The sequence below is a fragment of the Vibrio sp. 10N.247.310.17 genome (assembly GCF_041466605.1).
GTDB classification, from domain to species: Bacteria; Pseudomonadota; Gammaproteobacteria; order Enterobacterales; family Vibrionaceae; genus Vibrio; species Vibrio tasmaniensis_A.
On the sequence record NZ_JBFSTC010000015.1, the window covers coordinates 1 to 57,671 of the forward strand.

Annotated in this window: 46 protein-coding genes and 1 pseudogene (1 of these 47 running past the window's edge); 21 read left to right on the forward strand and 26 right to left on the reverse strand. The window is 44.0% G+C overall.

Annotation, left to right across the window (positions count from 1 at the left end):
- Positions 1-124 precede the first annotated feature (124 nt).
- Both ectA and AB6D80_RS06755 read right to left on the reverse strand, forming a co-directional pair.
- Complete coding sequence (gene ectA, locus AB6D80_RS06750; protein WP_009845971.1) at positions 125-658, reverse strand: diaminobutyrate acetyltransferase; 534 nt, start codon at positions 656-658, stop codon at positions 125-127.
- 463 nt (positions 659-1,121) lie between these two features.
- A complete protein-coding gene (locus tag AB6D80_RS06755; RefSeq protein ID WP_009845972.1) occupies positions 1,122-1,382 on the reverse strand; it encodes a DUF5062 family protein in 261 nt (86 codons plus the stop codon).
- Positions 1,383-1,765: 383 nt separating this feature from the next.
- On the opposite strand from AB6D80_RS06755, the gene AB6D80_RS06760 reads away from it, so the two are divergent.
- Positions 1,766-1,981, forward strand: a complete 216-nt coding sequence (locus tag AB6D80_RS06760; protein WP_029222792.1) for a hypothetical protein — start codon at positions 1,766-1,768, stop codon at positions 1,979-1,981.
- Between the two features lie 176 nt (positions 1,982-2,157).
- On the opposite strand, the gene AB6D80_RS06765 is transcribed toward AB6D80_RS06760, so the two are convergent.
- The 9 genes from AB6D80_RS06765 to AB6D80_RS06805 form a co-directional block, all read right to left on the reverse strand.
- Positions 2,158-2,814, reverse strand: a complete 657-nt coding sequence (locus tag AB6D80_RS06765; protein ID WP_372188097.1) for a Qnr family pentapeptide repeat protein — start codon at positions 2,812-2,814, stop codon at positions 2,158-2,160.
- A gap of 441 nt (positions 2,815-3,255) precedes the next feature.
- Positions 3,256-3,738 carry a MarR family winged helix-turn-helix transcriptional regulator gene (locus AB6D80_RS06770; protein ID WP_372188099.1) on the reverse strand — a complete coding sequence of 161 codons (483 nt, stop codon included), beginning with the start codon at positions 3,736-3,738 and terminating at the stop codon, positions 3,256-3,258.
- A gap of 363 nt (positions 3,739-4,101) precedes the next feature.
- Positions 4,102-5,316: a choline ABC transporter ATP-binding protein gene (gene choV, locus AB6D80_RS06775; RefSeq protein ID WP_017102258.1), complete on the reverse strand. Its 1,215-nt coding sequence runs from the start codon at positions 5,314-5,316 to the stop codon at positions 4,102-4,104.
- 2 nt (positions 5,317-5,318) lie between these two features.
- Positions 5,319-6,161 carry a choline ABC transporter permease subunit gene (gene choW, locus AB6D80_RS06780; protein WP_009845976.1) on the reverse strand — a complete coding sequence of 281 codons (843 nt, stop codon included), beginning with the start codon at positions 6,159-6,161 and terminating at the stop codon, positions 5,319-5,321.
- 95 nt (positions 6,162-6,256) lie between these two features.
- Complete coding sequence (locus AB6D80_RS06785; protein WP_004732435.1) at positions 6,257-7,228, reverse strand: choline ABC transporter substrate-binding protein; 972 nt, start codon at positions 7,226-7,228, stop codon at positions 6,257-6,259.
- 145 nt (positions 7,229-7,373) lie between these two features.
- Positions 7,374-9,086 (reverse strand): choline dehydrogenase, encoded by a 1,713-nt coding sequence (betA, locus tag AB6D80_RS06790; RefSeq protein WP_372188100.1) that lies wholly within the window; start codon positions 9,084-9,086, stop codon positions 7,374-7,376.
- A gap of 72 nt (positions 9,087-9,158) precedes the next feature.
- Positions 9,159-10,619, reverse strand: a complete 1,461-nt coding sequence (gene betB / locus AB6D80_RS06795) for a betaine-aldehyde dehydrogenase (protein ID WP_104215946.1) — start codon at positions 10,617-10,619, stop codon at positions 9,159-9,161.
- Positions 10,620-10,732: 113 nt separating this feature from the next.
- Positions 10,733-11,335: a transcriptional regulator BetI gene (gene betI, locus AB6D80_RS06800; RefSeq protein WP_372188102.1), complete on the reverse strand. Its 603-nt coding sequence runs from the start codon at positions 11,333-11,335 to the stop codon at positions 10,733-10,735.
- A gap of 426 nt (positions 11,336-11,761) precedes the next feature.
- Entirely contained in the window at positions 11,762-12,865 is a 1,104-nt protein-coding gene (locus AB6D80_RS06805) for an alpha/beta hydrolase (protein WP_372188104.1), read from the reverse strand.
- A 277-nt stretch (positions 12,866-13,142) separates the two neighbouring features.
- Here AB6D80_RS06805 and AB6D80_RS06810 point away from each other — a divergent pair, with 277 nt between their 5' ends.
- From AB6D80_RS06810 to AB6D80_RS06825, 4 genes and pseudogenes are all read left to right on the forward strand, one after another.
- Positions 13,143-15,338, forward strand: coding sequence for an EAL domain-containing protein (locus tag AB6D80_RS06810; RefSeq protein ID WP_372188106.1), 2,196 nt, complete (start codon positions 13,143-13,145; stop codon positions 15,336-15,338).
- A gap of 359 nt (positions 15,339-15,697) precedes the next feature.
- Positions 15,698-16,402: a response regulator gene (locus tag AB6D80_RS06815; protein ID WP_372188107.1), complete on the forward strand. Its 705-nt coding sequence runs from the start codon at positions 15,698-15,700 to the stop codon at positions 16,400-16,402.
- Between the two features lie 36 nt (positions 16,403-16,438).
- Positions 16,439-17,758, forward strand: coding sequence for a sensor histidine kinase (locus AB6D80_RS06820; protein ID WP_372188109.1), 1,320 nt, complete (start codon positions 16,439-16,441; stop codon positions 17,756-17,758).
- 122 nt (positions 17,759-17,880) lie between these two features.
- Positions 17,881-18,177 (forward strand): annotated as a pseudogene (locus AB6D80_RS06825) (Bor family protein).
- Positions 18,178-18,402: 225 nt separating this feature from the next.
- Here the strand turns inward: AB6D80_RS06825 and AB6D80_RS06830 are convergent.
- The 6 genes from AB6D80_RS06830 to AB6D80_RS06855 form a co-directional block, all read right to left on the reverse strand.
- Positions 18,403-20,853, reverse strand: coding sequence for a family 20 glycosylhydrolase (locus tag AB6D80_RS06830; protein ID WP_372188111.1), 2,451 nt, complete (start codon positions 20,851-20,853; stop codon positions 18,403-18,405).
- Between the two features lie 127 nt (positions 20,854-20,980).
- Positions 20,981-21,616, reverse strand: coding sequence for a bifunctional 4-hydroxy-2-oxoglutarate aldolase/2-dehydro-3-deoxy-phosphogluconate aldolase (locus AB6D80_RS06835; RefSeq protein WP_017084927.1), 636 nt, complete (start codon positions 21,614-21,616; stop codon positions 20,981-20,983).
- An 18-nt stretch (positions 21,617-21,634) separates the two neighbouring features.
- On the reverse strand, positions 21,635-22,603 hold the full coding sequence (locus AB6D80_RS06840) for a sugar kinase (RefSeq protein WP_372188113.1): 969 nt from the start codon (positions 22,601-22,603) through the stop codon (positions 21,635-21,637).
- A 130-nt stretch (positions 22,604-22,733) separates the two neighbouring features.
- On the reverse strand, positions 22,734-24,248 hold the full coding sequence (locus tag AB6D80_RS06845) for a sodium:solute symporter family protein (protein WP_102447303.1): 1,515 nt from the start codon (positions 24,246-24,248) through the stop codon (positions 22,734-22,736).
- Between the two features lie 205 nt (positions 24,249-24,453).
- Positions 24,454-24,846 carry a RidA family protein gene (locus AB6D80_RS06850; RefSeq protein WP_004732497.1) on the reverse strand — a complete coding sequence of 131 codons (393 nt, stop codon included), beginning with the start codon at positions 24,844-24,846 and terminating at the stop codon, positions 24,454-24,456.
- A gap of 139 nt (positions 24,847-24,985) precedes the next feature.
- Positions 24,986-26,419: an amidohydrolase family protein gene (locus tag AB6D80_RS06855; RefSeq protein ID WP_372188114.1), complete on the reverse strand. Its 1,434-nt coding sequence runs from the start codon at positions 26,417-26,419 to the stop codon at positions 24,986-24,988.
- A 176-nt stretch (positions 26,420-26,595) separates the two neighbouring features.
- Here AB6D80_RS06855 and AB6D80_RS06860 point away from each other — a divergent pair, with 176 nt between their 5' ends.
- Both AB6D80_RS06860 and AB6D80_RS06865 read left to right on the forward strand, forming a co-directional pair.
- Complete coding sequence (locus tag AB6D80_RS06860) at positions 26,596-27,870, forward strand: amino acid deaminase (protein ID WP_371996290.1); 1,275 nt, start codon at positions 26,596-26,598, stop codon at positions 27,868-27,870.
- A gap of 117 nt (positions 27,871-27,987) precedes the next feature.
- Positions 27,988-28,851, forward strand: coding sequence for a MurR/RpiR family transcriptional regulator (locus AB6D80_RS06865; protein ID WP_065206557.1), 864 nt, complete (start codon positions 27,988-27,990; stop codon positions 28,849-28,851).
- Here AB6D80_RS06865 and AB6D80_RS06870 read toward each other — a convergent pair.
- A complete protein-coding gene (locus AB6D80_RS06870; RefSeq protein WP_371708115.1) occupies positions 28,848-29,387 on the reverse strand; it encodes a hydrolase in 540 nt (179 codons plus the stop codon). The two genes, AB6D80_RS06865 and AB6D80_RS06870, sit on opposite strands and share 4 nt — an antisense overlap.
- Before the next feature lie 192 nt (positions 29,388-29,579).
- Between AB6D80_RS06870 and AB6D80_RS06875 the strand changes: the two genes are divergently transcribed.
- The 5 genes from AB6D80_RS06875 to AB6D80_RS06895 all read left to right on the forward strand — a co-directional run bounded on the left by AB6D80_RS06875 (position 29,580) and on the right by AB6D80_RS06895 (position 34,657).
- Positions 29,580-30,164, forward strand: a complete 585-nt coding sequence (locus tag AB6D80_RS06875; protein ID WP_371708116.1) for a porin family protein — start codon at positions 29,580-29,582, stop codon at positions 30,162-30,164.
- A 232-nt stretch (positions 30,165-30,396) separates the two neighbouring features.
- On the forward strand, positions 30,397-32,019 hold the full coding sequence (locus AB6D80_RS06880; RefSeq protein ID WP_371708117.1) for a phosphoethanolamine transferase: 1,623 nt from the start codon (positions 30,397-30,399) through the stop codon (positions 32,017-32,019).
- Positions 32,020-32,344: 325 nt separating this feature from the next.
- Positions 32,345-33,280, forward strand: coding sequence for a CorA family divalent cation transporter (locus AB6D80_RS06885; RefSeq protein WP_371694815.1), 936 nt, complete (start codon positions 32,345-32,347; stop codon positions 33,278-33,280).
- Positions 33,280-33,825, forward strand: coding sequence for a mechanosensitive ion channel family protein (locus AB6D80_RS06890; RefSeq protein WP_009845990.1), 546 nt, complete (start codon positions 33,280-33,282; stop codon positions 33,823-33,825). The genes AB6D80_RS06885 and AB6D80_RS06890 overlap by 1 nt, the downstream gene beginning before the upstream one ends.
- A gap of 199 nt (positions 33,826-34,024) precedes the next feature.
- Entirely contained in the window at positions 34,025-34,657 is a 633-nt protein-coding gene (locus tag AB6D80_RS06895) for a triacylglycerol lipase (protein WP_009845991.1), read from the forward strand.
- A gap of 150 nt (positions 34,658-34,807) precedes the next feature.
- On the opposite strand, the gene AB6D80_RS06900 is transcribed toward AB6D80_RS06895, so the two are convergent.
- On the reverse strand, positions 34,808-35,782 hold the full coding sequence (locus AB6D80_RS06900; protein ID WP_009845992.1) for an arginine deiminase-related protein: 975 nt from the start codon (positions 35,780-35,782) through the stop codon (positions 34,808-34,810).
- Between the two features lie 564 nt (positions 35,783-36,346).
- Between AB6D80_RS06900 and AB6D80_RS06905 the strand changes: the two genes are divergently transcribed.
- Both AB6D80_RS06905 and AB6D80_RS06910 read left to right on the forward strand, forming a co-directional pair.
- Positions 36,347-38,197 carry an ABC transporter ATP-binding protein gene (locus AB6D80_RS06905; RefSeq protein WP_371708119.1) on the forward strand — a complete coding sequence of 617 codons (1,851 nt, stop codon included), beginning with the start codon at positions 36,347-36,349 and terminating at the stop codon, positions 38,195-38,197.
- A 297-nt stretch (positions 38,198-38,494) separates the two neighbouring features.
- A complete protein-coding gene (locus AB6D80_RS06910; protein ID WP_135383534.1) occupies positions 38,495-39,199 on the forward strand; it encodes a DUF445 family protein in 705 nt (234 codons plus the stop codon).
- A 109-nt stretch (positions 39,200-39,308) separates the two neighbouring features.
- Here the strand turns inward: AB6D80_RS06910 and AB6D80_RS06915 are convergent, their stop codons facing one another.
- On the reverse strand, positions 39,309-39,797 hold the full coding sequence (locus AB6D80_RS06915) for an Lrp/AsnC family transcriptional regulator (protein ID WP_009845995.1): 489 nt from the start codon (positions 39,795-39,797) through the stop codon (positions 39,309-39,311).
- Between the two features lie 279 nt (positions 39,798-40,076).
- Between AB6D80_RS06915 and AB6D80_RS06920 the strand changes: the two genes are divergently transcribed.
- Positions 40,077-40,247: a hypothetical protein gene (locus AB6D80_RS06920; RefSeq protein WP_009845996.1), complete on the forward strand. Its 171-nt coding sequence runs from the start codon at positions 40,077-40,079 to the stop codon at positions 40,245-40,247.
- Between the two features lie 62 nt (positions 40,248-40,309).
- Here AB6D80_RS06920 and AB6D80_RS06925 read toward each other — a convergent pair whose 3' ends face one another.
- From AB6D80_RS06925 to AB6D80_RS06945, 5 genes are all read right to left on the reverse strand, one after another.
- Positions 40,310-40,480, reverse strand: a complete 171-nt coding sequence (locus AB6D80_RS06925) for a hypothetical protein (RefSeq protein ID WP_017097212.1) — start codon at positions 40,478-40,480, stop codon at positions 40,310-40,312.
- A 441-nt stretch (positions 40,481-40,921) separates the two neighbouring features.
- Positions 40,922-42,448 carry a sodium/proline symporter PutP gene (gene putP / locus AB6D80_RS06930; protein ID WP_017097211.1) on the reverse strand — a complete coding sequence of 509 codons (1,527 nt, stop codon included), beginning with the start codon at positions 42,446-42,448 and terminating at the stop codon, positions 40,922-40,924.
- A gap of 149 nt (positions 42,449-42,597) precedes the next feature.
- Positions 42,598-43,302, reverse strand: coding sequence for a 1-pyrroline-5-carboxylate dehydrogenase (locus tag AB6D80_RS06935; RefSeq protein WP_017102250.1), 705 nt, complete (start codon positions 43,300-43,302; stop codon positions 42,598-42,600).
- A gap of 11 nt (positions 43,303-43,313) precedes the next feature.
- The gene (gene putA, locus AB6D80_RS06940) at positions 43,314-46,451 is read right to left on the reverse strand and encodes a bifunctional proline dehydrogenase/L-glutamate gamma-semialdehyde dehydrogenase PutA (protein WP_371707549.1); all 3,138 of its coding nucleotides are present in this window, start codon (positions 46,449-46,451) and stop codon (positions 43,314-43,316) included.
- A gap of 181 nt (positions 46,452-46,632) precedes the next feature.
- Complete coding sequence (locus AB6D80_RS06945; protein WP_372188117.1) at positions 46,633-47,457, reverse strand: helix-turn-helix domain-containing protein; 825 nt, start codon at positions 47,455-47,457, stop codon at positions 46,633-46,635.
- A gap of 498 nt (positions 47,458-47,955) precedes the next feature.
- On the opposite strand from AB6D80_RS06945, the gene AB6D80_RS06950 reads away from it, so the two are divergent.
- From AB6D80_RS06950 to AB6D80_RS06960, 3 genes are all read left to right on the forward strand, one after another.
- Positions 47,956-49,065: a PEGA domain-containing protein gene (locus tag AB6D80_RS06950; RefSeq protein WP_009846003.1), complete on the forward strand. Its 1,110-nt coding sequence runs from the start codon at positions 47,956-47,958 to the stop codon at positions 49,063-49,065.
- 157 nt (positions 49,066-49,222) lie between these two features.
- Positions 49,223-51,052 carry an SUMF1/EgtB/PvdO family nonheme iron enzyme gene (locus AB6D80_RS06955; protein WP_371707547.1) on the forward strand — a complete coding sequence of 610 codons (1,830 nt, stop codon included), beginning with the start codon at positions 49,223-49,225 and terminating at the stop codon, positions 51,050-51,052.
- Positions 51,053-51,428: 376 nt separating this feature from the next.
- Positions 51,429-52,211 (forward strand): helix-turn-helix transcriptional regulator, encoded by a 783-nt coding sequence (locus AB6D80_RS06960; protein ID WP_012600031.1) that lies wholly within the window; start codon positions 51,429-51,431, stop codon positions 52,209-52,211.
- A gap of 87 nt (positions 52,212-52,298) precedes the next feature.
- On the opposite strand, the gene pdxH is transcribed toward AB6D80_RS06960, so the two are convergent.
- Positions 52,299-52,934, reverse strand: coding sequence for a pyridoxamine 5'-phosphate oxidase (gene pdxH, locus AB6D80_RS06965; RefSeq protein ID WP_009846006.1), 636 nt, complete (start codon positions 52,932-52,934; stop codon positions 52,299-52,301).
- Between the two features lie 190 nt (positions 52,935-53,124).
- Between pdxH and AB6D80_RS06970 the strand changes: the two genes are divergently transcribed.
- From AB6D80_RS06970 to AB6D80_RS06980, 3 genes are all read left to right on the forward strand, one after another.
- On the forward strand, positions 53,125-55,023 hold the full coding sequence (locus tag AB6D80_RS06970; RefSeq protein WP_372188122.1) for an ATP-binding protein: 1,899 nt from the start codon (positions 53,125-53,127) through the stop codon (positions 55,021-55,023).
- Between the two features lie 100 nt (positions 55,024-55,123).
- The gene (locus tag AB6D80_RS06975) at positions 55,124-56,434 is read left to right on the forward strand and encodes a sigma-54-dependent transcriptional regulator (RefSeq protein ID WP_371707550.1); all 1,311 of its coding nucleotides are present in this window, start codon (positions 55,124-55,126) and stop codon (positions 56,432-56,434) included.
- A 112-nt stretch (positions 56,435-56,546) separates the two neighbouring features.
- Positions 56,547-57,671 carry the 5' portion of an HlyD family type I secretion periplasmic adaptor subunit gene (locus AB6D80_RS06980; RefSeq protein ID WP_009846009.1) on the forward strand. Its footprint extends 267 nt past the window's final position, so only the first 1,125 of its 1,392 coding nucleotides appear in the window; it begins with the start codon at positions 56,547-56,549; the stop codon falls past the right edge of the window.

Genomic DNA, 57,671 nt, shown 5'->3' on the forward strand with positions numbered 1-57,671 from the left:
AAGAGAAGCTGCTTAATAAGCAAGCAAATGATGACAACTACCTTGAAAAACACCGGTACGTTAGATTCCTGCTTTTTAAAAATATCCATGATAATGCCGTTATTTAATTCCTATAAGTGTTTGATTATTTAAGGAGGATTCGATAGAGGTATTCGGTATCGTGCTGCCCGTTAAAGTGAAGATTTTCATCTAAGAAAGTAGTCACTTTCCCGGTGTTACCGTTTTTTTCGTCCAGCTTTTTGAACAATGCCCAAGACGCTTGGTTTGATTCAGTGATAGTCGTTTCTATCGCTTCAATGCTCTTTAGACCCTCTCGTTTAAGTAAGGTGTTCAGCATCTTGTAGGCTAAAGCATTGCCTCTAAACTTAGGCGCCACCGCCACTTGCCAAATAAAGAGAACATTGGGCTCACTGGGTTTTTGATAACTAGAAATAAAGCCAGCAAGGTCACCTTCATGCTCCACTAAAATACAAGTTTTACTAAAGTGAGTAGACTGCAAGAAATTGCAATATGAAGAGTTAGTATCTAATGGGGGGCACTCTGAAATTAATTGATAAATGTTGTTGCCATCCGAAACTTCTGGCTCACGAAAATTCCATTTTTCAATCATCTTTTCTACAACCTCTGGATACAATATCCAAGGCGCTGACGTAATCATACCGAGACACTTCCTTTGAACTCTAATTAAATTCCTTTTAATTATGAGCATTTCCCATACACAAAGATCAACACATAGCGCTAAAAATCAAATTTTAGCGACGCACATCACACTTGAACAAGTATTACATGTATTAAACAATACTTTGAGTTCTAATGTATTTATTGGGTCGGTATAAATTTGAGAGTCTTGAAGGGAATAGACGAAAGGAAATCGTTAGTGCAATTCATAAAATACAGCGTTCAAGTGCCTGAGTAGGAAGGATAGGAATCAGCAAAAATATCGACGACTCCAATACTGAATAAGGTAAACAGTGACGCTCTAAAAAGAGATGACTTAGGCTCTAATATTGAAACGCAGATACCTAAAACAAAAAAACCTAGCGTGAGATAGCTAGGTTTTTCAAGTAAACATAAATTGGCAATCAAAAGAAACAAATTCGAATCACTGAGTTAATCGCGAATTACTTCAGGGGATCATTATCAGGCAGAGCCTTGTGTATCCATAATGCTAAACGCTTCTTAATATTCGCGCCATCAAGCTTACTTTCAGGTAAAGGCGTGATCTGATTAACTCCAACAAGAAACAAGTACACAGCCTTAACTTTTATAGGTTGAGATGAGTGTGGCAAATCAAAGCCTTGTAACTTTGCCATTTTAGAACCGACTTCCAGAGCTTTCTTAAGCAATTTATCTTCATTAATGATCTTCGCGGTTTTCGACATATCATCTCCATCATCTTAATCGAATGAACACTGAGTATATCAAACAGAAAGACTCACAAGATTACTTCGCTCTCAGTTTGAGGAGTCGCTTTGATAAATAACATAAAATTAATTACCACGTAGATATCAATGTTAATTTCAATAACATTGACGAGGCAGATAACAATAAGCAATAGAACTGTTATCAATAATCACTCCCTGAAGAGTACGAAATGCCACCACACTCATATATCTAGTGGTTGTCATATAATGCACTGTTACTTAACTAGTTTTATATTGATTTTGCTTTAATCACATTTACCGTACCCTGCAATGAAAAGTAATTTACAAAGTGCTCACTAGTAAAATAGAATAAAAAGACTAATATTATACTGGTGTTAAAAATGCGTTATCGTTGGGCCTCATTCTGTCATAAAAATCCAATTATCGGACGAATCGTTCATGTCTTTGTTATGTTAGTAGCGGTTGCTTCTATCGCAATTCCATTGATATCAAAAGACGCAACGACGATCTTAGTTTCATTGTGTGCTGCGCTAGTGTGTTTCGTGCTGTTTGTCTTCTTTGCACTTGCTGACAAAATGCGTTCAGGGATGCACTAATCAACTCAATATTCGCCAAGCATTCTCTTTTCTAAACTTCATTATAAAATGCATGCGGCCAAATACGGAAAAGCCCAAAGTTATTAACTTTGGGCTTTTCTTCTAACTGCTGTGGTTAATTACGACCGAGTGATACGACAACCGAGTTTTACAGCGTTATATGCAGAATTAGAAAATCAATCAGGCATCACAACAATACCCATGGTTTCAAGCAACCGCTCTTGTTGCCAAGCGACAATCTTAATCCCTGTCGTATCCACTTTGCGAGGGTCTAACCCTTCTAATTCCGCATGACACAAGTTAGCCCCCTGCATACTGAATTGCCCCCATACATCTTCGGAGAACACGCCTCGGCTTAGATCAGACTCTTTCAGTGACGCACCGCCAAGGTAAGTCCCTATCCAGCGGTTTTCAAACAACTCACACTTTTCCAAGCAGGCCTGCTCCAAGTTGGCATATGACAGGTTACAGCCCGTAATATATGCAGAGCAAAAGTACATCCTATTACTTACTTGATTGGCAAAGTTAGCACGAGTAAAATTCGCTCCTTTTAAATCGCATTCACGCAGCTCAATCCCATAGCAATTCGCATTACTAAAGTTCGCCATCGCCAACTGGCAATTCTGGAAACTTGCGTCTCGTAAATCGGCAATATCAAAGTGGCATCCCTCAATATCGCCTTGTTCAATAAACTTACAGTTAATAAACGTTGCATCACGTAAGTTCGAACGTCTGAAATCACAACGGATAAACGTACAGGCCGTAAATGTAAGCTCTGATAGATCTTGCTGAGCAAAACTGTGCTGATGATAAGTGCTGTTATTGGTATCCATTTAGCCCCCTAAAGAAATCAAGCTAAGACTACCATTGTGATCTTAAGAAAACATCAAATTAAAAACCAACAAAAACAGCAACTTAAAACGCCCTGTTTTGGCCATTTTAAGGCACCAAACGAGCCATTTAAGGTTGTTATTTTCGTTTTATGGCATGCGCTTATCTTGAAAAAAGTTTTGTCGCTTAGAAGGGGGGAGATTAGACACAACGAGAAGATCATCATATGTCAGCATAAACTTGATGCCATAGCCTATATAGATACCTTCGCTTGATACTTAGTCTTTCGAAAACCTTAGCTTATATCGATAGGCTACAACTAAAAGATGATTTTTATTAGTAAAGTCAGAAAAATTGGGAGGCCAAGAGCAAAAAATGGCCGCTTGATGCGACCATTTTATAACTCTTTAAACTTTTTCTTAGCTAGACAATTTAAAACTACGTTAGCTCTTGACGACGTTTGCAATGCCTTCAAGCTGTAGAACTGGAGCTGCGTCGATGTCTTCGGCGTTCATCATTGCAGACACGCGTTGCATCGAAGAAAGTAGTAGGCTTTGCTCCCATGCTTCTAAATTTTGGAATTTTTTAACGAAGTTATCTTGTAGCGGTAGTGGCGCATTGTTAAGTAGCTCTTGACCTTTTTCAGTCAGATTTGCGTGTACTTTTCGGCGATCTGACGAGCTGCGAACACGTTGTACATAGCCGTTCAATTCCAAGCGATCGATGATCGTCGTTGTCGTTGCTTGGCTTACATTGGTCTGATTAGACAATTCTTTGATCGTCACATTACCCATCTCTTGGATTGCGCGCATTAAAATCAATTGAGGGCCCGTCAAACCATACTCCTTACTCAGCTTTTTCGAGTGTAAATCGATAGCGCGAATAATTTGGCGAATAGCGACCAAGATTTCGTCATGTTTATCCAAGATGCAGACCTTTGTACTAATATACTGTGAGTGACTTTACAGTGTCGTGGCGATGAGATTTTCCAAACTGAACAGCTTAGGATCGCTCGAATTACACTGTAAATTGATAATTTACTTCATTGATTTTTCCGCATTGTACTGATGTTAATACTATTCTCAATCTTTTCTATACCACTAAACTTGCGTGGTACGGCACTTTTGCCTAATGAAGGGGGAATCAAAGCTTCAATGAAGACAAAAATAATGAGTCAGAGAATACAAACTCAAAGAATAATATATTTTAATAATCATAGAGATAGAGAGATTTAACCCTCTCCACCCAATAAAAAACCAGCCTCAATAGCTAAGCTGAAAAACGAAATTTTACGCAGCGGTATTCATCTGAAAGTTACCCGTTAGCGCATTATAAAATTCACTGTTATCCAAAATACCGACCAGTTTATTGTCTTCCACTAGCAAAATCGGGTGATTACTTAGCTGTTTCAGTTTAATCGCATCGCGCATGCCAATCTCTGGACTTGCCACTACAACACTCGACGCGCTGATTGCCGTTAAATCGTCGGATTCGTTCCACTCAACAAGCGCTAAAGTCGATTCACCTTTTACAGACAAAGTACCTTCACTCTGCTCAATCCATAAGTCTTTAGAGTCACAGATCTTCCAACTTTCATCTTCTTGTTTCAAAGAATCCAGTGGCTGCATCAACGAACGACCTTTCAATACGTTCAACGGGTTAGTGTGTGCGACAAAATCTTTCACATATTCCGTTTTTGGTGTGAGTACGATCTCTTCAGGCTTACCGTGTTGAATCAGTTTGCCTGACTCCATGATCGCAATGTTATTACCAATCTTCAGCGCTTCGTCTAAATCATGACTCACGAACAAAATCGTTTTGTTAAGCTTGTTTTGCAATAAAATTAGCTCATCTTGCAACTGCGCACGAATCAGCGGATCAAGCGCTGAAAACGGTTCATCCATAAGAAGAATGTCGGTATCCATCGCAAAGGCACGCGCTAGACCAACACGTTGCTGCATACCGCCAGAAAGCTCATGCGGATACTTGGTTTCCCACTCTGCCAAACCCACCATTTCAAGTTGTTCACGCGCTTTAGCACGACGAACATCTTTGGCTACGCCTTGCATTTCTAGACCAAACGCCACGTTATCTAACACGTTTAACCAAGGCATTAGGGCAAACTTTTGGAACACCATAGAGACGCGGTGAGTACGAAGATGACGCAGAGTCGCTTCGTCGCACTGTTCACCGAAATCAACCAGCTTGTCTCCATCTTTGATCGCCAATGAGCCACGGCTGATCTCATTCAGGCCGTTAACTGCGCGAAGCAAAGATGATTTACCAGAACCAGACAACCCCATCAGCACACAAATCTCGCCTTCTTCAACGGTCAGCGACACATTGTCTACGCCAACCACTTGGCCAGTCTCATCAATGATCTCTTGGCGAGTTTTACCTTGGTCGAGTAGCTCAAGCGCTTGTTTCGATTTATTACCAAACACAACATCGAGATTCTTAATGGTAATCGCGTCCATTGTCTTTTTTTCCTGAGAGTTAGACATGATTAAGCTTCCTTCTGGTTTGGTGTTTTGCACAAGCGGTCAAGGATGATTGCGACTAATACAATCGCTAATCCAGCTTCAAAACCTTGTGAGATGTTCACTGTGTTCAATGCACGAACAACAGGTTTACCAAGTCCGTCAGCACCGACAAGTGCGGCGATAACCACCATCGAAAGCGACAACATAATACATTGGGTTACACCCGCCATAATGCTTGGTAAAGCCGCCGGTAATTCGACCTTCATCAGCAATTTCATGCGACTGGCACCAAAGGCTTTACCCGCTTCAATCAACTCTTCAGGCACTTTCGTTACCCCTAAGTAGGTCAAACGAATCGGTGCAGCTATCGCGAAAATAATGGTCGAGATTAAGCCAGGAACGATGCCCAAGCCGAATAGAACCAGAGTAGGAATCAGATAAACGAAAGTTGGGACTGTCTGCATCAAATCAAGGATTGGACGCAAAACTGTATAAAGCCAAGGACGATGCGCTGCCATGATGCCAACCGGTACGCCAATTAATACGGAAATCGTTGTCGCCGCAAAGACGAGAACAAAGGTTTCCAGCATTTCTTGCCAGTAGCCGAGGTTAAGAATAGTCAGCAGTGCCGCGACCACAAAGATCACTAGCGAAGGTTTACGGTGTAAGTACCATGCAATCGCAGCAGTCATCACGATTGGCAGTGCAGGCGGCATCCACTTAAATACATCGACTAAAAACATAATGACGGTTTCTAGAAAAATCGAAATAGCGTCAAAGAATCCTGCTGCATTGATTGTTAGCCAATCAACACCCGCTTCCATCCATTGTCCGACAGGGATTTTGTTTTCCGTAATAAAATTCACAATATTGCCTTTTATTAAGGGTGGGCTACTTCAAACCAATCGATAAATTGGCAAGCCCACCTTTATTATTTATGTAGCTGTTGAGATAGGTAGAACTAAGCTTTAACTTGTTTTAGGTATTCAGTAACCGCTTGAGTCGCTGATTCACCTTTATGCGTTTTTACGTTGTCTAACCAAGCTTCAACTTGTTGAGGGTTCTTGTTCAACCATTGTTGAGCTGCTTTTTCTGGCTTCACTTTTTGGTTAAGAATCTCTTCCATCAACTGGTTTTCCATCTCTAGAGTGAATTCTAGGTTTTGTAGAAGTTGACCGACGTTTGCACACTCAGACAGGTAGTTTGAACGAACGTTAGTGTAAACATTCGCGCCACCGTAGTTAGGGCCGAAGAAGTCGTCACCACCTGATAGATATTCCATCTCAACATTGCTGTTCATTGGGTGCGGTGCCCAACCAAGGTAAACGATCCACTGGCTACGACGAGCAGCGCGAGATACTTGCGATACCATGCCCGCTTCACTTGATTCCACTAGGCTGAAATCTTTCAAGCCAAACGCGTCAGAATCAATCATTGATTGGATTAGGCGGTTACCGTCGTTACCCGGCTCGATGCCGTAGATGCGGTCTTTAAATTTGTCGGCATGTTTTGCTAGGTCTGCGAAGCTTTTTACGCCAGAGTCGTACACATATTTTGGTACAGCTAGTGTGTATTTTGCGCCTTCAAGGTTGGCACGAACGGTTTCAACCGTGCCCGCTTCACGGTACTTAGCAATATCGCCTTCCATGGTTGGCATCCAGTTACCTAGGAATACATCAATATCGCCGTTCGCCATTGAAGAGTAAGTCACCGGTACTGAAAGTAGGTCGGTTTTGGTTTTGTAACCAAGGCCTTTTAATAGTTCAGAAGTAACGGCGGTTGTTGCAGTAATGTCAGTCCAGCCTACATCAGCGAAACGAACGTTTTCACATTGCTGTGGTTCAATAGAAGCGTTAGCACCAAATGCAAATGAACTGATGGCTAGTGCTGTTAACGTTTTCGTGGTCATGTTCTGAATATTTAGAGTCGTCATAATGGTTCCTTTTTATCTTTCCTTTTTCTGCTCGATATCAACACCGATAGAGAGCAGTTCTTCTGACTTTTGACTAATTTTTGTTGTTACTTTTTGCTTTTTCTATTTTTGAACTATTTTCTATTTTTGAACTAATAACAGAGGCTTACGCTTCTCTTACTGGTTTATTTATTCTTTGCTTCTCTTGCCACTCAGGTGCAATCCACACTGGAACGTCCTGCGCTTTGAGCATTGGCTTACCCAAAATCAAATCGGAAGCACGCTCGGCAACCATAATGGTCGGGGCGTTCAAATTACCGTTTGGAATGATTGGGAAAACCGATGAGTCGACAACACGTAAGCTGTCGATACCGCGAACGCGACACTCTTCATCAAGCACCGCCATTGGGTCGTTATCTGAACCCATTTTGCAGCCACATGAAGGGTGATATGCACTTTCAACGTTCTGCTTAACCCATTCGTCAATCGCTTCATCAGAAGTAATATTTAGACCCGGCTGAATCTCTTTGCCTCGGTACACATCCATCGCAGGTTGAGACAAAATCTCACGCGTCAGACGAATACAATCGCGCCAATCTTGGCGATCTTGTTCAGTCGAGATGTAGTTGAAAATGATCTCTGGCTTGGCATGCGGATCAGCAGAAGTGATCGCAACCGTACCGCGACTCTCTGGCTTGTTAGGCCCAACGTGTACTTGGAAACCGTGACCATCAAAGGCCGCTTGCCCGTCGTAACGCATCGCTGCTGGCAGGAAGTGATATTGAATGTTTGGCCACTTCAATCCTTTGCGAGAACGAATGAACGCGCACGATTCAAAGTGGTTAGTGGCACCAAGGCCTTTGCGAGTCAGAATCCATTCCGCGCCAATCATGCCCTTGCTGACCAAGCCAAGCTTGCTGTTGAGTGTGATGGGTTCGTTGCAGTGATATTGGAAGTACACTTCTAGGTGATCTTGAAGGTTTTCACCGACGCCATTCAGTTCGTGTTTAAGCTCAACACCGGCCTTTTCAAGCACGGCTTTCGGGCCGATACCAGAAAGCTGAAGCAGTTGAACAGAACCGATAGAGCCCGCAGAAGAGATCACTTCTTTGTTCGCCACAGCCACTTGGGTATTGCCTGACTTTTCAAACTCGACACCAACGGCTTTCAGCCTTGATTGGCCTTTTGTGTCTTGTGCTTCAAGTAAGAAACGACGCGCCACGATACCTTTCTTCAAGGTTAGGTTTGAACGCTTCAATGCACGGCGTAGATAAGCGTTAGAGGTTGAGGCTCTAACACCCTTGTCTACCGTCATATGCATAGTGCCGAAGCCTTCTTGCTGGTAGCCGTTGTAATCGTTGGTTTCTGGATAACCGGCATCTTTACCTGCATCTATAAACGCTTGGTAAAGCGGATTGAGCTCCATATCGTTACCATTACAAGTGCCGACTGGGCCATTGTCTCCACGGTATTCATCACCGCCTTTGTTCCATGATTCAGCACGGCGGAAGTAAGGTAAGCATGCTTGATAGTTCCAACCCGCTGCGCCCTCTTCTTCCCATTGGTCAAAATCACACGCGTGGCCACGAACATAGACCATGCCGTTAATTGATGAGCTGCCGCCTAACACTTTGCCACGTGGGCAGTGCAGTTCGCGTCCATCAAGGCCCGGCTCTTTCTCTGTTTCAAATTGCCAAGCGTACTTTTCAGTATTCATTGGGTAAGAAAGCGCGGTTGGCATCTGGATAAAAATACTCTTGTCCGTACCACCAGCTTCCAGTAATAAAACGCTATGTTCACCGCTTTCCGTTAGCCTATCCGCTAACACACAGCCGGCCGAACCCGCGCCGACGATAATATAATCGTAGCGTTGTTCCATGTTTTGATTTCCCTGAGATAAGTCAGTGGGGCTAGCTCTGTTAAACTAGCCCATAAAATTGAGTGTTACGCGTTAGGCATAAGGGCTGGCGTAGTCGCCAAGTTCAATAAGAATGCTCTTAGTCTGCGTATAGTGAAGTAGGGTTTCTGGTCCATTTTCACGGCCAATACCTGAAAGCTTGTAACCACCAACAGGCATTTCTGCAGGTGAGTCACCCCACGTATTAACCCAACAAATACCAGCCTGCATTTGATGAATAACACGGTGCGCACGAGAAAGGTTTTGCGTGAACACACCAGCCGCAAGGCCATATTTGGTGTCGTTAGCGCGGCGAATCACGTCGTCTTCGTCCGTAAACTTCAACACTGACATTACAGGGCCGAAGATCTCTTGTTGAACGTGAGGCATGTTGTCTTCGCAATCCACAAACACGGTTGGGATAACAAAGTTGCCGTTCGCTAAGCCGTTGTCTGTCACTCGATAGCCGCCAGTAAGCAGGGTTGCCCCTGACTGTTTTGCCAGCTCAATCGCTTCGAGAACTTTTGAAAGGTGTTCTTTAGAAATCAACGCGCCGATCTGAGTCTCCATGTCCATTGGGTCACCAATGATCAGCTTCTCAGTGCGTGTTTTAAGTTGATCGATGAATGCGTTGTAGATGTTTTCGTGTACATAAACACGGGTACCGTTAGTACACACTTCGCCTTGGGTGTAGAAGTTAGCCACCATCGAAGCGGAAACTGCATCATCCAATTTCGCATCATCAAACACGATCATTGGTGACTTGCCGCCAAGTTCCATGGTGACTGATTTCAGCGTCTTAGCGCTGTCTGCCATTACCGCTTTACCGGTACCGGTTTCGCCCGTGAACGACACTTTCGCGATCTCTGGGTGCGCCGTTAGCATTTGACCTACACGGTAATCGCCCTGAACCACATTAAACACGCCATCAGGAAGACCAGCTTCAGTAAAGATCTCTGCAAGCTTCAGTGCTGTGAGCGGCGTTTCTTCTGAAGGTTTGAAAATCATCGCGTTACCCGCGGCCAATGCCGGAGCCGATTTCCACATCGCGATTTGAATTGGGTAGTTCCACGCGCCAATGCCCGCACAAATGCCTAGCGGTTCACGACGAGTGTAGAAAAATTGAGATTCGCTCAGCGGCTGTTGGTCGCCTTGTAGCGTTGGAGCCAAACCAGCAAAGTATTCAATAACATCAGCGCCAGACGCCACATCCACTTCAATCGCTTCTTGCAGCGGCTTGCCCGTATCAACAACCTCAAGGTTTGCAAGGTCATTATTTCGAGCTCTAAGTATTTCCACTGCCTTCAAAAGAATGCGGCTGCGTTCCACAGCGGTCATTGCTGACCATACCGCAAATCCGCGCTTCGCAGATTCAATAGCACTGTCGACATCCGCTGAAGATGCTTGACCTAACGTCGCGATAGGTTCGCCGTTTGCAGGGTTAATGCTATCAAAGGTTTCACCAGAGGTTGCTTTAACCGCTGCGCCATCGATGTATAACGAGTTCATTTCCATTTGAGATTCTGACTTAATTATTGTTATTAGACTCTACTGGTCTATATGTGAGTATTGGGTGCGAATAGTGGTCGTGCTAGCTCTAGGTCTAGGTCTAACGCTACTACTGCGATCTATTTCCTGTGACACGAGTAGAAAGTAAGTTGTTTATCTAGATAATCATTGATGATGGCTCGCGCCTTTTGAGCATCGATACCATCTGGGTTTAGTGTGCCTCTCAGCCACAAACCATCAATCAGAGACGCAATCCCGTGAGCAACGAGATCCGCTTGTTCATGATTCAAAATACCTTTCAACTCAAGACGTAAGTGTGAAATCAAACGTTTTTCATTCACACGTTGCAGTCTTTTCAGCTGCTCGTCATGCATTGAATATGACCAAAATGCCAACCACGCCTTCGCGACCTTATTTTCTGCTTGGTAACCTTCGAAGTTACCATCGATGATCGCGTTAATTCTCTGTTGGTGAGCATCAACAGGAAGTGCTTTTAGTGACGTGGTGATGGTATTGGAAAGTTGACGAAGGATTTCACGCATGGTCTCTTCGAGCAGCCCATGCTTTCCACCAAAATAGTGATTAATAATGCCAGTGGAGACTCCCGCTTCTTTGCTGATCAACGCAATACTCGCGGCATGCAAACCCACTCGATCAATCACCGTCATGGTGGCTTGAACAAGCTGTGGTTTACGTATATCAGGCATCCCAACCTTCGGCATTTCTTAGTCCTTTTATTTTATATTGAACGTTCAGTTAAATATAAAATGACAGAAATTTAGTTAGGGTTCAAATGATTATTTAAAACAAACTCGTAACAATGCAGCATTCAAAACAACAAAAACCATTATAAAACAATAAATTAAATATCATTTGGAGCACTAACGAAAACAATTAAAGATTTGAGGTGTGATAGTTATTGGTCAAATGTTTTTGCTTAGGAAGAGCAAAAAATAAATCCGTAGGAATACGTGTAGACACTTTTTTGGGGAAAGTTGAAAGGTAGTATCAATGAGTCTTAATACTGAAATTTAAGACTAGGAAATCTGCACTCAACAAAGTAACGAATCAAGACATGAACAAAAAAAGGCCGATAATGACAGAGCCATCACCAACCTTTGCGGAGTCGTTATTGTTACTTTCTTTGACTACTCAATACGAGTAATAAAACCGTACTTATCAGAGTCTGCTTTGGTCATCCAGTGTTCACCGGAAGCCGGGGCAGAATCTAAAGTGAAGATATAGAAGTCTATCCCTTTTTCTCCCATCACCTTTTTAAAATAGGTCGCTTGCTGACGATGACTCTCATTGGTGTATGGGAATTCTTTGGCCGTTTTATTCCCTTCAGCCCAACTATGCACACCCACCTGTTTATTCAGTTCAATGACCTTGGTAGTATCAGCGCGTTGCAATATGCGTGGGTTGCCAGCAGCGAATAGATCCGTACCACCCGAAAAAACCGAACCCGTTGGAGTCACAACCGTCGTCATCTTGTTGTTATTGATCATACGCCCGGTGTACATGTTGATTTCGTCATCAGCACTACCGCCAATGTGGTTGGTGAACTTCAACGTCATCTCACTGCCTCGGTATAACTTCACGATATCAAAAAGCTGAGAATAGGTTGATGCGCCTAGAGTGGAAGTAATCCGTTCAACAGCGCCAGTCTCGTTGAGCACATCGCGGTAAAAAGCGTTGAAGGCAAACGATGTGGTAATGGTGACTTTATTACCATTTTTGGATTTACTCAGAATCGTCGAACCTAGGCTCGTCACGTATTGCGACAACTCGTTTTGGTATTCAAGGTTAACGGAGACTTTTTTATCCTTCGTCATTGCTTTTATTGACGTAGTATCACTAGAAGTAAAGCGTTGTGCTGCATCACAATCAAATAGATCCAAGCCCTTGCTCTCTGTATAAATACCACAACTATCAAACCCAGCTTCAGGAAAGTACAGATCAACACTTTGACCTAAGCCATCCAAAAGCCTAATCACTTTTTGCTTATCACTAATGTCTTCAGCAAACTGAATTTTTTCATACAAAATACCATCGTAAGAGAGCTTCATAGCCTCTTCTTGGAGCTCTTGCCTCTCTTGATACAATTCACCAAGTTTAGCTGAAGAAAATACGTAGTCAGCCTTAGGTTTCTTTTGCGAAATGGTGGTTGATTGTCCCGCGTTTGAACTTGAATTACAGCCAGCCAAAAGAGCCAAAGGTAACGCTAGCCACGTATTTCGATAGTATTTCATACCATTATTCCCCAAAATTTTGATTGGAGAAATTCTATTGGTTAACAATTAAATTATCTGTCGTAACTATGTAATGGAATGTATTTCATCTATATCCTCGCCCCCTTCCTTGCTAAAAACACTCGCCTCAGAGTGCAAACCAACTCATAAGACCAGTTACACGAGCTTACATTCAGCCACTCTAAAATTATATATAATGCTAACAAATCATCAACAAGCCACATGGAAAGCCACTTCAGTAGTGTCAGGCAATTAAAAATATCAATAAAGGTAGACAATGAAGCGTTCACTATCTTGGACCATTATTTATCCAATCATAGGAATAGCACTTGCTTGTATTTTACTATTCTCTTTAATATCGACCGTTATCCTTGAAGATTTCGTTCAAAAAGTGTCGGTTGAAAATGCAAAGAACTATGTGACTACATTTCATAGTATTCGTAACTATTACTCATCAAATGTCGTACAGAAAGTTGTTGATAGTAAAGAACTCGTGGCAACAGCCCAGCACCAATCCTTAGGGAACAGTATTCCGGTTCCTGCTACCTTTTTAATCGAAATGCTTGATAAATCTGATAAAGATCTCACCATCACCACCTCGTTTACCAGCCCTTATCCTTTTAAAAACCGTCAAGGTAGGCTTTTTGACGAATTTCAACAACGGGCGTGGGTAGCGATTAACGAGAAACCAGATGAGTTCTACGTCGAGTTTGTACAAGAGCAAGACAGAACCCGAGTACGCGTCGCTCGGGCAGACCGCCTCTATGACCAAACTTGTGTAAACTGCCACAATAGCCACCCCGACTCTCCTAAACACGATTGGGAACTCAACGATGTACGAGGGATTCTCGAGGTAAATACAGTTGTAGATGAATGGCTAAAATATGGAAAGATGATCAATCAATCTTTGATGTCTATTAGCATAATCAGCTTTATGACGGTGATGTTTATTAACTTTGCCATCGCTCGTCGAGTATCGACTCCATTAAAAAACATCACTCGCTCTCTTAGTTTATTGGCACAAGGTAAAGAAGAAAGTGCATCTTTACCACCAGCAAAATATTACGAGATAACGGAACTACAAAGTGCTTTTTCTAGCCTTTATGATAAAGAGCAGCAACGTAGAGCATTAACAAAAGAAATCGAAACACTGGCTTACTATGATTCGCTCACTAAGTTGCCGAACCGTCTTGGGTTTTTGCGATCGCTTGATGAGTTGCTCAATAAACACAGAGAAAAAAATGAACGCATCACCGTGTTAATCATTGATATTAAACGTTTTAGAGATATCAACAATACACTCGGCTATAAAGCCGGGGACACAATCTTGCTTCATCTAGCCAACCGCTTATCCGCATGCACAACCATGGTTGATTTTAACCTAGCTCGATTGGATGAAAATAAGTTCTGTATCGCAGTGCCTGCGAAAGAACACAATGGCGATCAAGGTTCGGATGCTTTTTTTGCTATGTTGATTGATGTGGTTTCAAATGAAATTATCATTGATGAGAACAAGATAAAACTAGTGGCTAACCTTGGTGCAACCTGCAGTTCAAATGGCGCACAAAGCAGTTCTGAAATGCTCATTCAAGCGAACATCGCTCTATATGTATCCAAGGAAAAAGGCGATGACATTACGGTTAAGCATAAACCTGAACTGTCAAATGCTGCGTTGCGACGTATAACGTTAATCAAAGAGATAAACAATGCGATTGAAAACAGAGAATTTATTCCTTATTACCAACCTCAATTTTGCTTAAAGACCAATCGTATCATTGGTGCCGAAGCGCTCATGCGTTGGAAAAAGCCAAATGGAGACCTCGTAAGGCCTGACCTTTTTATAGAACTGGCAGAGCAATCCCATTTAATCATTCCAATGGGTGCTCATGTTTTCGAACAAGCTACCACTGATTGCCAACAGTGGCAGAATCATAAAGCGCTTGCTGGTGTAAAGGTTGCCGTTAATATTTCGAGTATTCAGTTTTCCGAACAGAACATTTTAGATCTGACACAACTAACCTTAGAAAAGACAGGCCTTTCTCCGAGTTTATTGGAATTAGAAGTAACAGAAAGTGCCATGTTGGGTGATGTGTCGAAGGTCGTGGCTGTATTGAATGATTTAAAGAAGTTAAACATTGAAATAGCGTTAGATGATTTCGGTACTGGTTATTCATCTCTTAGCTATTTGAAGCTACTCCCTATAGATCGACTGAAAATAGATCGAGAGTTTGTAAAGGACTTACTTAACAACACCGATGACCAAGCTATCTTGAGCATGATTTGTAAGCTAGCAACCGAACTCTCACTCAATGTACTTGCTGAAGGCATTGAAGAAAAAGAGCAACTTGAATTTTTAGGCCACGCAGGGTGTCACGAAGTACAAGGCTTCTATTTCGCAAAACCAATGCCACTAGACGATTTTGTTCTGTTTGCCAAAAATCATAACTCGGAACTCATAAATACGCATGCTTAGGTTCAAACCGTAGGCCTTAATTTTTGACTTAAAATCCAATTAAGTTCCAACCAGCCATGAAACCTCTTTAAAAAGATGCTTCATGGCTGCCTCTTCTGTTATTAAACTAAAAACTCGACATTAAGAGCTCTCATTTCCGGCCTTCTTCGCCAACAGACTAAAACACCACTTTTAACCTGCTGAAAAACCCTGCAAAAATTACAAATCGGCATTGAACTAGCATGGAAAGTGTTTAATCATTCGCATCAGGAATTTCTTCTTGACGCATTTGTGATTAATATGCAACAGCAGGAGCCGCCAAAATTAAACGCACTCACGTAATTTCAACAAATTAAACGCACAACAAGGCTGATAACGGAATGACAAAACCTAAAATGATCATCGTTGAAGACGATTTAAAACTTCAGCAAATGCTAAAGGATTACTTTGTAGCACAAGATTTTGAGGTCACCGCGTTAGACGATGGCAGTGATGCCACGCAGAGAATCCTTGACGAACAGCCTGATATCGTGTTGTTGGATTTGATGCTTCCTGTAACCGATGGGCTTACAATCTGCCGACAGACACGTACACACTTCAAAGGTAGAATCTTAATGCTCACCGCCAGCGATGACGATTTTGATCACGTTGCTGGTTTAGAGACAGGGGCCGATGATTATGTCACTAAACCAATAAAACCACGAGTTCTGCTAGCAAGAGTCCGGTCACTATTGCGCCGACAGGAAACCGATACGTCATCAGTCGATGACTCAGGCACCCTTCAATTTGATCAACTCATTCTGAAAAACACCTATAAAAAGTGTGAGCTTTCAGGCGCGGTTTTATCACTGACAGACAGTGAGTTTGATTTACTTTGGCTGTTAGCATCCAACCCTGATACCCCGCTGTCACGTGATTACTTAACTCAAACGCTGCGCGGGATCGAGTACGACGGGATCGACCGGACGATTGACAACAAAGTAGTACGTTTGCGAAAAATACTTGGTGACGACAAAGCACCAGCAGAGAAAATTCAAACCATTCGCGGAAAAGGTTACTTATTTGTTTCGACCGCCTGGCATTAACCGCGCTCAGTACGGGCGCAATGAAAGAGAGCGATTATGCGACGTATCTATTTGGAGTCCCTACTAGGGCTATTCATTTGCTTTATTGTTGGTCTTCTCGCCTACGAAATTTGTGTCTATCAGCTCAATACCGACTATGAATATGTATTGCAAGATTACGAAGCAACGGCCCACCAGCAGCTCCTAGAAAACATCGCGAATAATCAGGGCCTCGAAGCCGCTCATCAAGCCATAAACCAGTTTGTTGACACCACCCGCAACACCCTCGTCACATTCAAACCGAATGACGAATTACCGACTCCAATTTCTGAGTTTTTCATCGCTAATCCAGACAGCTATATTTTTCACGATTGGTATCGTGACCTATGGTTTCGTTTAAATGGCAGTGAAAACATCTATCATTACCAGCCCAACGACGACACGCTCGTTCGACAAAAAATAGAGCTCGAAGATGACCTTATTTGGGTATTTTTTATCGCGAGCTTCATCGTATATGGCCTGGGTCATCTGTTGATTATTTTCCGCAGAGTTAAGAAGCTTGAAAATGCCACATTACGCTTCTCTGAAGGCGACCTCTCTTCGCGAGCTGAAACATCAGGCGGCAGTGCAATTGGAACTCTGAATAAATCCTTTAATCTGATGGCCGACCGAATCCATAGCTTAATCGAGAGTAATCGTTCACTTACCAATGCGGTAGCTCATGAACTGCGAACTCCAATATTTAGAATTCAATGGCAGGCTGAAATGCTCAAAGACACGCCACTCAACGAGGGGCAGCAAGATACTATCGAGAGCATTGTTGAAGACACAGAAGAGATGGAAAAAATGGTCGATGAGTTACTATATTACGCAAAACTCGACAGTTGTGATCTAGAGAACTTGCAACAGCCATTAGAGATAAGAGACTTTCTCGATCATGCAATGAGCCGTTGGAACAAAGAGACTGAGTTTAGTATTGATCTATCACTACCAGAACAACCTCATTTGATATTAGCAGATGATACGCTGCTCAATCGCGCGTTAGATAACCTAGTACGTAACGCGATGAAATTCGCACGCTCACAAATTTCGATAGAAGCAAGCGTGCACCACGATATGCTACAAATCGCCGTGCATGACGACGGTGATGGCGTAGCAAAAGAGCACCGTTCTCGCCTATTCGAACCTTTTTATGTTGGAGATAAAGCGCGTAACAAAGCCAAGAGTGGCCATGGTCTAGGGCTTTCTATCGTCAAGAAGATCTGTGTTCAACACGGTGCAACAGTACAAGTCGCACAAAGCAATACTTTAAAGGGCGCCGTATTCACTATAGCCTTTCCACTGTGTAACGATTCGACTGACAAACCCATACAGTAACGACCAATCATCTCTGGAATAATGTTCAACATCAACCGAAGGAGGCTAGATATCCCCTTCAAAACAAACAACACTCGTTCACCCTTACTAACGTGAGCTGAATTTTATCTCTGGAGAAACACATGAAAAAATTAATGATCATCGCGGCACTATCGCTAGTAGCAACAGGTTGCGCTCAACAAACTTTCGTAATGGCCCCTCAAGAGAGCGAAGCAACAGCACCAACAACTGAAAAGTCACACCACTTTTTCATCAACGGTCTAGCGCAGAAAAAGCAAATTGATGCAGCTAAAGTATGTAACGGTATCGACAACGTTGCTAAAGTTTAAGTTCAAGAGACATTCGTGAATGGTTTACTAGCAGCCGTGACTTTTGGTATTTATACACCACGAGAAGCACGTGTTTACTGCAAAGCTTAACTCGTCGTTATTTGTCCACGAACCGACTGACGACACCAAAAGTTTGGTCTTGAAAGCTTCTTCCTGACATTCACGTTAACGCTACAGAGTAGTGTTAGTGAGTAGTCGCTTATATTGGGCGAGAAATTACACTCAATTGAGAAGCTAAAACTAAAAAACCGCCCACAGAGGGCGGTTTTGATTCATTTGTTAGCGTGTGACTTACTTCGTTAATCCGTTAACAGCTTACTCCGCTAACTGCTTCAACAAGAGCTCTGTCGGGCGAACAATCGCGATGATCGATTCGTCGTAGATCTTCGCTGATTCAGACAGTATCGTTTGATAGGCGTTCGCGTCTGATGCTCGAACTTTTTCACCCGCTTGTGCTTTAGCAATCAAGGTTAACGCCAAGTCTGCGACTTCCGCGGTTTTCTCAGCGACAATCACAGTTTCTACTGAGGACACATTGCCAGCGAAGACAGTTTTAGCCGCAAGTGCAGCCGCTTTTGCTTGTTGATAATGCTCTGCAAGTTGCTCAAGCGCTTGTTGATTACCCGTCGCGACTTCACTGACCAAATCTTGCATCTCATACACGGCGTAGCTTTCGACTGGCAGTGCATCAACAAAACGATTTAGACGCTCGTATTGGCTGTATAAAGTGCCCTTAGGTTCAGTAAAATTCCACTTTTCCCAGTTACGTGCATAGTACTGTGCTGGTTCTGTGTACTTGGCAAGCACGCGCAAGTCGTGGATATCTTGGCCTTTCGCAATGCGTTTTAACAACATGTCAGCATCCGCATGATGACGAAGTCCAACCGACACTTCAGACCATGTATCCATCGCCTTCATACGCTTATACATGCTGCGTTCGTCCGTCAATTCCGCATCAGACCAGAAGCGCTCTGCAATCGCATAGCTGCGTGGCCATAGGTAGTTTTCGACTGTGAGGCTATCTTTATTTTCTAGCCACATGGTGATCTCGCCGCCCAAGATAAGCTCTTTTTCTTTATCCGTTAATTCTGCTGGGTAACCGCCATTTGGTTCAGGAATCACGCTGCCTTCAACATCACTGCTCGCAATCACTTCACCTGTAGTTGGCCAACGCACATTACCGACCAATTGGTAACTGCCTTCGGCAAAACCCTTTTGATTCAGGTTTAGGTTGAATTCGGTGTACGACATGAAGTTATCGAAGTGGCCAACAAAGGTTTTACCCGGCACATAATCAAGGATTAAGATCTCTTCGCGAGACTTGCCGTTGTAATCACTGAATGCGCGGAAAGTGCCGTCTTTCGCTTCAATGATGGTCAGTGTTCCCTTACGTGGGCCGCCTTTTGAACGTGGCTTCTCCCATTGATACGTGACGAACTTTTCGCCACTGTGCAGTTTATCGTCAACAGTAATGCCACTTGGCATTGGGTCATTGCGATAGTGGTAGCTCGTCGGCTGAGGTTGATCTAGGTAATAACCCGTAGAAAGAATACCTGGGTAGCCCTCTTTCGCCGCACGGCCAATGCTGTCGTGCCCTTGCCAGCTTTGAATCACGATCGAAGTCGGCAGATCTTTATGCCAAATCTCATCCCAACCCGTCATCTTCTTACCGCGCTCTTCGAGCATCTTCTCAACTTTTACATTGAGGTAAGACTGCAGACCACGCTCGCCATCGATATTGTTCTCTTCAATGAACTGTTGATGCTTTTCGCTGTTTTTCCACTGCGCGTAATTCGGCTCATCGCCGCCGATATGGAAGTACTCGTCTGGGAACAGCTCGGTCACTTCGTCAAACACGTCACCTAGCATCTCATAGACTTCGGGGTTCAGTGGATCCATGAGCGGTTCAAACACGCCCCACCCACGTTCTTGGTCGTAGCTTTGACCTTCACCGCCCGACATCAAGCGTGGGTAAGCGTGCGCCACAGCAGAAGAGTGGCCCGGCAAGGAGACTTCAGGAATCACACGAATACCAAGGTTACGAGCATACTCAACTAGGTAACGAACTTGGTCTTTGGTGTAGTAGTTGCCATCGGCGGTTTCAGACCACAAACGCGGCCAAGATTCAGTTTGAATACGAATACCTTGGTCGTCCCAGAAGTGCCAATGGAATACGTTCATCTTCGCCGATGCCATCGCATCTAATTGACGAATCAGCACATCGAATTCAATGAAGTGACGTGAAGTATCGTAAGAAACACCACGCCAGCGGAAGCGAGGCTCATCGACAATGGTTACGGCAGGAATATGGTAGCCAGTCGCCGTGGTTTCAACGAGCTGTAAAAGGGTTTCGATGCCGTGAATCGTGCCGTATGGGCTTGGAGAGCTCAGCGTGATTTGTTCACCCTGAGTGGTAATTTTGTAGGACTCTATAGAGTCGATGTTCTGTACTTCAGACTTTGGTGCTGCGTCGATATCTATGATCAGGTTCGCTTGGTCTTCGCTATCCACTTGCCAATTTAGAACCGGCACACCCGTCTGGCGCTCAAGGCGATCAATAAAGCGTTTCGCCGTGTATTCAACGCGATCAGAATTAAAGCCTTTTATGTAAACCTTGAAGTTACCGTCGACCTTAACTTGCCCAGCTTGCAGCTCGACCGTTTGTGGGTACGGCATTAAATTTAGATCGGTATTTGGAGCCATTGCTAACGCCATTGGGGACACTACTGAACCTGAAATCAATAGGGATAATATAGTTTTTTTCATTATTAGTTTTCCTATATAAATATGGTTCTGTTTTGTTTATCGGAGGCGATTCACAAAACAGAACCATCAGCCACTGCTGTTGCTCGTTATCTCTGATTCGAAAGCTTGTTATCGCTAGTTCAAAAGCTTATTGCTCGTTAACAAGAGCGACCGCTTCACGAACCAATACTGCAATCTCATCCCATTGCTCGTTCTCGATCATCTTTGGCGACACCATCCAAGTACCACCACAGCACACCACGCGATCCACTGCTAGGTAGTCATTCACGTTGTGTTTACCGATACCGCCCGTTGGCATTAAAGACACATCAACGTATGGCGCTAGCAGAGACTTCACCATGTTGATGCCACCAGACGCTTCTGCTGGGAAGAACTTTAAGAAGTTAAGGCCAAGCTCTAGCGCTTGCTCTACTTGGCTTGGATTGTTTACGCCCGGAACGATTGGCATACCGATCTCTTGGCAACGTTTTACAGTATTTGGATTTAGGCCCGGAGCCACGATGAATTCGCTGCCCGACTCTTTCGCAAGGTCGATCTGCGCTGGCGTTAATACTGTGCCGGCACCGATACACATCTCTGGGTACGCATCGCGCATCGCACGAATCGCGTCTGCTGCCGCTTCAGTGCGGAATGTGACTTCAGCAACTGGCAGACCGTTTTCTACCAACACTTTTGCCAGTGGAATTGCGTGTTCAACCTTGTTGATTTGGATAACAGGGATAACTTTGAATTGCTTAAGTTTGTTGATCATTTCTTGAGACATAATAATTCCGCTTTTTTTTTATTTTTTTATCAGTTGGCTCATAGCGCTCACGGGGATGATCGCGCCAGAGTATTGAATAACGATGGAAGCCAGTTGGTGGCCAAGTTCGGCTGCGTCAGTGGCGCTCTCGCCAGTAAGACGCGCAGCTAAATAGCCCGCAGCGAATGAATCGCCCGCAGCACAGGTGTCGACCACGTTAGAAACACGAGTCGCTGAGACATAATTCTCAATAATGTTGCCCTGTTCAATTTGAACAATCTTACATGGCTCGCAGCCACGTTTGATGACGATCTCTTGGCAACCCAAACGAAGGCAGCGTTGTTGAACGCTCTCTGAATTACCCCAGACAAGCAGGTCGTCGTCTTCGGTAATCAAGGCGATGTCCACCAGCAGCAGTAACTTGGCGTACCAATGTTGAGCTTGTTCAGTGCTCCAAAGTTGCGGGCGATAGTTATTATCAAAAATCACCTTGCCGCCTTGGTTTGAGAACACACTAATCGCTTTGAATAGGCGCTCACGAGAGGCATCATCCAAGATCGCGATGCTGATACCGCTGATGTAAATCGCATCGACTTGTTTCTCTGTCAGGGCGATTTCAAGCTTATTCAGGTTGTCGGCTTGCTTGTTTAAGTTATCGATTTGAAAGTAAGATTTTACTGCCGCATCGTTGCGCCAGTAGTGAAAGTGTCGCTCGCCCGTTTCATCGGTTTCGACCATGTAGAGTCCAGGCAGCTTGTTCGCAATGCATTCAACGAAATTGGTTTGAATACCCTCTAGCTGCCAGTTATCAATCATATTTTGAGACAGTTCATCGTTACCAAGACCTGTAGCGTAATGAACAGAGAGGTTTTGATGTTGGGTTAAGCGAGAAAGGTAAAGTGCGGTATTGAGCGTGTCACCGCCGAATTTTTTGGTTAATGGAGAGCCGCTGATTTCGACCATGCACTCGCCAAAGAAAGCAATATTGAAGTTAGAAGATGCAGGCATAGCAGATCCTAAAATAGAGAGATAAATGGGGAAGAAGGCCCTACCGAGAAGCAGAGCCTGAGCTAGCTAAACCACTCCACAACTTGTTGTACTGAATTTGTTGTACTAACTAGCTGTGGAGCGTTTTAGATTAGCTTGTTTGATTTGCAGGACGTTGAGAAGACGCGTCTTCTTCAAGCACACCTGAGTCTGACAATTCCATTTCCATCAGAGCGCGCTCGTCATCAAGAATTGCTTTCGCCATTTCTGGTGTCACTTGGTTAGCCGGAGTACATAGGCTTACCAGCACACCAGCCGTTAGAGCCACTAGACAAGAAGGAATCACAGGGTTGCCCCAGAAAGCCGTGTAGTCTGCATTTAGCATTACGACAAATGAAGCCACAGATGCACCCGCTAGCGTAGCAAGCGCACCTTGCCAGTTGTAACGTTTCCAGAATCGACCCAACATACCGCACACAAACATGCCCGACATTACGGTTGAAATCATTTTCGTGATGTAGCCAATGATGTCGTTTGACGTTAGTGCGAACAACAGTGCAAAACCAATTACCACAATCAGTGCCAAGCGAGAATAGTTCACCATTGACTCTTTGTTTGGTACGCGGCCAGTGAACATCACGTAAACATCACGAAGTAGGATAGAAACACCTGCTATCGCATCTGAACTTGCGCTCGACATGGTTGCAGAAAGACCCGCGATAAGAACAATCATGCCAACGCCAACCGGAAGAACCGTTGCGGCAACATAAGGGAACGAGTAGTTCGCATTATCCAATGATGGGTCAATGGCATGTGCTGCCATACCGATGATTGCAGGGATGATTGAGAAGAAAAGGTACAACACACCCGATGCAACAAATGAGCGACGAACCGTTGATACATCTTTACCTGAGTAGATACGCTGACGGAATGAAGGCGTCGCCAGTACACCTACACCAATAACCACAGCCAGAGAAACAGCAGGCAGAAGGCCCAGTTTATCGATTGCTAAAAAGCTCGTAGCAGCAGGGTCCATCGCAGCGTAAAGGTTATCCATGCCGCCGATGTAATCAACTGACATTACCGCCATCAAGATGAAGCCAGCAAAAAGAATGATAGCTTGAATGGTATCGGTCCAGACAACCGCGGTGTAACCACCGATCACCACGTAAATAGTGAATGCCGCTGCAATAATGATTTTCGCTAGGTTGAGATCGATGTCTGCAATCCACGCTAAGTACATGCCGCCACCTAGAATGTGGGCGCCTAGCCAACCAATTGAAGCGACAAAGATCAATACACCTACAACGTTTTTCACGATGCGGTTAGCGCCAACATAGTAAGCCAGCTCTTCACTCATGGTCATGAAGTTCAATTTACGAACCGGAGCAAACCAAAGTGCAAGTAATAGGATGCCTATCGCACCACCAATGCCGTACAGAGCACCTGCCCAGCCATTTGCGTAGCCGAAGCCAACCGCACCCATACTTGAACCCGTACCGACCATCGTCGCTACTGTTGTACCAAGTACTAAGAACATAGGTAGGCCACGGCCACCTAATAAGAAATCTTCGCCAGATTTTTGATTACGCGAGACAAACCAGCCTAACCAAATTAAAAATAATACGTACACGCCGAAGCCTGTAAGAAAAAGTGTGCTGTTCATTTGACACCTCTCAGTGAAATATTGAGTTCATTCTTGAACTTTATTTATGATTCATTCATTTTATATTTCATATAATTACTTTATTGATTTTATCTTTTTTAATTAAAGTAATTTTTATAAATGTAGGGTGAGAGTATTAAAGGATAATAACAGGGATGACTAACCCCTAATACTCTCTAAGTAGGTAATTGTGATTAGGTTATTACTATCCGCGATCGGCGCGGTAGCAAGTCACATCTACTTCAACCTTCACGTCTACAACTAAGTCGCAAACCATGCAGATACGAGCCGGTGGGTTAGCACCGAAGAACTCTTTGAATACCTTATTAAAAGATTGGAAGTAACGAGAATCCGTTAGCACAACCTTTACGTGCATTACGTCTTCTAGGCCGTAGCCCGCTTCAGTCATAATATCGACACAGTTTTGGATCGCTAGGCGAGACTGGTCAACAATGCCACCCTCAACCACTTCACCATCTGTCATCGGTGTCTGGCCAGAAACGTATAGGAAACCACCTGCTTCAGTTGCACGTGCAAATGGTAAATGTTGTCCGCCTGTACCTGTACCGCCTTCAACACCGTAACGTTTAATAGTCATTTTTTAACTCCACTTATTTATAGATAATATTGGGTTTATAGATAACATTGGCTTTATAGATAAAATAGTTTCTATTCCAATATATTTAAATTAATTCGCCGTTTTTATAATTATCTGAATTTAATAAATAATTTAAATTCTAGTTTCGGTAAATAAAAACGCCTGAACGATTATTTCTTACTTTTCCTTGCTGGTAAGTTAACTCACCATTTACAAATACACTTTCTATTCCTTGAGCAACTGAAATAGGATTTTCAAATGTTGCTGTGTCTTTAATATTCTTTGGATCAAATAAAACTAAATCGGCAAAGGCACCACAGCGAACTTCGCCTCGGCCGGCTAAGTTGTAACGCTCAGCCGACATTCCAGTCATCTTGTGAATCGCTTCTGGCAACGAGAACAGTTTTTCGTCTCGGCAATAGTGACCTAGCACTTTCGGGAAGGTGCCCCACAATCTTGGGTGTGGATGCGGGTCATTAGGTAAACCGTCTGAGCCAACCATGGTCAGTTTGTATTTCAATACGCGCTTTACGTCGTTCTCATCCATGCAGTGATAAACCGCGCCCGCTGGTTGAAGCGCTTTTGCTGCGTCCATCAAGGGTAGGTTCATTTCATCAGCAATCTGCTTAAGCGTTTTGCCTGCATGTTCTGGTTTTGCTTCAGACCAAGTGATGAAGATGTCGAAATCGTCAGTCACTTGTTTCAAATCTAATGTTGAAGAGCTCGCTGAGTATGGGTAGCAGTCGCAAGACACATCTTGGTGCTCAGAAACCTTGTCCATTAAGTCGAGTACTTCAACGGTTCTACCCCAGTTCCCCGCACCTGCACATTTAAGGTGAGAGATAACAACAGGCACTTTTGCGTATTGTCCTGTCTCAAACGCCTCTTCCATCGCGCTTAAGATCTCTTCAAATTCGGTACGCATATGCGTGGTATAGATGCCGCCGTGACTAGAAAGCACTTTCGCTAACTGCATCACTTCGTTGGCATTCGCTTGTTTAGCGCTGGCGTAAGCCAAACCCGAGCTCAAACCTAATGCGCCTTGTTCCATCGCCAAATCAAGGTTGGTTTGCATCGCTCCGATTTCGTCTTCGCTTGCAGTGCGCTGCAGGTCGTCCATCACTTGGTTACGTAATGTCGTATGGCCGACTAACGCTGCAACGTTTACTGCGGGTTTAGCTTGCTCTACCGCTTGTGCATACGCGGCGAAAGTTGGGTATTTAAAGTCAGCCTGCGCACCTAAAAGATTCATTGGGTCAGGTGGATCGCCAGCCAAAACGGTTGGTGATGCGCTGATGCCACAGTTGCCAACAATCACGGTTGTAACACCTTGGCTGATCTTAGGCAGGCAGTCTGGGTAACGAATTACGTTGGTATCGTCATGTGTATGTACATCGATAAATCCAGGAGCCAATGCTAAGCCAGCTCCCTCAACCAACTGGCCACAACCTTCGTGATCGATTTGACCAATTTCGGCTATTTTTCCATCTCGGATTGCTACATCGGCACAAAACGATTGTTCGCCGGTGCCATCAAACACCTCTACATTTTTAATTATCGTATCGAACAACATTTTTCACTCTCTCAATCCACTGTGTTGATGGAGCTATATTAGAAATTCAGCCGATTATTTTCAGTGACAAAACACACATAATATTTTAATTTGTGTGATAGTTTCTACCACAAAACAGATTGTGGATATATTTAAACATTAAATAACAACAACTTAAATCATGTTAGGAATCAGTAATGAAACATAACCCTGCACATAAAGATGTTATAAAGTATCAAAACGATAGTTTTATCTTGACTGAAAAAGGCCAAAAAGGGAGAGCAATATCACAATCTGAGAACGGTATTTACCGACTGGTTGATGAAGATATTTCGCTCCCGGTAGCAATTATCAAACAATCCGCCTTAACCAATAACCTGAATTGGATGCAATCATTCGCCGATCACCATCAGGTTAAATTGTCGCCACATGGCAAAACATCAATGACACCTGCTTTTTTCCGCCAACAACTAGAAAATGGCGCTTGGGGTATTACAGTAGCAACGCCTGCACAGGCAGAAGTTGCCGCTATGGCGGGTGCAAAACGAATCATCATGGCCAACCAATTGGTGGGTAAAACCAACATGGCGATCGTTGAACAGCTGATCAGTGAGTTTGATGTCGACTTTTACTGTTGTGTGGATTCTTCGGTAAACGTGCAGCAACTTAACCAATATTTCTCTAATACAAAACAGACACTAAAAGTACTGCTCGAATTTGGTGTACCGGGCGGTCGCTGTGGTTGTCGTTCACCACAAGAAGTTCTAGAACTGGCTCAGACTATCCAAGACACACCAGCCCTTTCGCTGGCAGGTATTGAGGTATATGAAGGTGTGATTCACGGTGACAATGCCGAGCAAGACATTCGTACCTTCTTAAATCAGGCGCTCACTTCAGTCGAAAGCCTGGCATCAGATGGCCTAATTACAGGGCAACCTATCATCACGGGTGCCGGCTCTGCTTGGTACGATGTGGTTGCAGAATGTTTAGCAAACCTAACCGATTACTTGGCGATCATCCGCCCGGGTTGTTACGCGATTCACGATACTGGGATCTACCTAGACGCACAAAGCAAGGTGTTGCAACGTGCCCAAGTAAACCAAGGTTACGCGTGTGAATTGGGTGGGGATTTAGAATCGGCACTTGAGGTATGGGCGTATGTAATCTCTCGTCCGGAGCCAACGAAGTTAGTGGTTGGGCTAGGCAAGCGTGATGTAGCCTTTGATGCAGGTTTACCGATTGCCGAGCGCGGCTATCGCAATGGTGAAGCTATCTCAGTAAAAGGTCTCACCGCGACGGCTGTGATGGATCAGCACACCTTTGTTGAAACCGATGGTTCTTCTGAGATTGAAGTGGGCGACATGATTGCTTTCTCGACCTCACATCCGTGTTTAACCTTCGACAAATGGCGCTACATTGCCATCAGCGATGACGACCATCAGGTAACAAACTGGGTGGAAACCTGTTTCTAAATCGAATTCTCGATAAGCTAGAATCAGCGAAACAATAAGATATACTAACGGGGCTAAGCTTTAGCGACCAATGACTAGGTATTAGCAAATAGCCCCATCAACAAAGGATCAGGATTCTTGAGTTTAGAAGTAGATATCATTTCACAGATAACAGAGCGTTTCCCTGTTCTTCGCGATGCAGAGAAAAAAGTCGCCAAGCTGATCATGGACGACATTGATTTTGCTGCTAATGCCAGCATCACAGAGCTAGCCGAAGGTGCGCAAGTGAGTGAAGCCACCATCACACGTTTTGCTAAGGCGATCGGCTGTAACAACGTGCGTGATATGAAGATTAAGTTGGCTCAGACACTAACCGTTGGCCAGCGCTTTATCCTCGAGCCTGTTGACCAAACGGGTTATCAAGGTATCTACGAATCGATCAAGCAGAGCCTAGACATCAACCGCACTCTGTTCAAAGAGCAAGACGTTGAAACCGCAGTCAGCTGGCTGCATAACGCCAGACAGATCATTGCTATCGGCATGGGTGGCGGCTCGACTATCGCCTCACAAGAGCTGCAACACCGACTGTTCCGCTTAGGTTACCCAGTGGTCTCTTACAATGATGGTTTGATGTCACGTATGGTTGCCGCGACAGCGGATGCCAATGATGTAATGGTGATGATCTCCGCGACCGGTTTTACACCAGTGATCACTGAAACGGCAGAGCTGGCCAAGCAGTATGGACTTAAGATCATAGCGATTACCCCACAAGACACACCGCTGGCAAAGATTGCCGATATCTTGTTACCCATCAAGCATATGGAAACCGACTTCATCTACAAGCCGTCGGCGTCTCGCTACGCAATGTTGGCACTAGTAGATGTGCTTTCGATGGGCATGGCGGTCAATCACAAGAACCGTTCGCGCGACAAACTGCGTCGCTTGAAGGTTGCGCTTGATTCCTACCGAGGCGGTGGCGATAGACAGCCTCTCGGTGATTAACGAATCAAGGATAGAATGAGCTTAAATTCACGCGCGCGGCAGTCTTTCACAAGCTCGTATAAGCTCATTTCTAATCCTGTGATTTGGATACCAGCATCCATTAGTCGACGGATTGCCAGATCCTTGTTAAGCGCCGTTCTTGAACTAATACAGTCGCCAACTACCTGAACATTGTACCCAAATTCCAACAACCCCATTGTGGTTTGATAAACACAAATGTGAGCCTCAATACCACACACTAACCAAGTATCCACGTCCTTGGCTTGCACCGCCTCAACAAACTTAGGCTCATCACACGCGTTAAAGGTAAATTTTGGTATCGGCTTAGCATCACTCAATAGGTCATTCAGTTCGTCGACCGTTGCACCTAGCTTCTCTGGGTTCTGCTCCAAACGAATAATTGGCAGCCCCAAAATCTGCGCTCCTTGAGCTAACTTTCCGCAATTAGCAATCAGCGTATCGCTCTCATCAACAAGGCGTGCGAGCTTGCCTTGTACGTCCACAACCACCAAACCTGTGTTTTGTTTCGTTAGCATGTTTATTCCTTGTTTTAAACAGCCTGACTCACTAAGCAACCTGATGTGTATTTTTTCTACTATGTAACGATTCAGCTTACAAAGCCATACAGTAATACATACAAGACTACGGAATAATACTCACCAACGGTCGAAAGGTCGCAAAATAAAAATGATTGATACTGGCATGACATTTAAGAGTGAGTAACAAAGATGAACAAGATAACGAAATCAGCATTAGCACTGGGTTTAATCAGCGCAGTTTCTCTTCCAGCTTTAGCAGCAGGTACTGACGGCGGTGCGTACATTGGTGGCGGACTTAGTGTCTACCAAGATTCTGACACAGACGGTCACGGTAGCTTAGATTCAGATGGCATGGGCTACAACCTATACGGCGGCTACCAATTCAACCGTATCGTAGGTGTTGAACTTGGCTACACAGATTACGCAAACTACAAAAATAGCGCTGAAAAGCTGTCTCCGACGTCTGTTTCTTTGTCAGCAAATCTTGGTTACACATTCGACAACACAATCCGCCCATTCGTATTGGCTGGTTTAAGCTCTGTTGACCTAAACGCAAATAAGAGTGCTGGTTACGCTGATGACAGCGGTACGGGTTTCCACTTTGGTGTAGGTGTTGAATACACGCCAATCGAACACCTAACGCTACGCTTAATCTCGCAAGCGGATGCAGTAAGCGTAGACGACACGGTCCAATTTAGGAACTCTCAGATATCAGCTGGTGACCACACGCTTGCCTTCAACAGCATTAGCTTCGGTGGCTCATACAACTTCTAATGTGATTGAACCAAATAAAATAAGCTGAACATACTAATTCACTTTGCTGTTCCACCTTGTCATGAAGGTCTCTCAGTAAAGTGAATTTTTTGTATCTACACACTTTAGCGTCATTTCACTTTAGCCAGTTTATCGCTCAGCGCCTTCTATTTGAGCTTTATGCAATGATATTAGAGCTTTCTTGGTAGCGAGACTAAAATAAAGGGATAAGTGACACAGGAAGACAATACCTATGAATCTACCACGCTTAAACATGTCGATAAACAAGCTGCCCTTTGTGTTGGCTGTGTATTATCTGCTTATCATCAACATCCCTCTCTCCCTAGAACTGTTTAGTATTGTTCAGGCATCAAAGTCTGAAAGTGTCGCGTTTCTTATATCCATCCCGCTCTTCTTCCTTGCTGCTTTTAATTTCATCTTCCAAGTCTTTAATTGGCCGATATTCTCCAAACCGTTTTTCATCTTATTACTGATCACCTCAACCTTAGTCAGCTACAGCATGTTCAATTACGGCATATTCGTCGACTACGGGATGATAGAGAATGTGTTTGAGACCAATAGTGGTGAAGCAGCAAGCTATGTAAGTACCCACTCCATCTTATGGTTACTTGCCATGGGCGGTATTCCATCGATCATCCTGTTGTTTACCAAACTTGAAAAAGAATCTTGGAAAGATTTCTTTGTCTGGAAATCGATTGGGCTGCTCTCTTCCTTGATCGTCATTGCCATTATTGCCGGGCTTTTCTACAAAGATTACGTATCGATTGGTCGTAATCATTCGCACATCAAAAAGATGATCATCCCGACCGAGTATGTGTCATCAACGGTTAAATATATCAATAACACCTACATAAAACAGCCCATCCCTTATCAAGAGTTAGGGTTAGATGCGAAGCAAACAGCACAAGCCAAAGCGGCAACCAAACCAACATTATTAGTGTTTGTTCTTGGTGAAACCGCACGCGTGTACAACTACCAATATCATGGCTATGAGAGAGAAACCAACGCTCATACCAAGCCTTACAACCCGATATTTTTCTCTGATGTTCAGTCGTGCGGAACAGCCACCGCGGTTTCTGTGCCATGTATGTTCTCGAACATGAATCGCAGCAACTACGATCGCGACAAAGCCTACAACCAAGATAACGTGGTCGACATGATGAACCGCGCGGGCATTCACTCTATCTGGCGAGAGCATGATGGGGGAGACAAGACGGTCGCACACCGAATCAAAGAGATGACGCTCGTCGCAAAGGACAGCGATCCATTCTGTAATAACGACGTATGCTACGACACAGCTATGCTAGAGAACTTCGAACAAGATACTCAAGAACTCAAGCAAGATAGCATCATTTTCTATCATATTTCGGGGTCTCACGGGCCTACTTACTTTGAACGTTACCCCGACGAACATAAGAAGTTTACGCCAGACTGCGCTCGCGCTGATATTGAAAACTGCACCAAAGAGCAAGTGGTTAACACCTACGACAACACCATCTTGTACACAGATTTCTTTCTCTCACAGGCTATTCAAAAGCTAGAGAAACTCACTGATAAGTACAACGTGGCGCTGATGTACATTTCCGATCATGGTGAATCTTTAGGGGAAAACGGCGTCTACCTACATGGCATGCCTTATTCATTGGCACCGAAAGAGCAAACCCATGTGCCTATGATCGTGTGGATGTCTGATGGTTTTGCCGAGCAGAAAGGGATAAACCAAACCTGCTTGAGAAAGGCAGGCAAAGAACAGAGCTTCTCCCAAGACAATCTGTTTGACTCACTGCTTGGTCTAATGGATGTACAAACTAAAGAATATCGAGAGAACCAAGATATTTTTGCTTCTTGTCGCTAGTGCTTTTGCTTATGTAAACCATCGGAAAACTCAAGTTGCCTGAGCAAGCTCTCCTCAACTTCCCCTAAAAAGAAAAGACCTCGGTCTTTTTTTTTTTCGTCGCTAACATGGAGCCAGAGTGCTAATTTATAACGACGAAACAATGAGCTACATTTAATAGACACAATAATGGAAGAGTCCGTCGTGCTCCAAAGACCAACCTGTCTTATTAGACTTAATCTCACTCACATCGCTCATTGAGCTTACCAAGATTAAGCTCAGTTCAATACGGCACCTGAATGGCGCCTAATATCAATGTTTACGTCATATCATTAAGGACAAATGAATGGACGCTTTCATAATTTCAAGCTGGCAATTTTCTGAGGGTGTGGCACATGAACACACCACCAGCCCAGCCTCATTCGAGCAATCAACTTGGTATCACTGCCAAAGAGATGCTGACGGTTTGAGAGAATGGCTCCACAGTAATACGGTTCCAAATGCCATCATCGATTCATTACTCACCGATGACACCCGCCCTCGGTTCGAACAGTTTGGCCACGACTGTTTTTTGATGATTCTGCGAGGCATTAATCTAAACGAAGGGGCTAACCCTGACGACATGCTTAGCCTACGCATCTTATGGTACAAAGGCACTTTAATATCGACACGTAAAGTTCCTTCAAAAGCGGTCAGTAATCTGATATCTGATCTCATTCAAAACCAAGGCCCTACATCATTACCTGATGTGTTGTTGGGCATGATCCGTGGAATCAACCACAGTATTTCAACCTTCCTAGCACCCGTCGAACTATTAATTGACGAGTTAGAATCTAAATCCAATATCGACATAAGATCCATTAACGCTCTACATTCAAGGCTACTCAGACTAAGGCGTTATTTGAAGCCACAGAAATACGTTTTTGAAGATTTAATGAGTGACCTACCTGCACCATTGAGTAAGCACAACAGTCATATAAAGAACAGCCTTGATACCATCCTGAGAATTAACGAGTCTGTTGAGTTTTACATCGAACAAATTAATGTATTTTTAGCGAGCCTAAGTCAGCAACAAGCTGAAAAAATGAATAGAAATACGTACCTATTTTCTATCATTGCAGGTATTTTCCTCCCTGCTGGGTTTTTCACCGGTTTACTGGGTGTCAATATCGCTGGGATACCCGGAACAGATAACCCAATAGCATTTCCACTATTTTGCATTGGGCTGCTCGTGGTCGTAGCGGCAGAGGTCGTTATTTTGAAAAAATTGAGGTTTATTTAATGGTTGAGTTTTTGCAATCCAATATGTGGCTTAGACAAGTAGTTTTAGGTTTACTTCTTATCACTGTGTATTGGGTGATCAAACGCTTAGGTAAGAACTGGATAGAAACATTAGCGGAAAATAAGCGTGTCGAATTGAAGCGAAAGCAGTTCGTGATTAAGTGTTTCAATATTGTTCTGTTTCTACTCTTCATCGCTGTGTTTACGATTGTTCTTAACTTGGGTTTTGGTGATATTTCGCTGTTCTTATCATCCATATTTGCGGTGCTGGGTGTCGCTTTATTCGCGCAATGGTCCATTCTAAGTAACCTCACAGCCAGCGTACTAATATTTTTTGTCTTCCCTTATCGCATTGGCGACAGAGTAAGAGTCGCGGAGAAAGACGAAGACATCAGCGGTGTGATCATCGATATCACCATGTTCCACGTTATTCTTCGACACAGTTCGGGTAACATTATCACCTACCCCAACAACCTGATTTTACAAAAAGGCGTGATAAAGGTTTTGGTTGAACCTGAAGCAAAAAGTGAAGCTTCAATAAGGTAACAGGCCTAATATGCCAAACAAGTTGGGTTAACGATTGATGTGTATGGAGGAGTGAGATCAGAGTAACCCACTCTTTGTCTATAACGCACATTCTTTCTATAGCGAAGGCTCTGTCTTTTGTGTCCCATTAGCCGCAAGTTTTATTGAGTTTAGATTTGCGACTAAATATACTGGAGACACCATCAGACGGAGGACAAAAATGAATAATAAAAACAAACATATAGTTTTAATTCATGGTCTATATATGCCTGCGTTGATCATGCAATATCTGGATAGAAACTTCAAAAAACGCGGCTTTACAACGCACAAGTTTGCCTACAACTCGCTGCGTTTCCCTTCTGCAGCCAAACGTCTCAATCGTTTCGTGAATGCTCGTTTTAATGAGTATGATGAGGTCTATTTTTTCGGTCACTCACTGGGTGGCTTGCTGATTCGTCATTACTTTAAATTCTACCAACCACACTTCGCCGACACCTGCATTATTACAGCAGGCACTCCGCACAATGGGGCAACCATCGCCAAAACACTGTCTAATCATGGGCTTGGATTTATATTTGGTTCGAGCAAAATGATTTTAAGCGATGGCTTGGGTGACTACGATATTGATGTGCCGATTGGCGTAATTACTGGCACCTACGACGCTGGCGTAGGACGCATTGTATTGGGAAGAAATCCTGGGGATGGCACAGTAACACTCGAAGACGCCAACCTGAGAGGAGCCACTGATACTTACGCCCTCAAACTCAACCACACAGCGCTGGTCTACTCTAAGGAAGTCGTAACACTGTCGGCTCAGTTCATTGAACACAGAGCTTTTAAGGACGCTTCATAGCTTTTTTCAGTAGCTTTGCGCGTTGACTCCTGTATCGAGCTCTTGTTCTCTTATTTGTGATAGATAAAAACAAAAATACCACTCTGCGATAAGAGTGGTATTCGAAGATCCATTGCTGGAAATGAGCGCTTGCTATACTTTCTATACTTGCTACAGACGATTCACTCGGGTTGGTAAGAACACCTCGCCCAACATGCATCGCACCGAACCACCGCCGATGTCTTCGATCGTTTTCACGTTAAATGGTAGTAGCTTACCGTGTGTCGAAAGCTGAGCTAACTGAGCTGGAGAAAACGCATCATAAGCCGATTGAGACATCGCGATCACCTTGTCGCCATTCACAGTTTCAAGCTGAAGGATGTTGCCACAAAAACGATTCATCTGATCGATTGAGATAGAGATAACTTGCTTGTCTTTGGCAAGAGACTTCACAACAAAGCGGCGCTCAAACTCTGGGATCACTTCATCACAGATCACGCAGAAATTATCGCCAATCGCCATCATCACATTGGTATGGTAAATCGGTTGACCAGACGGTAATGCCGTTTGGAACGAGACCACGCGAGAATAGCCAATGCGCTTCGCGTAATCTTCCAATACTTCGCGGTCACAACGTTGTGAAAGCGCAGCATAAATGGTCTTGTTGATATGGTCGATCACCATCACGCCTGTGCTCTCTAGATAAGAACCTTGAGCAACGTACGACTCCATAGACTCACTGTGATTAACAATGCGACCAGACGCTTCCAACGCTTCAATAAGTGCATTCGGCTTAACTTCATTTTGACGGTTTTCACACGCCATAGGGAAAGTGAATAGGCTTCCATCACTACAAGTACTGAACCAGTTGTTTGGGAACACTGCGTCAGGGGTTTCAACACCCAGTTCCGGATAATCAAACTCTACAACTTGCACACCTTCTTTACGTAGCGAAACCACCATAGCCTTAAACTCGGCCATCGTTTCTAACTTTACCTCAGCTTCAGTCAGATCGACTCTGTGCTGAAACTCGTTATCACGGGCTGTTTCTTCGTTAAATTTAAATTCTTTTGGCGGCACCATAACAACGCAATTTGCGTTTTGAACATTAGTAATATGCAGTGATTTTTTGTGTAGGTTTAACATTTTAACCGTCCCTATCTTTTATTTACCTCAGAATTGTAAACAACTTGTTACGACAAAATTCACTGAAAATCACAATGATTTGAATATTTATCCCAAGTAATTACTGCGAATTTTAGATTAGTCGGTAATTTTTACTGCAAGATAACAGCACATCAGAAAGAACCAACTGTATGCATATTCGTTAAAGAATTTACTGGATAAATATTCTCATTTCATTTTTCAACTCCACACGAGTTTTGATTACAATTTAATCCATTTAACGTTAGGATTATCACCGTTGCATAACCATCAATTACGTTTGAAATAAGCTTAACTTTTCCTGCCTAATTCAATCTAAAATTAGCTTCATGAAAGACACTCTTTGGAAGTGTTCTGTGTCGCTTAAACTAAGCACTTACATAAGAACTAAACAAAAATCCATCGAATGGCTTAATACTTATAAGAACGCGTTGGCACTTATATAATTTCAAACTAAAACTGAAAAATTCAAATCAAGACTATAAAAACAAAGCTGCACATCGAGTGCTCTAGCTCAAAGATGCAGTAGCTTATAAAGGGAAAACTATGTACAAGAAATTTGAAGGCTTTACTGAAGCCTTTCCAAAGGGAGAGCCGATACAACCTCCTACTGGAATACTGGCATTTTGCCGCCATTACACACGAGGTTTTGAAAAGCCGTTGATCTTGCTCGGATTGATGAGCATGACCATCGCGATCATCGAAGTTGCGCTGTTCGGTTACATGGGTCAACTGGTTGACTGGCTATCAACCAGCAACCCGGACACTTTCTTAGCAGACAACGAGTCGACACTGATGGGGCTCGGCGTTCTGCTGTTGGTCGTGATGCCAATCTTGATCAGTGTTTATTCGCTATTGCTTCACCAAACTTTGCTAGGCAACTATCCAATGTCGATTCGTTGGTTAGCTCACCGCTACCTTTTGAAGCAAAGTTTGTCGTTCTATCAAGATGACTTTGCCGGACGTGTCGCGACCAAAGTGATGCAAACCTCGCTCGCGGTACGTGAAACCGTGACCAAAATGGTCGATGTGTTTGTCTATGTGACGGTTTACTTCACGGCGATGCTATTCATGCTTGCAGAATCAGATTGGCGCTTAATGGCTCCAATGTTGATTTGGTTGTTCATTTACGTCGGCATTCAACTGCACTTCGTACCAAAGCTGAAAGACGTGTCTTCAGAACAGGCGGATGCACGCTCGTTGATGACGGGTCGCATTGTGGATAGCTACACCAATATCGCAACGGTCAAACTGTTCTCACACAGCAAAAGAGAAACCGAGTACGCTGAAGAAGGGATGGAAGGCTTTCTAGACACAGTCCATCGCCAAATGCGCTTGGTTACTGGCTTCAACATCTGCGTTGAATTTGCTAACTATCTATTGGTATTCAGCATTGCCGGTATTTCTATCTACCTATGGCTAGACAACGCGATCACCGTGGGTGCAATTGCGATTGCGGTCAGCTTAGCTCTGCGTATTAACGGCATGTCGAAATGGATCATGTGGGAAATCGGTGGTCTGTTTGAGAACCTAGGTACCGTAATTGACGGCATTAAAACTCTGTCTAAGCCTATCGCTATCGAAGACAAGAAAGACGCAAAGCCTTTGGACGTTCCACAAGGCGGTATCAACTTCGACAACGTGAGCTTTAACTACGGTGAGAATAAGGGTGTGATTAACAACCTAAACCTCAACATCAAACCGGGTGAAAAAGTCGGCTTGGTTGGCCGTTCAGGTGCAGGTAAATCGACCCTAGTTAACTTACTGCTGCGTTTCCACGATGTAGAAAGTGGTCGCATCCTGATTGATGACCAAGTGATCTCAGATGTCACGCAAGATTCACTGCGCAGTAACATCGGCATGGTGACTCAAGATACCTCACTGCTGCACCGTTCGATCAAAGACAACATTCTTTACGGTCGACCAGAAGCATCAGATGAAGAAGTGTATGCCGCAACCAAACAGGCACACGCGCACGAGTTCATCGAAACCCTAACTGACCCGTTTGGCAACGTTGGTTACGATGCTCAAGTGGGTGAACGTGGCGTCAAGCTTTCTGGTGGTCAGCGTCAACGTGTCGCTATCTCACGTGTACTTCTGAAGAATGCTCCGCTGTTGGTTCTAGATGAAGCCACATCAGCACTCGATTCTGAGGTTGAAGCTGCGATACAAGAGAGCTTGATTGAACTAATGGAAGGCAAAACGGTTATAGCGATTGCACACCGTCTATCGACCATTGCCGCAATGGACCGTTTGATCGTACTCGACCAAGGTAATATCGTCGAAGAAGGCACGCACCAAGAGCTGATTACACAAAATGGTATCTACGCTCAATTGTGGAATCACCAGACCGGTGGCTTTATTGGTGATGATCTTGAACAGACAACGAGCGCTTAATTTATATTCCATTTTAAAAGTGCGGCGTAATTCACACCAAAATGTTAATTGGCGGTAAATTACACATGGCAGAATGTTATGTCGTAATCATATAATGACATTAACAGCAATGACGCTTCGCTTGCGCGTTCTGGAATAAGGCTAGACTTCGGGGGGAGGCTAGCCTTTTTTATGTCTGTTATTCTTCGCGTCTTTCTCGTCTGTTTTCATCGGTTCTATAAACTTCGTCGATCCTTTTGTTTTTTTCTTGGCATTTTTTTCTTAAAATGCGCGCAGTATTCTTTTTAGAGATCAACCATGAACAAAAGTGTCTTAACTAACGTTATTGCGTTAGCGCTGCTTGCTGGCGGCTATGTGACAGCAAACCAATACTTACTTTACGCAGGCTTATTCGCCTTTTCTGGTGCCATCACCAACTGGCTTGCGATTCACATGTTGTTCGAGAAAGTACCCGGCCTATACGGTTCTGGTGTTATTCCAGCACGCTTTGAAGAGTTCAAGGCAGCCATCAAGCAATTGATGATGGAACAGTTCTTTACTGAAAGTAACATCGACCGTTTTCTTAGTAGTGAGATGACAGGAAAGTCACTCAACCTAGAGCCTGTGATCAAGAAGATCGACTTTAACCCTGCATTCGAATCGCTGGTGCATGTTATCGAAAACTCACAGTTTGGTGGCATGTTGGCGATGGTTGGTGGTACAGAAGCACTGCAGCCAATGAAGGCGCCATTTGTTGAGAAGATGCAAGAGTCTGTGATTGAAATCAGCAAGAGCGATTCGGTAAAAAATGCTATCAAGGATGAACTTGAATCGCCTGCAATGATGGATGAAATTAAAGAGAACATTGAGGCGATCATCGATCAGCGCTTGAATGAACTGACTCCAAAACTGGTTAAAGAGATGGTTCAGACCATGATCAAGAAACACCTTGGTTGGTTGGTCGTTTGGGGTGGGGTATTCGGCGGTGTGATTGGTTTAATCTCTGCCGCAATTACGCTGTAAGGCGGAGAAGTTTATCCGATTGCTCTTTATCTGACGTTCAACAAAAATGGAAGCTTATTGGCTTCCATTTTTTATATCTAAATAACCTTGGTAAGGCGAAAGCAGGTCACTATTTTATGGTGGCCAACAACTCAGGGTTAACACCAAAGCCCTTCTTGTGTTCTTCAATCACCACTTCGCTGCGTGTCTGAATCACACCTGGCAGGGTACCCAATTTCGTTGCCATAAACGCTTGGTACGCCTTCATGTCTTTTACTCGAACCTTGATCATGGTGTCAAAATCCCCCGACAGCGAATAGCACTCTTCGACTTCAGGCATCGTTTCAACCGCTTGGGCAAATTTATCAAAAATTGAAAAACTGGTTTGATCGAGGCGAATATGGATAAACACTTGGACATCGAGCCCCAACTTTTCTGAACAAAGCTCAGCATGATAACCAGTGATGTAGCCCACTTTTTCCAATCGCTTCAACCTATCAGAGCAAGGTGAAGTTGTTAGGTTGACCTGTTTCGCTAGTTCAACAACGGGCAAACGGCCTTTCATATGCAGAATTCTTAGTATCTCTTTATCGATACGATCGAGTTGATGCTGAGACATAATATTCCTTAAACATTCTAGATTGCGCTCAGTATATTCCATACTAAGAGCAATCGAAGAAAACCTTGCTCACACATTTAGAAAACTAAATAGACCATTCCTATTCACGTTAAATATGAAACCGAACAGAGCGATAACAACCCTTATAAATCAAACTCCAGTTATTAACAAATTATTATAGAAATGACCCGATTAACAAATAAGTTGAGCCAGAAACGAAAGAAAGGATATAGGCCAAAGTGAATAATAGAATTCTCAAAGAGAAAGGATGACTCTATTATGAAAACGCAAGAACTCGCATATAAACCTTACGGAATCGGTTCATGGACACACGTAACGGTATCAAAAGATGTTGCCCAAGCACTCGCAAGTGAATACTCAAACTATGGCTGGGAAGTTAAGATTGATGGTAATGTCGTCGAGGCAGAACCTTCACTAAAAGCGGCATAAAAAACGAAAAAACCTCCATCAGGGAGGTTTTTAAATCTAAGTTAGTAAGCACTTACTACAATCTAAGCCAGACCAACTTGGGGAACTGCAGTTCCTGTTTCACAACGACAGTTACACGTTCGACAGAAGTGCTGAGTTTCCATGTCGTAGTACAGGTTTCCACTAAATAGCTTTGACGTCCATTGCATCATACGGCCAGAGGTTGTCTCAGGCTCAGATTCACAACGTTTCATTATAGACTTATGTAGTGTTGTTTTTTTACATCCTTTGCAATAGAGATCAGGCATACCTTTGTCCTATAGGTCTTTAGTGGTTACTGATAATTGACACATGATGTCCAATTCAGTGTAATAATTCACCGAGCTAATAACAAAAGTGAGCGCCAAGTTCAAAAAATAGCCATTTTATCGGTTATTTTTTGACATCAAGCGCTATGAAAAGCCTTTATCTTCTATTTATTTCCCTTCTATCATTTGGTTTCGATTTACATTGTAAACCTCATAACAGCCGTGCTTCTTCTGTATCCTACTGGTTTTTTATAAGACAAAGGTAGTGCCCACATAAAAAAATAGAGCCACCGAAGTGACTCTATTACTTTTATTTTTCAATTTCTTTTTACAATTGCTTTTTAGCTAATGTTCTTTTGCTAATTCACATCTGTTTTACAATGTAAATTAGTCTAGCTCAACTAGGTTCTTCTCGAACTCAGCGTGTTGCTTCTTAACTTCGTCTTCAGGCTCGCCAGTCATTAGGCTCACGATAACGATAGAAAGCGTCGATAGGATGATTCCCGGTACGATTTCGTAAACATCGAACCAACCGCCCGTGAACTGCTTCCAAAGTACAATCGTAACACCACCAACCACGATACCCGCTAGAGCGCCGTTACGGTTCATACGAGACCAGTATAGGCTTAATACGATTGCAGGACCGAATGCAGCACCAAAACCAGCCCATGCGTAAGATACAAGGCCAAGTACTGAGCTGTCTGGTGTCATCGCTAGAACAAGAGCAACAAGAGAGATTAGGATAACCGCGAAACGGCCTACACGAACAATCTCTTCTGACGTTGCGTCTTTCTTCAGAACTTGCTTGTACAAGTCTTCTGCCATTGCAGATGAAGAAACAAGAAGTTGTGAATCCGCAGTACTCATGATTGCCGCTAGAATGGCAGCAAGTAGGATGCCGGCGATGACTGGGTGGAACATCGCGTTCACAAGAAGCATGAAGATCTTCTCGCCATCATCTAGCTTAGGTGCGCCAGAGTTCGTCACATAGATTAGACCAACAAGACCCACAAGCATTGCACCAATCATAGACAGTGCAGTCCAGATAACGGCAATGCGGCGCGCTGTTGTTAGGTCTTTATTACTACGTGTTGCTTTGAAACGCGCAAGGATGTGTGGTTGGCCGAAGTAACCCAAACCCCATGCCGCTAGTGAGATGATCGCAATAGCAGACAGTGGCTCACCCTTCGCATCATTCCATAGCGTTAGAAGCTCTGGGTTGATGTTGTGTAGGTCGCTAGAAAGCTGACCTAGGCCACCGTTCATTGCCGCGATTGGTACAATCAATAGCGCTGCAGACATGAGTAGACCTTGAACCAAGTCAGTCCAAGATACCGCTAGGAAACCACCAAACAGAGTGTACGAAACTACACAGACTGTACCGATAATTACCGCAGTTGTGTAATCTAGGCCGAATACCGTTTCAAACAATTTACCACCCGCTACCAAGCCTGAACTTGTGTAGAAAAGGAAGAATAAAAGGATAAAGAAAGCAGAAATTGTTTGGATCAGCTTAGAATTATCATTGAAACGACGAGATAGGAACTCAGGCAGCGTCAGTGATTCAGTCGTAATGCTGTAAGTACGTAGACGTTTTGCACTGATTAACCAGTTTGCCCAAGTACCAACAAGTAGACCACCAGCAAGCCAAAATGCTTCAAAGCCAGCAGCGTAAGCGTAACCAGGCAGGCCAAGTAGCAACCAACCACTCATGTCTGATGCACCAGCAGAAAGTGCAGCAGGCCATGGGCCTAACGAACGACCACCTAGGAAGTAGTCAGTTGAGTTAGATGTACGTTTGTAAGCAATAACACCGATCGCTAGCATCATAATTAGATACGCAATGAACGTCGTCGTTATTGCAAAACTGTTTTCTATCATTTGATAGTCCTCATTTTGTAGAAAGCCTTCCATGCCCAATTCAATGCAAGGCACTCACCGTAAAGGCAAGCAAGTGCATTGAGTTAGGTATTGAGGCTCCAAAGCACTATGAGTTAAATCCAAAGATGGTGAAAACCAAAGTTGGAAAAACCAAAAGTGCTTAGAGCCAATTTTACTGAAGGTTAGTGAGCTTCGCTTCCAAGTTCGAGCAAGGTCGCGTTACCGCCCACGGCTGTTATATTTATAGTTCGCGTACGCTCGGTAATGAAGCGCAGCGATAGGTGTGGATCATTAGCAACATTCATTGTCGCCAGATCCGTTTCAGCTACTAAACCGACGATTGCACCGTCACGCTTAGCAAGCTGTAAATTGATAGCTTGTGCCGTTTGCGAGTTACCTACGTAACCCACGCTACGTACATCGCAAGACAACAACTGTTGAGCAGCGTCATACGAGGCAACTTGCACCAAGTTAGTTGGCAAGTTCGCCGACTTAGCTGCGTCTGCAACTAAGGTATTGAACTGCACATCATCACTGCACAATTGGACGCTGTTACCTGCCAATAGCGCGGCAGTAATCAAAGCCATTGCAGTTTGCAGCGCTGGCACTTTCACTTCGCAATCATCAACAATCACCAAAGCCACACCGCGACCTGCGGCATATAGCTCATTGGTTTCGCCCGTAGGACCTGCCATTAGGTGATGTTCAGAAAGCAGTGCAGACGCTTGCTCTAGATGATAAGTCGCCACCATCGCCAAAGGCGCAGATTGACTTTCGATCTCTGATTTAAGCGCAAGTACCTGAGCACTCTTGTAATCAAAATCGGTAAGATTCCATTGTTCCCACGCTAGCAAAGCATCAGAAAAACCTGTCACTTGATGAACCATGATAATGCTCCTTATGCCTTGTCTTGTGATTGAGAGAAATGAACATCAGTAAAGCGATATAGGTAGTGAGGACCACCCGCTTTAGGGCCAGTACCTGACAAGCCTTGACCACCAAATGGTTGAACACCAACAACGGCGCCCACTTGGTCACGGTTGATGTAGCAGTTACCCACACGAACGTGTTTTTCGATCCAACGGTAAGTTGTCTCGTTACGGCTGTGGATACCCATGGTTAAGCCAAAGCCCGTTTGGTTGATTTGGTCTACCACTTGCGCTAGCTCACTCGCTTTGAAGCGAACAATGTGTAGCACTGGGCCAAACTGTTCTTCTTTCAAGCAGTTGATGTCATCAATTTCAAAAGCACTTGGTGGAACAAAATCACCATGTTCACAATCACTACCTAGAGAAAGTTGAGCCACCTTCTTCTGGGTATTGGTCATGTTTTCTAAGTGCGCCATTAGCTTCTGTTTTGCGTTTTGGTCGATAACAGGGCCAACATCGGTTTTATGAAGGTGTGGAATGCCAACACTCAGCTCGTCCATTGCACCGTGAATCAATCCAACCACGCGGTCTGCAATGTCTTCTTGGATGTAAAGCACACGCAGTGCAGAACAACGTTGACCTGCTGAAGCGAATGCCGAACGAATCACATCACGAACTACCTGTTCAGGCAGTGCGGTACTGTCGACGATCATCGCATTCTGACCACCGGTTTCCGCGATAAACGGAACAGGCTTAGCGTTACGACTCGCCAATGACACGTTGATACGTTGTGCTGTTGGTGTTGAACCCGTAAAGGCAACGCCCGCAATCGCATCATGGCTGGTGAGTGCACTGCCGATCTCAGCGCCACGACCCGGTAGTAACTGAATCGTGCCAGCAGGGAAGCCCGCTTCATTCATCAATTCCACTGCGCGAGCTGCAATCAAGCTTGTTTGCTCAGCAGGCTTAGCCACAACCGTGTTACCTGCAACCAAAGCTGCTGTAATTTGGCCAAGGAAGATCGCCAATGGGAAGTTCCAAGGGCTGATACAAACGAATACACCACGACCTTGTCGCGAAGCGATTCGAGTTAGACCATCAAAGCCTTTTAGCTCAAAACCTTGTAGGTTGTTCGCTTGTTTTGCGTAGTAACGACAGAAGTCGACCGCTTCACGCACTTCATCAACGCTGTCGTGAATCGTCTTACCTGCTTCTTGATGACAAATTGCCACCAGCTCAGCAAGGTTGTCTTCCATCAGGTCAGCCAGCTTATCAAGTGCTGCCACTTTGGTTTCAACTGAAGTTGCGTTCCAATCAGCAAATGCTGCGTCTGCGCCAGTGATCGCTGCGGAAACATGATCAAGGTTAGCGAAAGCCACCTGACCCACATTAATACGACGATCATAAGGTGCAGTCACTTGCTCAACGTTCTGATCAGCCTTGATCATGCTTTCGGCAAGAGATTCACCGTTGATCACAGGACCAGCAGTCCATTGATTGTTTAAAAAGCCTTTTACTTGCTCTTCAAACTGGTGTGCTTCGCTTTCGATATCAATGTTCACACCGTATGAGTTTTTACGCTCAGGGAATACCGCTGGAGGCAGAGGAATCTTAGTGTTGTTCAATGTATCGAACGCCAGAAGCATATCGACTGGGTGTTGAGTCAGCTCTGTCACTGGGCAACGAGCGTCAACCAAACGGTGTACAAACGAGCTGTTTGCGCCGTTTTCTAGCAAGCGACGTACTAGGTATGGCAGTAGATCTTTGTGGCTGCCAACCGGTGCGTAAATACGTACTGACTGTTGGTAAGCTTCCATCGCATGGTTGTAAAGAGAATCACCCATCCCGTGTAAGCGTTGGAATTCAAAGTCTTTATGGTCGGTCATTACGGCAATAGCAGAAACCGTATGAGCATTGTGACTCGCAAACTGCGGGAAGATATTGCCACGAACGCTTGGGCTCAGTAGGTAACGCGCACACGCAAGGTAAGCCACATCCGTCGCTTCTTTACGCGTGTAAACTGGGTAATCAGTAAAGCCCGCTTGTTGCGACCATTTGATTTCACTATCCCAGTACGCACCTTTCACCAAGCGAAGCGGGATCAAATCACCCTGCTCTTTCGCTAGGCGGTTTAACCATACTAGAACCGGTAGTGCACGCTTTGAGTAAGCTTGAATAACCAGACCAAATTTACCCCACCCTTTTACAAGGTCAGTGCGGTACAGCTTTTCGAATAATTTAAGAGAAAGCTCTAGGCGATCCGCTTCTTCAGCATCGATCGTAATTGCAACGTCAAGCTCTACTGCGCGGCGCAATAGCTGCTCTAACGTGTCGCAAAGTTCCGTCAATACGCGGTCTTCGTTCGCCACTTCATAACGTGGGTGAAGCGCAGAAAGCTTGATAGAAACAGACGGTGCTGGGCTAGATTTTGAAGAGACGTATGTGTCTCGACCTACGGCTTCAATCGCCATTAGGTAATCTTTGAAGTATTTGTTTGCGTCAGCAGTGGTCAGTGCCGCTTCACCTAGCATGTCGTATGAGTAGGTAAAACCTTTATCACGCATAGACTTACCGTTCTTTTGCGCTTCAGCAATGCTGCGGCCAAGAACGAATTGGTGACCCATCACCTTCATTGCTTGGTGCATCGCTTTACGAATTACCGGCTCAGAAAGCTTGTTCACTAAACGGTTAACCGCTTGACCTGCACTCTGTTCTTTAGATGAAAGCCCAACTACCTTACCCGTTAGCATTAATCCCCAAGTGGATGCGTTCACAAACACTGAGTCAGAATTCTTTAGGTGAGATTTCCAATCCGCAACGCTGAGTTTGTCGCGAATCAATGCATCAGCCGTTGCTGAATCAGGAACACGCATCAAGGCTTCCGCTAGACACATCAGCAAGATGCCCTCTTGAGTATCTAAGCTGTATTCAAGCAACAGTGCATCGATCATCTGGATAGAAGTCTTATCCGCACGGATAGCTTCGATCAATGAGGTCGTTTTCTCTGAAATTTGCTGCTTCTCTGACTCAGAAGGGGTAGCTAGCGGCAGAAGTTGCTCTAGCCATTGGGTTTCATCCACCATATATAATGGTGAGATAAGCGACCATAGATCAGCAAGCGACTGCTCGTTGAATTCTGGCTTTAACACATCAGTAGCTGTAAACATGCGTTTTCCTTAATCTCACACCCGGAATTAGCCCGGGATCTCTACAATGGCTGCAGTGTATTTAGAGTATATAAGGATTACTTGTCAAAAACTCCGAGTTTTTTGCTAAAAACTCGCTTTATTAACAAAACAAACACAAGGTCACATATGAAACTTTAATATAATATGCCGTTTTGTTTCACTATTTAACAGAAGTTTGCTTTTTGTATTGAGATGGTGACATGCCTTGAAGGCGAGAAAAGGTGTGAGTAAAGGAGGATTGACCGGAAAAACCAGCCAGTTCTGCAACCAGTCCAAGGCTGAGGTTACCTTGTTCGATTAAACGACGAGATCGGTCGATACGCTTACCAAGAACGTACTGGTGAGGGGTAATGCCCATTTGATCTTTGAATAGCATGTGGAACTGGCTTTCACCCAGAAACACACTGCCTGCAAGCTGCGCGACGGAGATCTTATTTGCTAAATGCTGTTCTATGTAGCGATCCAACGCTTCAAGATCAAAGCGTGAATCTTTGATTGAGGTTTCAAATGCCGAGATGTGTCTTTGCATCAGCGCGATCACCGTATCATTACAGGCTCGGCTTAGTAGCAGATCATTAGGACTGGCCTGCATTTCTTGCACCAACATATGGATAAGCTTTTGAATTTGCACGTCTAATTGGAAGTAGACGTTCGATGATTCTAACTGATTGATCTTCTCTAGCATCAGAGGGTCATCATCCGTTGGCACTGGCATATTGAGTACTAGGATGTCCGACTGGCCAACCACACCACCGAAAGCATGATCAGAGCTCGCCGTTACCACACAACCTTGACCTGGGCCGACAAGATTGCCTTTACCGCTCACTTCAAATTCAGCCTGACCTTTTAAACCAATCACCACCTGCGAATAATGATGATCGTGACAGTCCATATGCGAAGGCAAAGTTATGATTTCCGCTGGTCGGGGGCGTGTAAGCCCTAGCGGAGACAAGTCTAGGTTTGGAAAGGGTAAAGGTTTTGGCATGACAGCAAAGTACTTAGGTCGACATGATAAGAATAATACTCTGAAATCTGCAGAAGATGAATTTGTAAATGATCATGAGAGTTGTTTTCTCTTCTTCAAAGAAAGATCATTATTGATAACCACGTGATCATGTCTCCGGAAGTATGATCAAGTGAGCCCAAACTACGGGCTTTGTAAAGTCAACCTTCCAATATTTAGGCCACTCTTCCTTGTTCCAAGAGCAAATAAATCTGAACACCAAAAGTCAAAGCAAGTCACAAATGGAAACCAAACGACTACACCATAACGACAATATTTTCTTATATAGCTCAATTATTTCGGTGTAAATATGTAAAAAGTGTATCCGAAGTACCGAAACTTAGCTTTTGAGTAGATTGGAGGGCAATAAAACGGTATAAAGACGGGTACTGTGTTAATTGCTAATAACTAGTGACTGACAACTAGGAAGTAGACACTTTATTAACGAGCCAATTTTAAATATACAAGTTGCAGGGACCTATGACTAACTTTCGAATTTCAGCGCTTTTACTTGCGCTATCCCCACTTTGGGTATCTGCATCGTTATCAGCTGAAGAACTGAATCAAGTCGATCCCGTTTCAGCTATCGATGCAAAGCTAACAGAGAAAAACTCAGATATTGAGCGTATTTCAGCGACCAAAGTATCGGCAACTGAGACCTTAAAACAACTTCAAAACCAGAACAGTAAGTTGTTACGTGAAGGTGAAGAGTTAAAGGCAAAACGTAACCGAGCTAAATCTGTACTCGACAAACAGTACAGTCGCTTACTTGACGATCCAGAAACGGATCTGGTTTCTTTTCAGAAAGGATACCAAGATGCTTGGGCTGCGGTTAAAGAGAATCAATCGTCTCAGCTAGATAATCAGCAAGCGATGAATGAGAACGAAATTTACCTTTCTCAAATTAAGCAAAAGCAAGCTCGTTTGAATAATGAGCTGGCTAACTTGAAAGAATCAAAAGTTGAAGCTCGCGTTAAACGTATTGCAACAGAACTTCGTGAAAGTGCCGTTCTTGAAACGAGCTACACCACCACATGTTCATCAACAATGACACTGGGTGAGTGTATTGCTCAAGGTAAACACCTGACGAAGCAGAAAGCAGTACAAAACTTCAAGAGCAAATTACTTGAACAGCTCACAGAAAGCACGCTAGCGAAGCAAAACTTACAAGGTGTTCAATTGAACATTCATGTTCAAGACAGCCAAGCAATCAAGAGCGGTTTCTCTGGAAACAACTCTTACTTTGTGCAGATGCAAGCTCAACTTCAAGCAAAACCGGAAGCGATTGCAGCATGTAACTTATTGAACGTTTCAACTCGCTACTGTTTAACGGACAGCGACGTTAAGGTTACAAAGAAGAGCGACAAGCAGTGGGCAAACGTGATGGTACGTTCTGATCAGTACAATGACTCAGTAACTATCAACGGCATTAAATACGGCAGCACACCCCTAGAGGTTTCGCTACCGAGCGGTCGTCACCAAGTAACCATTTCAAAAGAAGGTTACGAGTCATACAACCGCACAGTGACTATCAACGGCAGCGATACTATTTGGGTGAAACTCCTTCCTAGTAAAGAAAATGAAATCTAAATATATAAAGCTAAGCCTGATATAAATAGCCGTGCCTATTTCACAAAGCTGAATGAATACTCGCCATCTTGTTGTAGTTATAGAAAGTAGCTTCAAACGAAATGGCGTTTTCGTTAGAATATTCAATTAACCTAAATTACGACTGAAGTAGCCCAACATGCGCCAAGGTTTTCCTACTCTATTATTTGCACTTGCTCCATGCTTAATGACGCCTGCTGTTTTCGCTGAAGCGACATCTCCAGCAATCACGTCATCAGTCATCGACATTGAAAGCTCTCTTTTCGAAGAACATGCCAGTTTAACGGCTATCGAGAAGAAGATGGCGGACAAACAAAATCAAGTCGGCAACCAAGCAGAGCAAATGGCACGTCAAGCCAAGTTATTAGCTCAATCAGAGCAAAAACTCGCAACGGCGAAAACTAGCCTAGAGCAAGATTACACTCGCATGATTGATGAGCCAGATTTCGATATCTCACCAGCTCAAAACCGCTTTCAAGATGCCTGGAAATCGGTAAAAGAGCACAAGCTTACGATTTCGGATTCAGAGCAAAAGCTTCAAAGCTTAGTGATGGAACTAGAGGCCATCAAAGCCGAAAAATCGGCTGTAGAAATGTCTATCGCCCATTTGAATCAAGACAAACTAAGAGCAAGAGCTGAGAGATTAAGAAGCGAGGTCACTCAAACACAAGAACATACTGTTAGCTTTACCAACCGCTGTAGCAGCGACATGACGTTAGCTCAATGTTCAGACCAAACGGTGGCTTTGACACTTCAAAAAGCAGTAAAACAATTTCAAAATAGCCTTGTATCCAACGCGACAGAATCAAAAATAGTAAAAGAACACCTAGCGTCTGCATCTTTGAATATTCACGTTCTACAACACAGCGTGAAATCATCTGGCTTCTCCGAAGATAACCGTTACCGAGCAGTGGTTGCTGCGAATTTAGAAACTCGTCCAGATAAGAACACTCCTTGCCGCTTACTTGGCATTCAATCCTCAAACTGTTTCGATCAGAGCGATCTGCAAGCCGATGATCAGCAGAAAGAAGTTGCTTGGGTTAACTTGGTGGTTCGCTCAAATCAATATAATGACAAGGTTTCTATCAATGGTGTGAACTATGGCAGCACACCGGTGGAAGTGATGCTACCGACAGGGCAGCACATGGTTACGATTGAGAAAGAAGGTTACCTTTCTTTCCACCAAGAGCTGAAAATAGCCCGAGATCACAACCTAAGAGCGGTATTACAAGCGAAGCAGAACTCACTGAATGTGGGGACTAAGTTTGCTGACCCAATGGGCAATGGTGCTCAAAGTCCAGAAATGATTGTGGTTGGATCTGGGACTTACCTACTCGGTGAAAATAACGCTGAGCAAGTCACGATCAAACAGCCATTTGCATTAGCGGCAACCCCAACTCGTGTTCAAGACTTTAAAGCATTTGTGAAAAATACGGGTTACCAGACCGACGCAGAGCTGATGAACACTTGTGATACCTTCGTGAATGCAGAAATCACGACTGTGTCAGACAATGACTGGAAAGCTCCTGGTTTCAAGCAAGTCGATCACTCTCCCGTTGTATGCGTCAGCCAAAGCGATGCGAAAGCGTACACACGTTGGTTATCTAAAAAAACAGGCTTTACTTACCGTCTACCAACACAACAAGAGTGGGAAGCGGCGGCAAGAGCGGGTCAAGATACCAGCTTCTGGTGGGGCAACAAATTCCGTTCAGGTAGAGCTAATACTGGTTGGTCTGGTACACAGTGGTCAAACGTCAGTACTTCTCCTGTTAAATCATTCTTGCCAACGCCAACGGGTTTCTACGACATGGTAGGTAACGTTTGGGAATGGACTGCAACCCAAAAAGGCATCGCTAAGGGGGGCGCGTGGAGCTTCTCTCCTGAAGAGGCAAAAGTGTTTGCTGAACTGTACGTTTCGCCTTCTACTGCCGCTAACTACTTAGGATTCCGAGTATTACGAGAGCTATAAGCTCTTGGTATTACTCAAAGCCCTCAAATATTTACCTTAGATTCTCCTAGTATCCGGTTGAGTCAGTGTTTATAGGGGAATTCCCTCCTTATATTCGATCTCACCTAGGAGTAAATTCGTCGATAGAGTAGTAAGTCACTCTGGGTATCTATCTGATACCTCAGCTTAATTTACATGACCCTCGTAAATTAAGCTGGAAATCTTCTACGTGTCGACAAGGTATATCTTGTCTTTGGCCAGCCCTTCTTCAGGCTGGCTTTTTTTTGCTTTTTTCTCATCCTTTTTGTTTAGCTATTGATCAATAAAGGCACACTTAAACAACATGCCGTTCAATCATTAATCACACTCCATTTTTGATGCATAACTCGACTTCTAATTGTCATTGCAGCTCTATAAGAAGCTGATATCATTGCAATACTCCCTCTTACGAGATAAAACCTTGCCGGATCCCCTCAACTCCATACATCGTTCTTTATTTGAACAACTTCCAGGTTGCTGGGGGTGCAAAGATACTGACTCTGTCTTCGTGTATGCCAACCTTGCTTACAACCAATTAATTGGCTTAAAACCCAACGAAACTTGTACGGGCTTAACCGATTTCGATATGCCTAGTCAAACAACCGAATGCGCGCAGGATTTCAGGGCTCAAGACAAACATGTAATGGATACACGCAGTACTCTTAAAATCCTCGATATTCACCCTTATCCAGACGGACGCTGGCACGCCCATATTTTTACTAAAACCCCTTGGCTTGATGGGAATGGCGAAGTTCAAGGCACCATTTTTTATGGCCAAGAACTCACCGACACCGCCATCTTAGAAGTAGGCCATTGGGTGTGTCAGGCAACTTGCGAAAAAGACAATCAAGTGTCCATTGCAGGATCAAAGCCACGCATATCAAAGCTCAAAAAGCGACTGACTTCGCGAGAATCAGAAGTGCTGTTCTTGCTGCTATTCGGCAAGAAACCACAGTACATCGCGTCTACGTTGAACATTTCAATCAAAACGGTCGAAGGGCATGTCGCCAGGTTGAAACAGAAATTTGATGCGCGCAGTAAAAGCCAGTTGATTGAGTATGCGTTGGACTCGGGGCTAGGCTCTATGATCCCAGAAACCCTGCTTAAAAAGCAGATCTCCGTTGTTCTGCACAGTGACTAGATATTGGTTTGATGAGATGCAGACAAAAAAATACCGTTGATAAGTCTAATCAACGGTATTTTTGGATCAGTTAAGCAGTTAAGCAAATTAAGGCGCTAGGCGGTCGATATCCCAACGGCTATCTTGGCGTGAGAACAAGAAGCGATCATGCAAGCGGTGCTCTCCACCTTGCCAAAACTCAATGCTATCCACACGCACACGGAAGCCACCCCAGAAAGAAGGCACAGGAATCTCTCCTTTCGCGAACTTCTGTTTAAGCTCTAGATATTTACCTTCTAAAATCCCACGAGCAGAGATACGGCTACTTTGCTTACTTGCAATTGCGGCCAATTGGCTCTCTTTTGGTCGTGACGAGAAGTACTTCATATTTTCCATTGCTGTCAGTTTTTCAGCCGTGCCCGTAATATGAACTTGTCGCTCAAGAGGGTGCCAAGGGAAATGCAAACTGATTTTGCTATTGTGCTCTAGCTGGTGCGCTTTACGGCTACCTAAGTTGGTGTAAAAAACGAAGCCGTCTTTATCAACATTCTTTAGCAGAACAATTCGCTGGAATGGCTGACCATTTTCATCAACCGTAGCAACTGTCATGGCAGTAGGGTCCGTCAACTTAGCTTCAATAGCTTGCTCTAGCCATAGATTGAATTGCTCAATCGGGTCTGCGGCTAAGTCTTTACGTCTCAATCCACCCTTAGCATATTCGCGACGAATATCGGTCAGTTCCATTTGGTTGCTCCTTTCAATTTTTTTTGATTTTGCGCTGTAATCCTTTGAAACACAAGTCTAAGCCATGGTTTTGTCTCACAGAAGGTGCTCTGTGTTAACAAGATCTCGGTACTCTATCCATCATATTGATAATCTTTATACAAACCGATGACATACTGAGATCCTAGTGACTAAGATACTGCTTAACATAATGACTCCCTTCGTTTTATTCTCATTGTTATTGGGGGCTATTGGGCTGAGCGCAACTCATTTTTTGGCAGTACAATTTCAAGAAAAAGTGGTTACTCAAAAGCTCAACGAAGCAGCCAATAAAGCGAACCTACAAATCGACTCTGAACTGGATAAATTCAAACAGATCCCTGATTTGCTCAGCCATGACCCACGTCTGCTCTCTTATTTTGACTCATCACCACAAACAGACAAGATTTCCGCGGCGCAGCTCAATCAATTGCTATTTGAATGGTCTAATCAAAGCCAAGCTGACACCATCTATATTCATGACCCGAGCGGTACTGTGGTCGCTTCCAGTAATTACCAGAAGCTAGGTACTTTCGTGGGTGAGAACTTCTCGTTTCGTCCTTATTTTGCGTCCGCGATTGAAGGTAACAGCACACACTATGTCGCACTGGGTGCTCGCTCCAACGTACGCGGTTACTTTTTGTCTTCGCCTCTGTATATAGAGAATGACATTGTTGGGGTTATCACCGTTAAAGTGAGTCTAGAGAACCTTGAAAACATCCTAACCAGCGATGATTTTGAGATTGTGGTACTCGACTCTAACCAAGTGGTTTTTCTCTCCAGCCAAACTCAATGGCTTTATCACTCGTTGTTGCCGTTAAGCCAGAAGCAACAAACCGATATCGCCCTGCAACGTCAATACGGTCAAAGCGAAATTTCGATCATAGAAGCTTTTCGCTCTTCCAACTATCAACCACAAGTTAACGACGCTAATCAGCCCAACAACATTCAACCAAATCGAGTACAAAAAGAACTCACGGCAAACCGATTGTTTAAACTTGGGCCGTTCAATCTTTACCCCGCAACCTTCAGTAACAATCAGTACCAAGTTGTCGCATTAAAAAAGGCCGAAGCAGAGCTTATTAAAGTGCTGCAGATCGATGTCATCTTCGTGGTGATTTACAGCTTGGTGATGCTCATCGCGTGGTCGTGGCGACAGACTTACGTCGCGAAAGTGGCGCTAACCCGGCTCAACCAAAACCTAGAACAAACCGTTGATAAACGTACTCACTATTTGAAGAAATCCAATCAACAACTTCAGCAAACCATTTTTCAATACCAAGCATCGCAGTTAAAGCTGAAGCAGACAGAACAAGAGCTGACCCAAACAGCAAAATTAGCGGTACTCGGAGAGCTGTCAGCCAGCATTAACCACGAAATCAACCAACCGCTTGCAGCGCTTCGAACCTACAGTGAGAACAGCTTAAAGCTGCTAGAAATGGAACGGACAGATTTAGTGAAGAGTAATCTTGAGAAAATGATTGGCCTCAACAACACCATTACCGACATCATAGCGCGACTCAAAGTCTTTACTCGCAAGGTCACTAAACAAGAACATCATGTCGCGAACCTGCACCAAGCGGTCAACAACGCCACCAGTATTCTCAGTGCGCTGATGATCAAGCAAGGCATTACACTAAGACTAAGCACGGTGCCAAATCACATTAATATTGCAATTCATCCAACCGAACTCGAGCAAGTACTGGTGAATCTAATTCACAACGCGACCCAAGCGCTTCAACAACAAGTTCTTGAACAGAAAATCTTGCAGGAGCAACAAAACCTGGAAAACGTTGACCAACCGGCCAGCCCACAGATAGGCATCGAATGGCAACTGCATCATAACTCTTGTCAGCTGATCATTTGGGACAACGGAATTGGCATGCCGGACGATAAGCTAGAACAGCTGTTCAACCCGTTTTTTACCACTAAACCGGAAGGCTTAGGGCTAGGGCTTTCAATATCGAAACGGATTATTGAAGCTTATCACGGCACGATCAGCGCCAACCGATTAGAGCCTTCAGGCATGGTATTCTCGCTAAACATCCCGTTATATAACGATAAGGGCTAACGTGCCGTTGTTATCGTTGATTAGAAAATGAATTTTACATACTGCTAATTTCACACATAGCTAACCTCACATACTGTTAAGGATTCGACTTTTGCACCCTCTGCCTAAACTCTATTTTGTCGATGATGAACCCGCCATTCGAGACTCCGTAGAACAAGCCATGCTCATTGAAAGCATCGATATTGCCTGCTTCCCCAATGCCATTGAGGCACTAAAGAGAATAGATGTGACGCAAGCTGGGATTGTCATTACCGATATTCACATGCCAGTGATGGATGGCATTCAATTGACACAAAAGCTGCTGAATCAAAACCCTCATTTTCAGATCATCGTACTGACAGGCCATGGGGACGTGCAAACAGCCGTATCCGCAATGAAAGCAGGCGCTTATGATTTTTTGGAAAAACCGTTTGTGGTCGATGCCCTGCTGACCGCAGTAAAAAAAGCATCGGATAAGCTCGCTTTGGTTGAAGAGAATAATCTATTACGTAAAGAGTTGGCGGTACAGAATCAGGTGGGTCCAAAACTGATTGGTCAATCGCCATCAATGCAGGCATTACGCCGAGAACTGATCTCTCTAGATACCAAAACTAACCCACTTCTACTGTTCGTCGGTGATTTAGGAACGGGTAAAAGGGTCACGGCGCAGTACACGCACGATCTTCACAGCCATCAAGCCGCAGAGCTTTGCCCTGTTGCTGCGTTTAATTTACCGCGCAATGATGAAACGACATTCCATCTGTTTGTTTTGCAACTGTTCTTGAAACATCAGGGTGGGACACTTTATATCCATGAAACAGAAGCATTAACTCAAGACCAATGGCAGTGGCTAGCGAACCTAAAACCCACTCTACTTCGTGAAAACTCATGCAAGACCAGTGCAACTTGTATCATTTTAGCAACCACAATACTTCCTACTACAATGGTAAGTGAGTTCCGTCGATTTGATTTGCTACCGCTAGCGCAACGAACAGAAGATATTGGTTCTTTGTTTAAACATTTCGCTCGTGGTGCGGCAAGTCGATATCAGTTACCCCCTCCGGTGATTACAGAAAAAGAGGTTCAACGATTGATCGCCACTCACTGGAGTGAAAATATTCGACAACTTCGCCAACATGCAGAGCTCAGAGTGTTGACTAAACCCAAGCTGACATCGCTTGAATCAGAGCCTAATCATAATCAAGATCAAGATCAAAGCGATAAGAGCCACATCGTTCTAAAGACTGAAGAGCAACAACTGTCATTAAGCCAACGAACCGATAGCTTTGAGCAAATCATCTTGATAGAGGCACTACATCGTCATCAAGGGCGCTTAAAAGAGGTACAGCAAGAGCTGCAAGTATCGCGAAAAACGCTTTATGACAAGCTGAGAAAACACCAACTTGATAAAACAGATTTCAAAAAACAATAAGAGTTAAAAAATATATAAATTCAAAGATTTAAAGGAGCAAAGCCTTAACATTTATCAAAAGTAAGAATACACTCACAAAGCTTGCACTTTTATTTAGCGAACAAGGACTGTTATGAGTCAGAAAAATTTCAGCAAATTGAACGAGACCGAACTTGAGTATGTCGATGACAAAACAGCGGCACTGCTCCTCAATACGCCCACCAGTGCGCGTATTATGTTGTGGGTTATCGTTCTGTTTTTTGTCGCTGCTATTGGTTGGTCTGCTTGGGCTGAAATCGACAAAGTGACTGTTGGCCAAGGCAAGGTGATCCCTTCCTCTCAGATTCAGGTGGTGCAAAACCTTGAAGGTGGTTTGGTTAAAGAAATTTTAGTCAAAGAAGGGCAACGAGTTCAAAAAGGGCAACAATTACTATTAATAGATGACACTCGATTCCGCTCTGACTTTCGTGAACGTGAGCAACAAGTTGCGAACTTAACGGCTAATGTACTCATGCTGTCCGCTTCGCTGACCAGTGTGGTTATCAATGAAGAATTCTCAGTAAAAGAGTGGAAAAAAAGTGTCTTACTCGACTATGGTAAACTTGCCTTCCCACCACTATTCTACGACCTTCACCCCAAATTGGTTAATCGCCAAAAAGCAGAATATCGTCAAGATCTGAATAATCTGAAGAACCAACTTTCCGTTTTTGATCAACAGGTTGGACAGAAACAACAAGACCTAGTTGAAATAAAAGCGCGTGTTCAGAATTTAAGACAGAGTTACAACTTTGCCCGCCAAGAATTAGATATAACAAAACCTCTTGCCGATGAAGGGGTGGTGCCAAAAATTGAACTGCTCAAGCTTCAAAGACAAGTTAACGACACCCGCCGAGAAATGACCTCTAGCGAACTCAAAATCCCTCTTCTACGTTCAGCAATCAAAGAAGCGATGCTCAGTCGTATCGATGCTGCATTGAACTTCAGATCAGAACAACAAGAGAAGCTAAACCAAGCACAAGATAAGCTATCTGCAATGACGGAATCAGCGGTTGGCCTTGAAGACAGAGTTAATCGTACTGTAGTAGTTTCTCCAGTAACAGGAACCGTCAAAACGCTTGGTATTAATACCGTAGGCGGTGTTATCCAACCGGGTATGGACATTGTTGAGATTGTACCAACTGAAGATTCCCTATTAGTTGAGGCGAAAATTGCTCCACAAGATATCGCATTCCTCCGTCCAGAATTGAGCGCTGTGGTT

Excerpts from the sequence above, each read along its gene's own strand:
- betB (WP_104215946.1), bottom strand. The coding sequence starts at position 10,619 with ATGGAAATGAACTCGTTATACATCGATGGCGCAGCGGTTAAAGCAACC.
- AB6D80_RS06890 (WP_009845990.1), top strand. The coding sequence starts at position 33,280 with ATGGTTGAGTTTTTGCAATCCAATATGTGGCTTAGACAAGTAGTTTTA.
- AB6D80_RS06765 (WP_372188097.1), bottom strand. The coding sequence starts at position 2,814 with ATGGATACCAATAACAGCACTTATCATCAGCACAGTTTTGCTCAGCAA.
- AB6D80_RS06840 (WP_372188113.1), bottom strand. The coding sequence starts at position 22,603 with ATGCCTGCATCTTCTAACTTCAATATTGCTTTCTTTGGCGAGTGCATG.
- AB6D80_RS06760 (WP_029222792.1), top strand. The coding sequence starts at position 1,766 with ATGCGTTATCGTTGGGCCTCATTCTGTCATAAAAATCCAATTATCGGA.
- AB6D80_RS06830 (WP_372188111.1), bottom strand. The coding sequence starts at position 20,853 with ATGAAAAAAACTATATTATCCCTATTGATTTCAGGTTCAGTAGTGTCC.
- AB6D80_RS06815 (WP_372188107.1), top strand. The coding sequence starts at position 15,698 with ATGACAAAACCTAAAATGATCATCGTTGAAGACGATTTAAAACTTCAG.
- AB6D80_RS06810 (WP_372188106.1), top strand. The coding sequence starts at position 13,143 with ATGAAGCGTTCACTATCTTGGACCATTATTTATCCAATCATAGGAATA.
- AB6D80_RS06870 (WP_371708115.1), bottom strand. The coding sequence starts at position 29,387 with ATGCTAACGAAACAAAACACAGGTTTGGTGGTTGTGGACGTACAAGGC.
- AB6D80_RS06895 (WP_009845991.1), top strand. The coding sequence starts at position 34,025 with ATGAATAATAAAAACAAACATATAGTTTTAATTCATGGTCTATATATG.
- AB6D80_RS06845 (WP_102447303.1), bottom strand. The coding sequence starts at position 24,248 with ATGAACAGCACACTTTTTCTTACAGGCTTCGGCGTGTACGTATTATTT.
- AB6D80_RS06925 (WP_017097212.1), bottom strand. The coding sequence starts at position 40,480 with ATGAAACGTTGTGAATCTGAGCCTGAGACAACCTCTGGCCGTATGATG.
- AB6D80_RS06920 (WP_009845996.1), top strand. The coding sequence starts at position 40,077 with ATGAAAACGCAAGAACTCGCATATAAACCTTACGGAATCGGTTCATGG.
- pdxH (WP_009846006.1), bottom strand. The coding sequence starts at position 52,934 with ATGGAACTGACCGATATTCGTCGCGAATATGCTAAGGGTGGATTGAGA.
- AB6D80_RS06885 (WP_371694815.1), top strand. The coding sequence starts at position 32,345 with ATGGACGCTTTCATAATTTCAAGCTGGCAATTTTCTGAGGGTGTGGCA.
- AB6D80_RS06900 (WP_009845992.1), bottom strand. The coding sequence starts at position 35,782 with ATGTTAAACCTACACAAAAAATCACTGCATATTACTAATGTTCAAAAC.
- putP (WP_017097211.1), bottom strand. The coding sequence starts at position 42,448 with ATGGAAGGCTTTCTACAAAATGAGGACTATCAAATGATAGAAAACAGT.
- AB6D80_RS06970 (WP_372188122.1), top strand. The coding sequence starts at position 53,125 with ATGACTCCCTTCGTTTTATTCTCATTGTTATTGGGGGCTATTGGGCTG.
- AB6D80_RS06915 (WP_009845995.1), bottom strand. The coding sequence starts at position 39,797 with ATGTCTCAGCATCAACTCGATCGTATCGATAAAGAGATACTAAGAATT.
- AB6D80_RS06805 (WP_372188104.1), bottom strand. The coding sequence starts at position 12,865 with ATGAAATACTATCGAAATACGTGGCTAGCGTTACCTTTGGCTCTTTTG.
- AB6D80_RS06755 (WP_009845972.1), bottom strand. The coding sequence starts at position 1,382 with ATGTCGAAAACCGCGAAGATCATTAATGAAGATAAATTGCTTAAGAAA.
- AB6D80_RS06910 (WP_135383534.1), top strand. The coding sequence starts at position 38,495 with ATGAACAAAAGTGTCTTAACTAACGTTATTGCGTTAGCGCTGCTTGCT.
- AB6D80_RS06835 (WP_017084927.1), bottom strand. The coding sequence starts at position 21,616 with ATGTCTCAAGAAATGATCAACAAACTTAAGCAATTCAAAGTTATCCCT.
- AB6D80_RS06955 (WP_371707547.1), top strand. The coding sequence starts at position 49,223 with ATGCGCCAAGGTTTTCCTACTCTATTATTTGCACTTGCTCCATGCTTA.
- betI (WP_372188102.1), bottom strand. The coding sequence starts at position 11,335 with ATGCCGAAGGTTGGGATGCCTGATATACGTAAACCACAGCTTGTTCAA.
- AB6D80_RS06785 (WP_004732435.1), bottom strand. The coding sequence starts at position 7,228 with ATGACGACTCTAAATATTCAGAACATGACCACGAAAACGTTAACAGCA.
- ectA (WP_009845971.1), bottom strand. The coding sequence starts at position 658 with ATGATTACGTCAGCGCCTTGGATATTGTATCCAGAGGTTGTAGAAAAG.
- AB6D80_RS06860 (WP_371996290.1), top strand. The coding sequence starts at position 26,596 with ATGAAACATAACCCTGCACATAAAGATGTTATAAAGTATCAAAACGAT.
- betA (WP_372188100.1), bottom strand. The coding sequence starts at position 9,086 with ATGGAACAACGCTACGATTATATTATCGTCGGCGCGGGTTCGGCCGGC.
- choV (WP_017102258.1), bottom strand. The coding sequence starts at position 5,316 with ATGTCTAACTCTCAGGAAAAAAAGACAATGGACGCGATTACCATTAAG.
- AB6D80_RS06945 (WP_372188117.1), bottom strand. The coding sequence starts at position 47,457 with ATGCCAAAACCTTTACCCTTTCCAAACCTAGACTTGTCTCCGCTAGGG.
- AB6D80_RS06935 (WP_017102250.1), bottom strand. The coding sequence starts at position 43,302 with ATGGTTCATCAAGTGACAGGTTTTTCTGATGCTTTGCTAGCGTGGGAA.
- AB6D80_RS06820 (WP_372188109.1), top strand. The coding sequence starts at position 16,439 with ATGCGACGTATCTATTTGGAGTCCCTACTAGGGCTATTCATTTGCTTT.
- AB6D80_RS06905 (WP_371708119.1), top strand. The coding sequence starts at position 36,347 with ATGTACAAGAAATTTGAAGGCTTTACTGAAGCCTTTCCAAAGGGAGAG.
- AB6D80_RS06855 (WP_372188114.1), bottom strand. The coding sequence starts at position 26,419 with ATGTTGTTCGATACGATAATTAAAAATGTAGAGGTGTTTGATGGCACC.
- AB6D80_RS06950 (WP_009846003.1), top strand. The coding sequence starts at position 47,956 with ATGACTAACTTTCGAATTTCAGCGCTTTTACTTGCGCTATCCCCACTT.
- AB6D80_RS06875 (WP_371708116.1), top strand. The coding sequence starts at position 29,580 with ATGAACAAGATAACGAAATCAGCATTAGCACTGGGTTTAATCAGCGCA.
- AB6D80_RS06850 (WP_004732497.1), bottom strand. The coding sequence starts at position 24,846 with ATGACTATTAAACGTTACGGTGTTGAAGGCGGTACAGGTACAGGCGGA.
- AB6D80_RS06880 (WP_371708117.1), top strand. The coding sequence starts at position 30,397 with ATGAATCTACCACGCTTAAACATGTCGATAAACAAGCTGCCCTTTGTG.
- putA (WP_371707549.1), bottom strand. The coding sequence starts at position 46,451 with ATGTTTACAGCTACTGATGTGTTAAAGCCAGAATTCAACGAGCAGTCG.